The organism is Rugamonas violacea (assembly GCF_016461825.1).
Lineage (GTDB): Bacteria > Pseudomonadota > Gammaproteobacteria > Burkholderiales > Burkholderiaceae_D > Rugamonas.
Genome location: NZ_JAEMNU010000153.1, coordinates 54,380 through 109,957 on the forward strand (window position 1 = coordinate 54,380; position 55,578 = coordinate 109,957).

53 protein-coding genes and 1 riboswitch (1 of these 54 running past the window's edge) are annotated in these 55,578 nt (G+C 66.3%); of the genes, 16 read left to right on the forward strand and 37 right to left on the reverse strand.

The window, feature by feature from the left end:
- Nucleotides 1–53: 53 nt before the first annotated feature.
- The 10 genes from H7U20_RS28710 to H7U20_RS28755 form a co-directional block, all read right to left on the reverse strand.
- The gene (locus H7U20_RS28710; RefSeq protein WP_199762551.1) at nt 54–1,160 is read right to left on the reverse strand and encodes an S-(hydroxymethyl)glutathione dehydrogenase/class III alcohol dehydrogenase; all 1,107 of its coding nucleotides are present in this window, start codon (nt 1,158–1,160) and stop codon (nt 54–56) included.
- A gap of 107 nt (nt 1,161–1,267) precedes the next feature.
- On the reverse strand, nt 1,268–1,711 hold the full coding sequence (locus tag H7U20_RS28715; protein ID WP_199762552.1) for a response regulator: 444 nt from the start codon (nt 1,709–1,711) through the stop codon (nt 1,268–1,270).
- A gap of 358 nt (nt 1,712–2,069) precedes the next feature.
- Nucleotides 2,070–2,699 carry an ANTAR domain-containing response regulator gene (locus H7U20_RS28720; RefSeq protein WP_199762553.1) on the reverse strand — a complete coding sequence of 210 codons (630 nt, stop codon included), beginning with the start codon at nt 2,697–2,699 and terminating at the stop codon, nt 2,070–2,072.
- Between the two features lie 66 nt (nt 2,700–2,765).
- Complete coding sequence (thiE, locus tag H7U20_RS28725; protein ID WP_199762554.1) at nt 2,766–3,476, reverse strand: thiamine phosphate synthase; 711 nt, start codon at nt 3,474–3,476, stop codon at nt 2,766–2,768.
- 38 nt (nt 3,477–3,514) lie between these two features.
- Complete coding sequence (gene thiD / locus H7U20_RS28730; protein ID WP_199762646.1) at nt 3,515–4,330, reverse strand: bifunctional hydroxymethylpyrimidine kinase/phosphomethylpyrimidine kinase; 816 nt, start codon at nt 4,328–4,330, stop codon at nt 3,515–3,517.
- Between the two features lie 2 nt (nt 4,331–4,332).
- A complete protein-coding gene (locus tag H7U20_RS28735; RefSeq protein WP_199762555.1) occupies nt 4,333–5,124 on the reverse strand; it encodes a thiazole synthase in 792 nt (263 codons plus the stop codon).
- Between the two features lie 151 nt (nt 5,125–5,275).
- Nucleotides 5,276–5,479 carry a sulfur carrier protein ThiS gene (thiS, locus tag H7U20_RS28740; RefSeq protein WP_199762556.1) on the reverse strand — a complete coding sequence of 68 codons (204 nt, stop codon included), beginning with the start codon at nt 5,477–5,479 and terminating at the stop codon, nt 5,276–5,278.
- A 7-nt stretch (nt 5,480–5,486) separates the two neighbouring features.
- Complete coding sequence (gene thiC / locus H7U20_RS28745) at nt 5,487–7,403, reverse strand: phosphomethylpyrimidine synthase ThiC (RefSeq protein ID WP_199762557.1); 1,917 nt, start codon at nt 7,401–7,403, stop codon at nt 5,487–5,489.
- Nucleotides 7,404–7,485: 82 nt separating this feature from the next.
- A riboswitch (TPP riboswitch) is annotated at nt 7,486–7,591 on the reverse strand.
- Between the two features lie 255 nt (nt 7,592–7,846).
- The gene (locus H7U20_RS28750; RefSeq protein WP_199762558.1) at nt 7,847–9,358 is read right to left on the reverse strand and encodes a methyl-accepting chemotaxis protein; all 1,512 of its coding nucleotides are present in this window, start codon (nt 9,356–9,358) and stop codon (nt 7,847–7,849) included.
- Nucleotides 9,359–9,649: 291 nt separating this feature from the next.
- Nucleotides 9,650–11,233 carry a M20/M25/M40 family metallo-hydrolase gene (locus H7U20_RS28755; RefSeq protein WP_199762559.1) on the reverse strand — a complete coding sequence of 528 codons (1,584 nt, stop codon included), beginning with the start codon at nt 11,231–11,233 and terminating at the stop codon, nt 9,650–9,652.
- A 322-nt stretch (nt 11,234–11,555) separates the two neighbouring features.
- Between H7U20_RS28755 and H7U20_RS28760 the strand changes: the two genes are divergently transcribed.
- Together H7U20_RS28760 and H7U20_RS28765 are read left to right on the forward strand one after the other, a co-directional pair.
- Nucleotides 11,556–14,363: a valine--tRNA ligase gene (locus H7U20_RS28760; RefSeq protein ID WP_199762560.1), complete on the forward strand. Its 2,808-nt coding sequence runs from the start codon at nt 11,556–11,558 to the stop codon at nt 14,361–14,363.
- A gap of 263 nt (nt 14,364–14,626) precedes the next feature.
- Nucleotides 14,627–15,085, forward strand: a complete 459-nt coding sequence (locus H7U20_RS28765) for a DUF2147 domain-containing protein (RefSeq protein WP_199762561.1) — start codon at nt 14,627–14,629, stop codon at nt 15,083–15,085.
- Nucleotides 15,086–15,146: 61 nt separating this feature from the next.
- Here the strand turns inward: H7U20_RS28765 and H7U20_RS28770 are convergent, their stop codons facing one another.
- The 11 genes from H7U20_RS28770 to tyrS form a co-directional block, all read right to left on the reverse strand.
- The gene (locus tag H7U20_RS28770) at nt 15,147–15,602 is read right to left on the reverse strand and encodes a YaiI/YqxD family protein (RefSeq protein ID WP_199762647.1); all 456 of its coding nucleotides are present in this window, start codon (nt 15,600–15,602) and stop codon (nt 15,147–15,149) included.
- Nucleotides 15,602–16,657, reverse strand: a complete 1,056-nt coding sequence (gene ruvB / locus H7U20_RS28775) for a Holliday junction branch migration DNA helicase RuvB (protein WP_199762562.1) — start codon at nt 16,655–16,657, stop codon at nt 15,602–15,604. Before ruvB ends, H7U20_RS28770 begins: the two co-directional genes overlap by 1 nt.
- 3 nt (nt 16,658–16,660) lie before the next feature.
- Nucleotides 16,661–17,239, reverse strand: coding sequence for a Holliday junction branch migration protein RuvA (gene ruvA, locus H7U20_RS28780; RefSeq protein WP_199762563.1), 579 nt, complete (start codon nt 17,237–17,239; stop codon nt 16,661–16,663).
- A 35-nt stretch (nt 17,240–17,274) separates the two neighbouring features.
- Complete coding sequence (ruvC, locus tag H7U20_RS28785) at nt 17,275–17,811, reverse strand: crossover junction endodeoxyribonuclease RuvC (protein WP_199762564.1); 537 nt, start codon at nt 17,809–17,811, stop codon at nt 17,275–17,277.
- A gap of 160 nt (nt 17,812–17,971) precedes the next feature.
- Nucleotides 17,972–19,543 (reverse strand): bifunctional phosphoribosylaminoimidazolecarboxamide formyltransferase/IMP cyclohydrolase, encoded by a 1,572-nt coding sequence (gene purH, locus H7U20_RS28790; RefSeq protein ID WP_199762565.1) that lies wholly within the window; start codon nt 19,541–19,543, stop codon nt 17,972–17,974.
- A gap of 109 nt (nt 19,544–19,652) precedes the next feature.
- Nucleotides 19,653–19,886 carry a helix-turn-helix domain-containing protein gene (locus H7U20_RS28795; RefSeq protein ID WP_008445162.1) on the reverse strand — a complete coding sequence of 78 codons (234 nt, stop codon included), beginning with the start codon at nt 19,884–19,886 and terminating at the stop codon, nt 19,653–19,655.
- Between the two features lie 111 nt (nt 19,887–19,997).
- A complete protein-coding gene (gene dusB, locus H7U20_RS28800; RefSeq protein ID WP_199762566.1) occupies nt 19,998–21,014 on the reverse strand; it encodes a tRNA dihydrouridine synthase DusB in 1,017 nt (338 codons plus the stop codon).
- Between the two features lie 192 nt (nt 21,015–21,206).
- Nucleotides 21,207–21,851, reverse strand: a complete 645-nt coding sequence (locus tag H7U20_RS28805) for a histidine phosphatase family protein (RefSeq protein ID WP_199762567.1) — start codon at nt 21,849–21,851, stop codon at nt 21,207–21,209.
- A 6-nt stretch (nt 21,852–21,857) separates the two neighbouring features.
- A complete protein-coding gene (locus H7U20_RS28810) occupies nt 21,858–22,520 on the reverse strand; it encodes a YbhB/YbcL family Raf kinase inhibitor-like protein (protein ID WP_199762568.1) in 663 nt (220 codons plus the stop codon).
- 77 nt (nt 22,521–22,597) lie between these two features.
- On the reverse strand, nt 22,598–23,044 hold the full coding sequence (gene dtd, locus H7U20_RS28815; protein ID WP_199762569.1) for a D-aminoacyl-tRNA deacylase: 447 nt from the start codon (nt 23,042–23,044) through the stop codon (nt 22,598–22,600).
- Nucleotides 23,041–24,300 (reverse strand): tyrosine--tRNA ligase, encoded by a 1,260-nt coding sequence (gene tyrS, locus H7U20_RS28820; protein WP_199762570.1) that lies wholly within the window; start codon nt 24,298–24,300, stop codon nt 23,041–23,043. The genes dtd and tyrS overlap by 4 nt, the downstream gene beginning before the upstream one ends.
- 158 nt (nt 24,301–24,458) lie before the next feature.
- On the opposite strand from tyrS, the gene H7U20_RS28825 reads away from it, so the two are divergent.
- The 3 genes from H7U20_RS28825 (at nt 24,459) to H7U20_RS28835 (ending at nt 27,237) form a co-directional block, all read left to right on the forward strand.
- A complete protein-coding gene (locus H7U20_RS28825) occupies nt 24,459–25,841 on the forward strand; it encodes a M23 family metallopeptidase (RefSeq protein WP_199762571.1) in 1,383 nt (460 codons plus the stop codon).
- A gap of 127 nt (nt 25,842–25,968) precedes the next feature.
- Nucleotides 25,969–26,136 (forward strand): hypothetical protein, encoded by a 168-nt coding sequence (locus H7U20_RS28830; protein WP_199762572.1) that lies wholly within the window; start codon nt 25,969–25,971, stop codon nt 26,134–26,136.
- 3 nt (nt 26,137–26,139) lie between these two features.
- A complete protein-coding gene (locus tag H7U20_RS28835; protein WP_199762573.1) occupies nt 26,140–27,237 on the forward strand; it encodes an anhydro-N-acetylmuramic acid kinase in 1,098 nt (365 codons plus the stop codon).
- A gap of 151 nt (nt 27,238–27,388) precedes the next feature.
- Here H7U20_RS28835 and erpA read toward each other — a convergent pair whose 3' ends face one another.
- The 5 genes from erpA to rplM all read right to left on the reverse strand — a co-directional run bounded on the left by erpA (nt 27,389) and on the right by rplM (nt 30,345).
- A complete protein-coding gene (erpA, locus tag H7U20_RS28840; protein WP_093389923.1) occupies nt 27,389–27,751 on the reverse strand; it encodes an iron-sulfur cluster insertion protein ErpA in 363 nt (120 codons plus the stop codon).
- Nucleotides 27,752–27,802: 51 nt separating this feature from the next.
- On the reverse strand, nt 27,803–28,192 hold the full coding sequence (locus H7U20_RS28845; RefSeq protein ID WP_199762574.1) for a bactofilin family protein: 390 nt from the start codon (nt 28,190–28,192) through the stop codon (nt 27,803–27,805).
- 124 nt (nt 28,193–28,316) lie between these two features.
- A complete protein-coding gene (argC, locus tag H7U20_RS28850; protein ID WP_199762575.1) occupies nt 28,317–29,354 on the reverse strand; it encodes an N-acetyl-gamma-glutamyl-phosphate reductase in 1,038 nt (345 codons plus the stop codon).
- Nucleotides 29,355–29,514: 160 nt separating this feature from the next.
- The gene (gene rpsI, locus H7U20_RS28855; protein WP_019924401.1) at nt 29,515–29,907 is read right to left on the reverse strand and encodes a 30S ribosomal protein S9; all 393 of its coding nucleotides are present in this window, start codon (nt 29,905–29,907) and stop codon (nt 29,515–29,517) included.
- Nucleotides 29,908–29,916: 9 nt separating this feature from the next.
- Nucleotides 29,917–30,345: a 50S ribosomal protein L13 gene (gene rplM / locus H7U20_RS28860; protein WP_093389920.1), complete on the reverse strand. Its 429-nt coding sequence runs from the start codon at nt 30,343–30,345 to the stop codon at nt 29,917–29,919.
- 243 nt (nt 30,346–30,588) lie between these two features.
- On the opposite strand from rplM, the gene H7U20_RS28865 reads away from it, so the two are divergent.
- Entirely contained in the window at nt 30,589–31,014 is a 426-nt protein-coding gene (locus H7U20_RS28865; RefSeq protein ID WP_199762576.1) for an OsmC family protein, read from the forward strand.
- A gap of 102 nt (nt 31,015–31,116) precedes the next feature.
- On the opposite strand, the gene coq7 is transcribed toward H7U20_RS28865, so the two are convergent.
- Both coq7 and H7U20_RS28875 read right to left on the reverse strand, forming a co-directional pair.
- The gene (gene coq7 / locus H7U20_RS28870) at nt 31,117–31,761 is read right to left on the reverse strand and encodes a 2-polyprenyl-3-methyl-6-methoxy-1,4-benzoquinone monooxygenase (RefSeq protein WP_199762577.1); all 645 of its coding nucleotides are present in this window, start codon (nt 31,759–31,761) and stop codon (nt 31,117–31,119) included.
- Nucleotides 31,762–31,825: 64 nt separating this feature from the next.
- Nucleotides 31,826–32,311 (reverse strand): hypothetical protein, encoded by a 486-nt coding sequence (locus H7U20_RS28875; protein WP_370593289.1) that lies wholly within the window; start codon nt 32,309–32,311, stop codon nt 31,826–31,828.
- Nucleotides 32,312–32,463: 152 nt separating this feature from the next.
- Between H7U20_RS28875 and H7U20_RS28880 the strand changes: the two genes are divergently transcribed.
- The 4 genes from H7U20_RS28880 (at nt 32,464) to H7U20_RS28895 (ending at nt 39,243) form a co-directional block, all read left to right on the forward strand.
- Nucleotides 32,464–33,243: an ABC transporter ATP-binding protein gene (locus H7U20_RS28880; protein WP_199762578.1), complete on the forward strand. Its 780-nt coding sequence runs from the start codon at nt 32,464–32,466 to the stop codon at nt 33,241–33,243.
- Nucleotides 33,244–33,247: 4 nt separating this feature from the next.
- On the forward strand, nt 33,248–34,444 hold the full coding sequence (locus tag H7U20_RS28885) for an ABC transporter permease (protein WP_199762579.1): 1,197 nt from the start codon (nt 33,248–33,250) through the stop codon (nt 34,442–34,444).
- A 311-nt stretch (nt 34,445–34,755) separates the two neighbouring features.
- The gene (locus H7U20_RS28890; RefSeq protein WP_199762580.1) at nt 34,756–35,649 is read left to right on the forward strand and encodes an ABC transporter ATP-binding protein; all 894 of its coding nucleotides are present in this window, start codon (nt 34,756–34,758) and stop codon (nt 35,647–35,649) included.
- Nucleotides 35,650–35,658: 9 nt separating this feature from the next.
- Nucleotides 35,659–39,243, forward strand: a complete 3,585-nt coding sequence (locus H7U20_RS28895) for an ABC transporter permease/M1 family aminopeptidase (protein WP_199762581.1) — start codon at nt 35,659–35,661, stop codon at nt 39,241–39,243.
- Between the two features lie 19 nt (nt 39,244–39,262).
- Here H7U20_RS28895 and H7U20_RS28900 read toward each other — a convergent pair whose 3' ends face one another.
- Complete coding sequence (locus tag H7U20_RS28900) at nt 39,263–39,754, reverse strand: hypothetical protein (protein ID WP_199762582.1); 492 nt, start codon at nt 39,752–39,754, stop codon at nt 39,263–39,265.
- 78 nt (nt 39,755–39,832) lie between these two features.
- A complete protein-coding gene (locus H7U20_RS28905) occupies nt 39,833–40,804 on the reverse strand; it encodes a LysR family transcriptional regulator (protein WP_199762583.1) in 972 nt (323 codons plus the stop codon).
- A 99-nt stretch (nt 40,805–40,903) separates the two neighbouring features.
- On the opposite strand from H7U20_RS28905, the gene H7U20_RS28910 reads away from it, so the two are divergent.
- A complete protein-coding gene (locus tag H7U20_RS28910) occupies nt 40,904–41,929 on the forward strand; it encodes an NADP-dependent oxidoreductase (RefSeq protein ID WP_199762584.1) in 1,026 nt (341 codons plus the stop codon).
- A gap of 356 nt (nt 41,930–42,285) precedes the next feature.
- The gene (locus H7U20_RS28915; RefSeq protein WP_233411166.1) at nt 42,286–43,068 is read left to right on the forward strand and encodes a hypothetical protein; all 783 of its coding nucleotides are present in this window, start codon (nt 42,286–42,288) and stop codon (nt 43,066–43,068) included.
- Between the two features lie 78 nt (nt 43,069–43,146).
- On the opposite strand, the gene H7U20_RS28920 is transcribed toward H7U20_RS28915, so the two are convergent.
- From H7U20_RS28920 to H7U20_RS28935, 4 genes are all read right to left on the reverse strand, one after another.
- Nucleotides 43,147–45,843: a DNA topoisomerase III gene (locus H7U20_RS28920; RefSeq protein WP_199762585.1), complete on the reverse strand. Its 2,697-nt coding sequence runs from the start codon at nt 45,841–45,843 to the stop codon at nt 43,147–43,149.
- Nucleotides 45,844–46,064: 221 nt separating this feature from the next.
- Nucleotides 46,065–46,529, reverse strand: coding sequence for a Smg family protein (locus tag H7U20_RS28925; protein WP_199762586.1), 465 nt, complete (start codon nt 46,527–46,529; stop codon nt 46,065–46,067).
- A gap of 120 nt (nt 46,530–46,649) precedes the next feature.
- On the reverse strand, nt 46,650–47,768 hold the full coding sequence (gene dprA, locus H7U20_RS28930) for a DNA-processing protein DprA (protein WP_370593290.1): 1,119 nt from the start codon (nt 47,766–47,768) through the stop codon (nt 46,650–46,652).
- A gap of 8 nt (nt 47,769–47,776) precedes the next feature.
- Entirely contained in the window at nt 47,777–48,874 is a 1,098-nt protein-coding gene (locus H7U20_RS28935; protein WP_199762587.1) for a LysM peptidoglycan-binding domain-containing protein, read from the reverse strand.
- A gap of 274 nt (nt 48,875–49,148) precedes the next feature.
- Between H7U20_RS28935 and def the strand changes: the two genes are divergently transcribed.
- Together def and fmt are read left to right on the forward strand one after the other, a co-directional pair.
- Nucleotides 49,149–49,691 (forward strand): peptide deformylase, encoded by a 543-nt coding sequence (def, locus tag H7U20_RS28940; RefSeq protein WP_199762588.1) that lies wholly within the window; start codon nt 49,149–49,151, stop codon nt 49,689–49,691.
- 84 nt (nt 49,692–49,775) lie between these two features.
- Nucleotides 49,776–50,732, forward strand: coding sequence for a methionyl-tRNA formyltransferase (gene fmt / locus H7U20_RS28945; protein ID WP_199762589.1), 957 nt, complete (start codon nt 49,776–49,778; stop codon nt 50,730–50,732).
- 51 nt (nt 50,733–50,783) lie between these two features.
- On the opposite strand, the gene H7U20_RS28950 is transcribed toward fmt, so the two are convergent.
- The 3 genes from H7U20_RS28950 to H7U20_RS28960 all read right to left on the reverse strand — a co-directional run bounded on the left by H7U20_RS28950 (nt 50,784) and on the right by H7U20_RS28960 (nt 52,114).
- The gene (locus H7U20_RS28950; RefSeq protein ID WP_199762590.1) at nt 50,784–51,017 is read right to left on the reverse strand and encodes a type II toxin-antitoxin system HicA family toxin; all 234 of its coding nucleotides are present in this window, start codon (nt 51,015–51,017) and stop codon (nt 50,784–50,786) included.
- Nucleotides 51,014–51,220, reverse strand: coding sequence for a hypothetical protein (locus tag H7U20_RS28955; RefSeq protein WP_199762591.1), 207 nt, complete (start codon nt 51,218–51,220; stop codon nt 51,014–51,016). The genes H7U20_RS28950 and H7U20_RS28955 overlap by 4 nt, the downstream gene beginning before the upstream one ends.
- A 138-nt stretch (nt 51,221–51,358) precedes the next feature.
- Nucleotides 51,359–52,114, reverse strand: coding sequence for a class II aldolase/adducin family protein (locus tag H7U20_RS28960; RefSeq protein WP_199762592.1), 756 nt, complete (start codon nt 52,112–52,114; stop codon nt 51,359–51,361).
- Nucleotides 52,115–52,259: 145 nt separating this feature from the next.
- Here H7U20_RS28960 and H7U20_RS28965 point away from each other — a divergent pair, with 145 nt between their 5' ends.
- Both H7U20_RS28965 and metH read left to right on the forward strand, forming a co-directional pair.
- Entirely contained in the window at nt 52,260–52,949 is a 690-nt protein-coding gene (locus H7U20_RS28965; protein WP_199762593.1) for a Crp/Fnr family transcriptional regulator, read from the forward strand.
- A gap of 185 nt (nt 52,950–53,134) precedes the next feature.
- Nucleotides 53,135–55,578: the 5' portion of a methionine synthase gene (gene metH, locus H7U20_RS28970; protein WP_370593292.1), read on the forward strand. The gene runs 1,330 nt beyond the window's last position; only the first 2,444 of its 3,774 coding nucleotides appear in the window; its start codon is at nt 53,135–53,137; its stop codon lies beyond the right edge, outside the window.

The following is a 55,578-nucleotide window of genomic DNA, read 5'->3' on the forward strand; positions in this document are numbered from 1 at the left end:
AATGTCGGCACTGACCCCGGGTGATGAGCCCGTCTGGCGGGCCGGCTTGCCGCTTAGAAGATGACGACGGAGCGGATCGATTCGCCGCTCTTCATCAGGTCGAAGCCTTCGTTGATGCGTTCGAGCGGCAGGCGGTGGGTGATCAGGTCGTCAATGTTGAGCTTGCCTTCCATGTACCAGTCGACAATCTTCGGCACGTCGGTGCGGCCGCGCGCGCCGCCGAAGGCCGAACCCTTCCAGACCCGTCCGGTGACCAGCTGGAACGGCCGCGTCGAGATCTCCTGGCCGGCCGCCGCCACGCCGATGACGATCGATTGGCCCCAGCCCTTGTGGCAGCACTCGAGCGCCTGGCGCATCGTGGTGGTGTTGCCGATGCACTCGAAGCTGTAGTCGGCGCCGCCGTCGGTCAGTTGGACGATGGTGTCGACCACGTTCTCGACCTCGGTCGGATTGACGAAGTGGGTCATGCCGAACTTGCGCGCCATGGCCTGGCGCGCCGGGTTGATGTCGACCCCGATGATCTTGTCGGCGCCGACCATCTTGGCGGCCTGGATCACGTTCAGGCCGATGCCGCCCAAACCGAACACGACCACGTTGGCGCCGGCCTCGACCTTGGCGGTGAACAGCACCGCGCCGACGCCGGTGGTGACGCCGCAACCGATGTAGCAGACCTTGTCGAACGGCGCGTCCTCGCGGATCTTGGCCAGCGCGATCTCCGGCACCACGATGTAGTTGGAGAAGGTCGAGGTGCCCATGTAGTGGTAGATCGGCTTGCCGTCGATGGAGAAGCGGCTGGTGGCGTCGGGCATCAGGCCGCGCCCCTGGGTCGAGCGGATCGACTGGCACAGGTTGGTCTTCTGCGACAGGCAGAATTTGCACTGGCGGCATTCCGGCGTGTACAGCGGAATGACGTGGTCGTCCTTCTTCAGCGACTTGACACCGGGGCCGACCTCGACCACCACGCCGGCGCCCTCGTGGCCCAGGATGGCCGGGAAGATGCCCTCGGGATCGGCGCCGGACAGGGTGTAGTAGTCGGTGTGGCAGATGCCGGTGGCCTTGATCTCGACCAGCACCTCGCCCTCGCGCGGGCCGCCCAGTTCGACTTCTTCGATGGTCAGCGGCTGGCCGGCCTTCCAGGCGATGGCTGCTTTGGTTTTCATGTGTTTTCCTGTCGGTATGTGGGTGGGGACCGGTACGGCGCGGACGACGCCCGTGCCGGCGCAGCGCCATGATATCAAGGCGGCGCCGGCAAGGAAAACAGTTTCGTTCAGGCGGCCGGGACGGCCTCGGCCAGCAGTCCGGCGACGGTGCGCCACAATTCGCGCGGCGAGGTCCACGGCTTGGGCAGGAAGGCGGCGGCGGTCGCGTCGTGCGGCGGCTGGCGCGCCGAGTAGAGCAGCACCGGCGGCGCGTCCGGCCGCCCGTTCAGCGCGGCCAGCAGGCTGGCGCCGTCGCCGTCGGGCAGGTCGGGGTCGAGCACCACCAGGGCGTAGCCGCCGTCCTGGATGGCGCGCCGCGCCTCGGCCAGCGTGGCGACGTGGGTGACGCGGGTTTCCGGCACCAGCAGGGTGGCCAGCACCAGGGCGGCGTCGCCGTCGCCGTCGATGTGCAGCACGCGCGGCGCCAGCGGCAGCACCAGGCCGGCGCTGGACGGCGCCGCGGCAAGCCCGTCGAGCGGGTCGCTGAAAAAGGCAAAGTGGTCGTCTATCATCTGTTCCCCGCGGGCGGCAAGCGCCGGTCGTCGGCCGGGCCAAAGGCGCCGGACGGACTGGCTGATGTTATGGATGGGTGCCGGCGGAGCTGGGCCGAACTGTGCTGACGTGGCCGCAGGTGAGGGGCGGCCGCAATGTTGCGTGTGCGGCGCGCGGCGGGGGGCTGGTGGCCCCGGCGTACGCGCCGTTGATTGATCTGTGACCTGTCTAGTGTACAACACGATGGCGACAATACAAGTGTCGCGGAAAAAAGTGTTGTAGCGCGGAATCAACCGGCGCCTGTACCTGTACCTGCACCGGTACCGGCGCCGGTACCGGCGCTGACGCCGTCACCGGGCCGATGCCACGCCTGCCCGGCTATTTTTTCAGCCGGCCGTTGAAGGCGGCGTGCAGGCCGTTCAGGGTCTCTTCGGCGGCCAGCAGCTGCTCGGCCACCTCGTTGACCTTGCGCCGGCTGGAGCGGGCGTGGTCGCGCAGCACCTCGAAGGCGGTGTTGCGGTCGGTCTGGAACTTGCACATCAGCAGGCCGACGGTCAGGCTGGTCTCGCGTCCGGCGGCCAGCGCGGCGTTCAGGTTGAGCTCGGTGCGGCGCAGTTGGCGGATCTCGTCGGCGCGCGCCAGGCCGGCCTGGAAAGCCGGCAGCAGCTGCTTCTCGTCGACCGGCTTGACCAGGAAACCGACGGCGCCGTAATCGGCGGCCTGCTTGCTCAGGTCGGCGTCGCCACGGCCGGACAGGAACATGAACGGCACCGAAGTGGTCGCGTGCAACTGCTTGGCCAGCTCCATGCCGGACATGCCGGGCATGTGGATGTCGAGCAGCGCCAGGTCGGGCTCGCGCACGGCGATCAGCGCCAGCGCCGCCTCGGCCGAGGCGGCCGTCACCGTGTCGTGGCCGGCGTGGCGCAACACGGCGCTGAGGAATTCGAGCAACAGCAGATCGTCGTCGACGATCAGGATCAGGCGTTTGGTGTCGGCGCGTGCGCTCATGGCGGGATAATCTTATATTAAAATCAACACCCCATTATAGGACCGAATCGCCCGGCCCCGGCGCATTTATGCGCCCCTGTTGCGCGCCGAAAACAACGCGTTGAACTGGCCGACCGCCAGCACCACGTCGTCGGCCAGGTAGACGCTGCTGATGGCGGCCACCAGGTCGGCGCCGCGCGCCACCAGCGGCGCCGCGTTGGCCGGCGTCATGCCGCCGATCACCACGCCGGGCACGCCGATGCAGGCGGCCGCCTGCCCGACTATGTCCGCCGAGGTGGTCACGGCGTACTGCTTGACGCGCGACGGGTAGAAGCCGCCGAAGGCGACATAGCTGGCGCCGGCCGCCTCGGCCGCGACGGCGCGCGGCAGGTCGCCGTAGCAGGAGGCGCCGACGATCTTGTCCGGCCCCAGCGCGGCGCGCACGGCGGCCACGCCGGCGTCGGTGCCGCCGACGTGGACGCCGTCGGCGCCAAGCTGTTGACAGAGTTCGGTGTGGTCGTTGATCACCAGCGGCACGCCATAGCGCCGGCACAGGGCCAGCAGCGCGCGCGCCTGCCGCTCGCGCAGCGCCGGCGCGGCGTCCTTGTGGCGGTACTGCAGCAGGGCGACGCCGGCGGCCAGCGCCTGCTCGGTGACGGCCAGCAGGCGCTCGGTGTCGTCCCAGTTGGGGGTGACCAGATACAGTCCCCGCTTGATACTCGGCTTAATACTCGACTTAATACTCGGCTCAATGCTCGGCTTGATGCTGGGCTTGCTGCTCGGCTGAATGCTTGACATGGTGTTCTCTCTCGAATGGGGTGGTGAGGCCGGCCGGCTCAGCGGCGCGGCACGCGCTGGCCGTCGGCGATGGCGTAGGAGTCGGCCAGGGTGTGATGGCAGTATTGCTGGGCGCGTTGCAGCGCGCGCTCCATCGTCAGGCCCTGGGCCAGCAAGCCGGCGCAGGCCGAGGCCAGGGTGCAGCCACTGCCGTGGAAGCCGCCGGCCAGGCGCTGCCAGCGCCAGTGCTGCTCGCGGCCGGCGCCATACCAGCGGTTGACGACAACGCCGCTGTCGTCGTCATGGCCGCCGGTGACCAGCACATGGCGACAGCCGCGCGCGCGCAGCGCCGCCGCCTGGGCGGCCGGCGTGTCCTGCCCGGTCAGCGCGCGCGCCTCGGGGCCGTTCGGCGTCAGCAACGTCACCAGCGGCAGCAACGGCGCCAGCGCCAGCGCGGCGTCGTCGCGCGACAGCAGGTCGCCGTGGCCGCTGGCCAGCACCGGATCGAGCACCACCGGCAGCTGCGGCTGCAATTGGCGCAGGCGTTCGATCAGGCCGGCGATCACGCGGGCGTTGGCGGCGCTGCCGGGGATGCCGATCTTGACGGCGGCGATGGCGATCTTGTCGATCAACACCTCGGCCTGGCGCAGCAGCAGCGCCGGCGCCACCGGCTCGACGGCGTGGACGCGGTCGTTGTCCTGCGCCGTCAGCGCCGTCACCACCGTCAACGCGTGGGCGCCCTGGGCGGCGATGGCCTGCAGGTCGGCCGCCACGCCGGCGCCGCCGGACGGGTCGACGCCGGCGAACACCAGCACGGCGGCGCGCCGTTCGCCGCCGCGCCGCTCGGCGCCGACGCCAACGCCGCCGCCGGCCATGCTCATGCCAGCCGGCCGGCCATCGGCGACGACGGCGAGGCGGCGAAGCGCTTGCCGATGCGGCCGGCGAGGAAGGCCTCGCGGCCGGCCTGCACGCCCAGGCGCATGGCGCGCGCCATGCGGATCGGGTCGCGCGCGCCGGCGATGGCGGTGTTCATCAACACACCGTCGCAGCCCAGCTCCATGGCGATGGCGGCGTCCGAGGCGGTGCCGACACCGGCGTCGACCAGCACCGGCACCGTGGCCTGCTCGATAATCAGCGACAGGTTCCATGGGTTGAGGATGCCCATGCCGGAGCCGATCAACGAGGCCAGCGGCATCACCGCGACGCAGCCGATCTGTTCGAGCAGCTTGGCCTGGATCGGATCGTCGCTGCAGTAGACCATCACGTCGAAGCCGTCGCGCACCAGCGCCTCGGCGGCGACCAAGGTCTCCGGCATGTGCGGGAACAGGGTCTTCTCGTCGCCCAGCACCTCCAGCTTGACCAGCTTGTGGCCGTTGAGCAGTTCGCGCGCCATCTGCAAGGTGTAGATGGCGTCCTTGGCGGTGTAGCAGCCGGCCGTGTTGGGCAGGATGGTGTACTGCGACGGCGGCAGCACGTCGAGCAGGCTGGGCGCCTTCGGGTCCTGGCCGATGTTGACGCGGCGGATCGCCACCGTGATGATCTCGGCGCCGGCGGCGTCGGTCGCCTCGCGGGTCTGCGCCAGGTCCTTGTACTTGCCGCTGCCGACCAGCAGGCGCGAGGTGTAGGTCTTGCCGGCGATGGTCAGCAGGTCTTGGTTTGCTTGTGTCATATTCGTTCTCCTATATGGGTTTGCCGGCCGCCTGGCAAATTGCGAAAACCCAGCGGCATAGATCTGGGGTCGGACCCGGCGGGTCCGACCCCGGCTCTCCGCCTTTGGGTGGTTTCAGCGCCGCCGGCAGCTTGAATTGGCGGCCCTGGGCTTAGCCGCCGCCGATGGCGCGCACGATCTCGACCTTGTCCTGCGGCTGCAGCACGCGCTGCGGCCACTGCTGGCGCGGCACCACGCTGCGGTTGACCGCCAGCGCCAGCGCCTGGCCGCCCAGGTCAAGGGCCTCGATCAGCGCCGCCAGCGTGTGCTGCGGCGGCACCGCGCGCGGCGCGCCATTGAGTTCGATGTCGATCATCGCGGCCTCACAATTTGCGATACAACTCGGCGCCGTTCTTGACGAACTCGATCGCCTTCACCGTCATGCCCTGCTCGATCGCCGCGCCGTCGCTCATGCCGTTGGCGGCGGCGTACTCGCGCACCTCCTGGGTGATCTTCATCGAGCAGAAGTGCGGGCCGCACATCGAGCAGAAGTGCGCCACCTTGGCCGAGTCCTTGGGCAGGGTCTCGTCGTGGAACTCGCGCGCCTTGTCCGGGTCCAGGCCGAGGTTGAACTGGTCGTCCCAGCGGAACTCGAAGCGCGCCTTGGACAGCGCGTTGTCGCGGATCTGCGCGCCCGGATGGCCCTTGGCCAGATCGGCCGCGTGCGCCGCGATCTTGTAGGTGATGATGCCGTCCTTGACGTCGTTCTTGTCGGGCAGGCCGAGATGCTCCTTCGGCGTGACGTAGCACAGCATGGCCGTGCCGTACCAGCCGATCAAGGCCGCGCCGATGCCGGAGGTGATGTGGTCGTAGCCGGGCGCGATGTCGGTGGTCAAAGGTCCCAGGGTGTAGAACGGCGCCTCGCCGCACTGCTCCAGTTGCAGGTCCATGTTCTCTTTGATCAGCTGCATCGGCACGTGGCCGGGGCCTTCGATCATCACCTGCACGTCGTGCTGCCAGGCGATCTGGGTCAGCTCGCCCAGGGTCTTCAGCTCGCCCAGCTGGGCCTCGTCGTTGGCGTCGTAGATCGAGCCGGGACGCAGGCCGTCGCCCAGCGAGAAGGAGACGTCGTAGGCCTTCATGATTTCGCAGATCTCGTTGAAGTGCGTGTAGAGGAAGGATTCCTTGTGGTGCGCCAGGCACCACTTGGCCATGATCGAGCCGCCGCGCGAGACGATGCCGGTGAGGCGCTTGGCGGTCATCGGCACGTAGCGCAGCAGCACGCCGGCGTGGATGGTGAAGTAGTCGACGCCCTGCTCGGCCTGTTCGATCAGGGTGTCGCGGAAGATCTCCCAGGTCAGGTCCTCGGCCTTGCCGTTGACCTTCTCCAGCGCCTGGTAGATCGGCACGGTGCCGATCGGCACCGGGCTGTTGCGGATGATCCATTCGCGCGTCTCGTGGATGTGCTTGCCGGTCGACAGGTCCATGACGTTGTCGCCGCCCCAGCGGATCGCCCAGGTCATTTTTTCGACTTCCTCGCCGATCGACGAGGTGACCGCCGAGTTGCCGATGTTGGCGTTGATCTTGACGAGGAAATTACGGCCGATGATCATCGGCTCGATCTCCGGGTGGTTGATGTTGGCCGGGATGATGGCGCGGCCACGGGCGATCTCCTCGCGCACGAACTCGCCGGTGATCTCGGCCGGGATGCTGGCGCCGTAGTTCTGCCCCGGGTGCTGGCGGCCCATCAAATCGGCCAAGCGCTGGCCCATCGGGCCGGAGTTCTTCAGGTTTTCCAGGTATTCCTTGCGCCGCATGTTCTCGCGGATGGCGACGAACTCCATCTCCGGCGTGACGATGCCACGGCGCGCGTAGTGCATCTGGGTGACGTTGGCGCCCTCTTTGGCGCGGCGCGGCAGGCGGTGCAGATTGAAGCGCAACTCGGCCAGTGCCGGATCGGCCAGGCGCGCCTGGCCGTATTCGGAAGTCGGGCCGGCCAGCTCCTCGGTGTCGCCGCGTTCCAGTATCCACGGCAGGCGCGGCGTGGCGGCCAGGCCGGAGCGGATGTCGATCACCGCGTCCGGATCGGTGTAGGGACCGGAGGTGTCGTAGACGTAGACCGGCGGATTGGCCTCGAAGCCGAACGAGGCCGGCGTGTCGGCCTGGCTGATTTCGCGCATCGGCACGCGGATGTCGGGCCGGCTGCCCTGCACATAGATCTTGCGCGAATTGGGCAGCGGCGCGATGGCGGCTTGGTCGACCACGGCGGTGGCGGAGAGGAATTTCGGATTGGCGTTCATTTGGCTCCTTGGTAGGCTACAGGAGCCAGCAAAGGAGGGTTGGACGGCGCCGGCGCGGGGTCGAATGGCGTGGATGACCCGGCGGCAAAATCCTAAGCTTCCCTTCGCTGGCATTATCCAGATCAGGTTCGGAGGGTATTTCTCACCCAGTCGTCGCGATGCGACGGCCAGGACCCCTAGCGTGTGCCGCCTTGCGGCAGCGGTGGCAATTATACATGGGCCGACGGCGCCGCCAAGCGCCTTGTGCGAAATCGGCGCCATAGTCGGTATTTGCCGGCGCCGGCTGGCAAAACCACCCAAAGGCAAGAACCGGGGTCAGACCCGCGGGGTCTGACCCCAGATTTTCGCCTGTGGGGTTGCTCGGTTTACGCCTGTCGGTTTTCTCAGTTTGCGCCTGTGGATTTTCCTAATGTAGCGGCATTCGCGCGCGGCATCCGGCAAGGCTAGACCTTGAACACGCTGACGATCTGCGCCAGGCCGGCGGCCTGCTCGTTCATCGACTGGGCGGCGGCGGCGGCCTGCTCCACCAGCGCGGCGTTCTGCTGGGTCATATTGTCCATCTCGGCGATGGCGTCGTTGATCTGGTCGATGCCCGAGCTCTGCTCCTGGCTGGCCGAGCTGATCTCGGCGACGATGTCGGTGACCCGGCGCACGCTGTCGACCACCTTGTCCATGGTGCTGCCGGTCATCTCGACCAGGCGCTCGCCGGCGGCGACCTTTTCGGCCGAGGTGTTGATCAGTTCCTTGATCTCGCGCGCCGCCGAGGCCGAGCGCTGCGCCAGGTTGCGCACCTCGGAGGCGACCACGGCGAAGCCACGGCCCTGCTCGCCGGCACGGGCCGCCTCGACGGCGGCGTTCAGCGCCAGGATGTTCGTCTGGAAGGCGATGCCGTCGATCACGCTGATGATGTCGCTGATCTGCTTGGACGATTCGTTGATCGCGCCCATCGTCTCGACCACCTGGCCGACCGCCCGGCCGGCCTGGGTCGCCACGTCCGAGGCGGAGATCGCCAGCTGGTTGGCCTGGCGCGCGTTGTCGGCGTTCTGCCGCACGGTCGAGGTCATCTCCTCCATGGTCGAGGCGGTCTCCTCCAGCGCGCCGGCCTGCTGCTCGGTGCGGGCCGACAGGTCGTGGTTGCCGGCCGAGATTTCACCCGAGGCGGTGGAGATGGAATTGGCGTCGCTGCGCACCTGGCTGACGATGCGCGCCAGGTTGTCGCGCATCGCCTGGATGGCGAACAGCAGGCTGGACTTGTCGGCCGGCGCCAGCGTGATCGGCGTGGTCAGGTCGCCCTGGGCGATCTGGCCGACGATGCCGACGGCGTACTCCGGCTCGCCGCCCAGCTGGCCGAGGATGCGGCGCAGCATATGCCAGGCCAGGCCGCCGACCACCACCATCAGGGACAGGCCCAGGCCGAGCAGGATGGTGGCCTGCTTCCAGAAGCGCTGGTTGATGTCGTCGATATAGGCGCCGGTGCCGATCATCCAGTTCCACGGGGCGAACTTGGTCACGGCGTACATCTTGGCGACCTTTTCCTTGACGCCCGGACGGGTGCCCTCCTGCTCGACGATGCCGATGCGCGCCTTGGCGATGGCGGCGCGGTAACCGTCGCCGCTCTCCTTGCTCTGCGGCTTGCCGACGCGCTTGGGGTCGGGGTGGGCGATCAGCACATCGGCGCTGGCTTCGCGCACGAAGTAGTACATCTCGTCCTTGTGGAAGCCGTTGAGCGACTGCACCGCCAGGCGCTGCGCGTCCTCGCGGCTCATCTTGCCCGACTGTTCGAGGGCGTAAGCCTGTTCCACCGAGGCGTTGGCCAGTTCGACCAGGTTGCTCAGTTGCGCGGTGCGCTCCTCCATCATGGTCGCGCGCAGGGCGATCAGCGAGACGGTGGCGATGGCGAGGATGCCGAGCAAGGTGGCGGCGCAAAGAAGAAGTATACGGGTGCTGAGTTTCATGTCGATCTCTCGTGTGGATGGCCGCTGTGGTCTGGCCAAGCAGGAGGAGCCGGCGCGGAAGGGCCGGGCCTGGAATACCGCACAGGGGGGCGCCATGGATAATGGGGCCTGTGCGGAAAAGTGATTTCAGGCAACAGTATAACAGTTGCGGGGAAATTCAGCTCGGCAAGGCGGAGAAAACGGCGGGCCGGCGGCCGCGCCGGGCCGCCGGTGTTGCGAAACGGGGAAAGGGACGGCCAAGGCCTTGACCGTCCTGCCAAGATTGCCCCGCCGGCGCGGCGGCAAGGCGCGCTATTGCGGCCGGTAGGTCAGCGTCAAGGTGTAGCTGGACGCGCTGTAACCGTTGAGCAGCACATACAGGTCGCCGTTGGCGTTGACGGCGACGCTGCAGGTCTCGCTGCTGGTCGGGCCATCCGACTTGCAGTCGTAGCTGCTGGTGCTCGGCGCGCTGCCATTGCGCACGTACAGGTCGGTGTCGCCGCTGCCGCTCAGGGTGGCGGCGAAGCTGCCGCCGGCGGCCACCTTGAACGGACCGTAGTTCTTCTTCTGCCCCTTGCTCAGGCTGCCGCTGAAGGTTTCCGTGCGGTCGCCCGGCGGCGTCACGCCGGGACCGTCGCTGCCCAACTCGACGGCGTAGGCCAGCGCCATGCGGGCGAACTTGAGGGCGTTGTCGGCCTGGTTGCCGGAGTTGGCGTAGGTGTCGTTGGCGCTGTGGATGTAGGGGTTGTCCTGGCCCAGCGTGGTCTCGAAGGGCATCGAGCTCCAGTAGCCCTGCGCCGTCCACGAGGCGTGGTCGGAACAGGCGTAGCCGCACTGGTCGTAGCCGATTTTCAAGGTCGGCAGATAGGCGCCGATCAGCTTGACGACGAAGTCGTTCTGCGCGCTGTCGGTGTAGTCGGTGTACATGTAGATGTCGTAGGGCGAGCCCTTGTAGTTGGTCATGTCGAGCTGCATCACGCCGACCACCTTGACGTTGTTGTTCTTGTGGTTCAAGGCGATGTCCTGCGAGCCGCGCAGGCCGACCTCCTCGGCGGCGTAGCCGATCAGCTTGATGGTGCGGCGCGGATGGTAGCCGCCCGCCACCATCGCCCGCAGCACCTCGGTCAGGCTGGCCACGCCGGAGGCGTCGTCGTCGGCGCCGGGCGCGCGCGTGGTCTCGCTGGTGCCGTTCTGGTTGATCGAGTCGAGGTGGCCGCCCAGCACGATCACTTCGCTGCCGTTGTCGCTGCCGGCGATGGTCAGGATCACCGACTTCTGCGGATAGGCGGAATGGCTGAACTGGCTCACCGTGATGTCGCTGCGGCCGGCGGCGATGCTGGTCCAGCGCTGCTTCAGCCAGTCCGAGGCGTTGACGCCGTTGTTGGTGGTGTAGTAGCGGTTGGCGAAGGCCGACATGTCGACGATGGTCTGGCCGATATTGCTCGCCTGCATTTGCGCCAGCATCGGGTTGACCACGCTCTGCTGGTCGATCACATACGACGGCCGGGGCGTGGCCAGCAAGCTGGTCTTCAACGGCGGACTCAGCGCGGACAGCCCGGCCGCCTCGCTGGGGTGGTACATGAAGCCGCCGCAGCGGTGCAGCTCCTTGTGCACGGCGGCCGACAGGCCGAGCATCTGCTGTTCGTCGACCTCGACCAGGTGGACCCGCTCCTGGCCGCTGCGCTGGCCCGGCGCCGACTGGGTTTGCGTGGCGCGGCTTTCGCGCGCGATCGCCTGCGGCGCGACCTTTTGCAACTGGCTGTAGGCGGCGTCGCCGACGGTGATCCAGATCTTGTTCGACTGCGTGCTCGACTGCGTGCTCGACTGCGCGGCGGCGTGAGCGCTGGTGCCGGCCAACAGGCCGGCCAGCAGCACGGCGATGAGGCGTGGGGTCATGTCCATCTCCTTGTCATCAATTGAACTTCAGGGCGGCCAACCTTATTCCATTGATGCCCGCCAGTCAAAAAAGTTGCATAAATCGACAAATAGAAGGAAAAGTCACGCTTTTTAACAGCGGCGGCGGCGCCGATGTTTGCACCGCACCAACAAAAAGCCCCCGGCCGCGCCGGCCCTCTGGCGACATTGGCAAGGTTTCAGCGCCAAATAGCCACCGATCGCGCGCGTTTGGGCGGAATTTGCGCCGGCGGACGCCGCCGCCGTGCGCAGGGCCGGCGGCGTCCCTTATAATGGTTCTTTTCGCAAATTTACAAGCCAAATCATGGAATTAGCCAAGTCTTTCGAGCCTGCCGACATTGAACAATTCTGGCGCAGCGAGTGGGAACAGCGCGGTTACTTCACCGCCACCCTCGACGCCGGCAAACCGTCCTTCGGCATCCAGCTGCCGCCGCCGAACGTCACCGGCACGCTGCACATGGGCCACGCCTTCAACCAGACCGTGATGGACGGCCTGACCCGCTACCACCGCATGCTCGGCCACAACACCGCCTGGATTCCCGGCACCGACCACGCCGGCATCGCCACGCAGATCGTCGTCGAGCGCCAGCTCGACGCGCAGAAGATCTCGCGCCATGATTTGGGCCGCGAAAAATTCGTCGAAAAAGTCTGGGAGTGGAAAGAAAAATCCGGCTCCACCATCACCGGCCAGATGCGCCGCATGGGCACCTCGCCGGACTGGAAGCGCGAGTACTTCACCATGGACGAAACCCGCTCGAAGGTCGTCACCGACGTCTTCGTGCGCCTGCACGAGCAGGGCCTGATCTACCGTGGCAAACGCCTGGTCAACTGGGACCCGGTGCTGGGCACCGCCGTGTCCGACCTGGAAGTGGCGTCGGAGGAGGAGGACGGCTCGATGTGGTACATCAAGTACCCGCTGGCCGACGGCAGCGGCTTCCTGACGGTGGCCACCACCCGTCCGGAAACCATGCTGGGCGACACCGCCGTGGCGGTCGACCCGACCGACGAGCGCTACCAGGCGCTGGTCGGCCAGATGCTCAAGCTGCCCCTGAGCGAGCGCGAAATCCCGATCATCGCCGACTCCTATGTCGACAAGGAATTCGGCACCGGCTGCGTCAAGATCACCCCGGCCCACGACCTGAACGATTACGCCGTCGGCCAGCGCCACAACCTCGACATGCCGATCATCCTGACGCTCGACGCCAAGATCAGCGACGAGGCGCCGGCCGCCTACCGCGGCATGGACCGCTTCGCCGCGCGCAAGCAGATCGTCGCCGACCTCGACGCCCTGGGCTTGCTGGAACAGGTCAAGCCGCACAAGCTGATGGTGCCGCGCGGCGACCGCACCGGCGTCATCATCGAGCCGATGCTGACCGACCAGTGGTTCGTGGCGATGAGCAAGCCGGCGCCGGAAGGCACCTTCTTCCCCGGCAAATCGATCGCCGAAACGGCGCTCGACAAGGTCGCCAACGGCGAGATCAAGTTCGTGCCGGAAAACTGGAGCACCACCTACAACCAGTGGCTCAACAACATCCAGGACTGGTGCATCTCGCGCCAACTGTGGTGGGGCCACCAGATCCCTGCCTGGTACGACGAGAAGGGCAACATCTTCGTCGCCAAGACCGAGGAGGAGGCGCGCGCCAAGGCCCACGCCGCCGGCAGCACCGGCATGTTGCGGCGCGACGCCGACGTGCTCGACACCTGGTTCTCGTCGGCGCTGATCCCCTTCTCGACCATGGGCTGGCCGGAGGAAACCCCGGACATCAAGGCCTTCCTGCCGTCGTCGGTGCTGGTCACCGGCTTCGACATCATCTTCTTCTGGGTCGCCCGGATGGTGATGATGACCGCCCACTTCACGGGAAAAGTGCCATTTAACACCGTGTACGTGCACGGCCTGGTGCGCGACTCGACGGGACAGAAGATGTCCAAGTCGAAGGGCAACACGCTCGACCCGATCGACCTGATCGACGGCATCGACCTGGAGGGGCTGATCGTCAAGCGCACCACCGGCCTGATGAATCCGCGCGACGCCGAGAAGATCGCCAAGGCGACGCGCAAGGAATTCCCCAACGGTATCGCCGCCTACGGCAGCGACGCGGTGCGCTTCACCATGGCCAGCTACGCCTCGCTGGGCCGCAACATCAACTTCGACCTGGGCCGCTGCGAAGGCTACCGCAACTTCTGCAACAAGATGTGGAACGCCACCCGCTTCGTGCTGATGAACACCGAAGGCAAGGATTGCACGCCGAACGAGGCCGAGCTGTCGATGGCCGACAAGTGGATCATCTCGCTGCTGCAAAAGGCCGAGCTGGACGTCGCCAAGGGCTTCGAGGACTTCCGCTTCGACAACATCGCCAGCACCATCTACAAGTTCGTCTGGGACGAGTACTGCGACTGGTATCTGGAAGTGGCCAAGGTGCAAGTGCAGCACGGCACGGAAGGCCAGCAACAAGCCACCCGCCACACCCTGCTGCGCGTGCTGGAAGTGGTGCTGCGCCTGGCGCATCCGATCATTCCTTTCGTCACCGAAGCGCTGTGGCAGACCGTCGCCCCGCTGGCCGGCAAGACGCTGAACCCGGCCGGCGATTCGATCATGATGCAGCCGTATCCGATCGCCAACACCGCGAAAATCGACGAGGCCGCCGAAGCCTGGATGCAGCAACTCAAGGCGCTGACCGACGCCACCCGCAACCTGCGCGGCGAGATGCAGTTGTCGCCGTCGCTGCGGGTGCCGCTGATCGTCGAGGCGAAGGATGCCGCCGACCGTGCCGCGCTGGAAGTGTTCGCGCCCTACGTGCAGTCGCTGGGCAAGCTGGCCGAGGTCAACATCGTCGACGCCCTGCCGGAATCGCCGGCCGCCGTCTCCATCGTCGGCACCACCAAGCTGATGCTGAAGGTGGAGATCGACGTCAAGGCCGAGCGCGAGCGCCTGTCCAAGGAGATCGCCCGCCTCGAAGGCGAGATCGCCAAGGCCAACGGCAAACTGTCCAACGAGAGCTTCGTCGCCCGCGCGCCGGTCGAGGTGGTGGCCCAGGAGAAGGAACGGGTCGCCAACTTCGGCGCCACGGTGGAGAAGATGCGCGAACAGTTCGCCAAACTGCCTGCCGCATAAGTCTTTGCGTTGCGGCCGCTGGCCGCGATTCCGCCAAATTAAGGCGCCGGCGACGGCAAACACCACCCACCGGCAGAGAGCCGGGGTCGGACTCCCCGCCTTGGCGCGGCGGGTCCGACCCCAGTTCTTTGCCGGTGGGTTTTTTTACGTCCAGGAGACGAAATAGCACGAGTGGTCAAATTTTTTGCGGAGAGATGCTCACAAGCGATAACAGTTTGCTAAACTTGGGCTCGCATAAAAACTAAACCTTTGGAGACAACAAAATGCGCTCAATCAAACAAGTAGCAATCATCGCCGGCGGCATCGCCGCGTCCCTGCTGGCCGCGCCGGTGTGGGCCGACGAGGGCAGCCCGGTCGGCCTGTGGAAGAACATCGACGACGTCTCCGGCAAGCCGAAGGCGCTGATCCGCATCACCGAGAGCAACGGTGCGCTGCAGGGCCAGATCGAGAAACTGTTCCGCGCCCCCAACGAGGAGCAGAATCCGAAGTGCGACAAGTGCGAGGGCGCCCGCAAGGACGCGCCGGTGATCGGCCTGGTCATCATGTCGGGACTGAAGAAGGACGGCAGCGAGTACACCGGCGGCGAGATCCTCGACCCGGACAACGGCAAGGTCTACAAGAGCAAGATGAACCTGGCCGACGGCGGCAAGAAACTCAACGTGCGCGGCTACATCGGCATTCCGATGCTGGGCCGTTCGCAGACCTGGGTGCGGCAGGACTAAGCCCCGCCACCCCGCCACCCGCTGGGAACGCCGCCGGACAGCTTGCTGCCGGCGGCGTTTTTTATGGTTGTGGAATGTGCTTGCGCAGGTGCCGGTCCAGGCTGTTGGCGAAGCTCTGCCGGTCGGACTGGCTGAAGGCCGCCGGGCCGCCGGTGTCGACGCCGCTGCCGCGCAGCTCGTCCATGAAGGCGCGCATGGTCAGCATCTGCGCGATGTTGTCGTTGGTGTAGAACTCGCCGCGCGGGTTGAGCGCGAAGCCGCCCTTCTTCAGCACGTCCGAAGCCAGCGGGATGTCGCCGGTGACGACCAGGTCGCCGGCCGCCAGCAGGCGCACGATCTCCTGGTCGGCCACGTCGGCGCCGGACGGCACCTGCACCGAGCGGATGTAGCGCGATGGCGGCACGCGCAGCAACTGGTTGGCCACCAGAGTCAGCTGCAACTGCGTGCGCTCGGCGACGCGGTACAGAATATCCTTGACCACGGCCGGACAGGCGTCGGCGTCGACCCAGATCTGCATCATTGCTCCCACAGCTCGCCGTTCGGACTGAGCCGGGGCGGCGTCACGCCGAAGTGCAGGTAGGCGGCCGGCGTGGCCACCCGGCCGCGCGGCGTGCGCTGCAAGAATCCCTGCTGGATCAAATACGGTTCGAGCACGTCCTCGATGGTGTCGGCCGCCTCGCCGATGGCCGCCGCCAGGTTGCCGACGCCGACCGGGCCGCCGCCGAACTTGAACAGCACCGCCTCGAGCAGCTTGCGGTCCATCACGTCGAAGCCGACCGTGTCGACGTCGAGCATCACCAGCGCGGCGTCGGCGACGGCCTTGGTGATGTCGCCGTTGCCCTTGACCTCGGCGTAGTCGCGCACCCGGCGCAGCAGCCGGTTGGCGATGCGCGGCGTGCCGCGCGCGCGGCGGGCGATCTCGACCGCGCCGTCCGGCTCGATGTGGGCCTTCAACAGCGCGGCGCTGCGCGTGACGATCTTGGTCAATTCCTCCGCCGTGTAGAACTCCAGCCGGGCGACGATGCCGAAGCGGTCGCGCAGCGGGTTGGTCAGCATGCCGGCGCGGGTGGTGGCGCCGACCAGGGTGAACGGTTGCAGGTCCAGCTTGACCGAGCGGGCGGCCGGGCCTTCGCCGATCATGATGTCGATCTGGTAGTCCTCCAGCGCCGGGTAGAGGATCTCCTCGACCACCGGCGACAGGCGGTGGATCTCGTCGATGAACAGCACGTCGTTGGCTTCCAGGTTGGTCAGGATGGCGGCCAGGTCGCCCGGCCGCTCCAGCACCGGGCCGGAGGTCTGGCGCAGGTTGACGCCCATCTCGCGGGCGATGATGTTGGCCAGGGTGGTCTTGCCCAGACCGGGCGGGCCGAACAGCAAGGTGTGGTCGAGCGCCTCGCCACGGTTGCGCGCCGCCGCGATGAAGATCTCCAGCTGGTCGCGGATCTTGCTCTGGCCGACGTATTCGTCCAGATGCTTGGGCCGCAGCGCCCGCTCGATGGCCTCCTCGTTGGGCGAGGACGGCGTCGGCGCGATGATGCGTTGTTCGGTGAAATTATCGGTCTGGATACTCATGCATTAACCCTTGGACAGCGCCTTCAGCGCCAGCTTGATGCCATCGGACACGCCACTGCCGGCCGGCACGGCTTTCAGCGCCAGCAACGCTTCCTTGTCCGAATAGCCCAGCGCGACCAGCGCGTTCAGGATATCAGATTGCGAGTCCGGCACCGCGTGCGCGCCGCCGGCGCCGAGGTCGGCGCCCAGCTTGCCCTTGAGTTCCAGCAGCAGGCGCTCGGCGGTTTTCTTGCCGATGCCGGGCACCTTGACCAGGCGGCCGGTCTCCTGCAGTGTGACGGCCTGGGCCAGGTCGGCGATGGTCATGCCGGACAAGATCGACAGCGCCATGCGCGCGCCCACGCCGGTGATCTTGATCAACTGGCGGAACACGGCGCGCTCCTCGGCGTGGCCGAAGCCGAACAGCAAATGGGCGTCCTCGCGGATGGTCTGGTGGGTGAACAACACCACCTTCTCGCCGACGCCGGGCAGGTTGTAGAAGGTGCTCATCGGCACGTCGACTTCGTAGCCGACGCCATGGCAGTCGACCAGCAGTTGCGGTGGATTTTTTTCAAGCAATACACCGGAGAGACGACCGATCATCGTGTTACCTTTTTTGAAGAATGTTGGGGGAGGAACTAGCCGACCAGGCGGCCGCGCTTCATGCGCAGACCGGCCAGGCCGGGGCCGATGGCGCTGATCAGCGCCAGCGTGTCGTGGCTGTTGGCGTGGCAGATGGCCACGCCGAGCGCGTCGGCGGCATCGGTGCCGGGCAGGCCGGGCAGCGCCAGCAGGCGCGCCACCATCGCCTGCACCTGCTCCTTGGCCGCCTTGCCGTGGCCGGTGACGGCCTGCTTGACTTGCAGCGCGGTGTATTCGGCCACTTCGAGCTCGGCGTCGACCAGCGCGCAGATGGCGGCGCCACGGGCCTGGCCCAGCAGCAGGGTCGACTGCGGATTGACGTTGACGAAGACTTTTTCGATGGCCGCGCAGTCGGGCCGGTAGGTCGCGGCGACCTCGGCGATGCTGCGCAGGATCACCTTCAGGCGCACCGGCAACTCGCCCTCGCCGCTCTTGATGGTGCCCGAGGCGATGTAACGCAACTTGCTGCCTTGCTTGTCGATGACGCCGAAGCCGGTGGTGCGCAAGCCAGGGTCGATGCCGAGAATAATCATCGTCAGATTGTATGCACTAAGGCAAGTGGGAGCAAGGGCGGACTGCCGTGGCCGGTACAAAGAAACAGGGACCGTCCCCGGGCGGCTTGCCCCGGGACGGTCCCTGCGCGCTTGAGCGCGCGCCCAGGGCGCGCGATCGAGGTGGAACGATCGGCAACGATCAATGACGGAAGTGGCGGATGCCGGTGTACAGCATGACCACGCCGCGCTCGTCGGCGGCGTCGATCACTTCCTGGTCGCGCATCGAGCCGCCCGGCTGGATGACGCAGTTGGCGCCGGCGTCGACCACCACGTCGAGGCCGTCGCGGAAGGGGAAGAAGGCGTCCGAGGCGACCACCGAACCGGTCAGCGACAGACCGGCGTTCTGCGCCTTGATCGAGGCGATGCGGGCGGAGTCGATGCGGCTCATCTGGCCGGCGCCGACGCCCAGGGTCATGTTGCCGCCGCAGAAGACGATGGCGTTCGACTTGACGTACTTGGCGACGCGCCAGGCGAACATCAGGTCCTGCAACTGCTGTTGGGTGGGCTGCAGCTTGGTGACCACTTTCAGGTCGCCCAGCAGGACGTTTTTCGCGTCGGCCGACTGCACCAGCAGGCCGCCGCCGACGCGCTTGAAGTCCATGGCGTTGACACCGTGGCCCAGCGGGATTTCCAGCAGGCGCACGTTTTGTTTCGCCGACAAAATTTGCTTGGCGTCGGCCGAGAACGACGGCGCGATCAGCACTTCGACGAACAGCTTGGCCAGCTCGCTGGCGGCGGCGCCGTCCACTTCGACGTTGAAGGCGATGATGCCGCCGAAGGCCGAGGTCGGGTCCGTCTTCAGCGCGCGCAGGTAGGCGTCGGCGGCGCTGGCGCCCAGGGCCACGCCGCAGGGGTTGGCGTGCTTGACGATGACGCAGGCGGCGCTCTGCTCGAAGCCGCCCATGCTCTTGACGCATTCCCAGGCCGCGTCGGCGTCGGCGATGTTGTTGTACGACAGTTCCTTGCCCTGCAGCTGGCGGTAGTTGCCCAGCGCGCCCTCGGTCACGCTCAGGTCGCGGTAGAAGGCGGCCGACTGGTGCGGGTTCTCGCCGTAGCGCATGTCCTGGACTTTTTCAAACGCCACGTTCAGCGTCTGCGGATACTGGGCGCGGGTGGCGTGCTGCTTGTCGGCGCCCAGGCTGCTCAGGTAGTTGGCGATGGCGCCGTCGTACTGGGCGGTGTGGGCGTAGACCTTGGTGGCCAGCTTGAAACGGGTGTCGTAGCCGACCACGCCGGCCTTGATCTCGTCGAGCACCACCGCATAGTCGACCGGGTCGCAGATCACCACCACGTCCTTGTGGTTCTTGGCCGCCGACCGCAGCATGGCCGGGCCGCCGATGTCGATGTTCTCGATGGCGTCCTCCAGCGTGCAGCTGTCCTTGGCCACGGTGGCCTGGAAGGGGTACAGATTGACCACCACCATGTCGATGGTCGGGATCTTGTGCTCTGCCAGCTTGGCCATGTGCTCGGGGAAATCGCGGCGCGCCAGGATGCCGCCGTGCACCATCGGATGCAGGGTCTTGACGCGGCCGTCGAGCATCTCCGGGAAGCCGGTGTAGTCGGCGACCTCGGTCACGGCGACGCCGTTGTCGGCCAGCAGTTTGGCGGTGCCGCCGGTCGACAGGATGTTGACGCCCATGGCGGCCAACGCGCGCGCGAAGTCGAGCACGCCGGTTTTGTCGGAGACGGAGATGAGAGCTTGTTTGATCATGGCAGTGGCTAGGTGGTTGAGTATTCTGGACAAATCAAGGCTGCACGGGCGCGGCATTCAGCGCGCCGACGGCCGTCCCCGGCCACCGGCGAGGCGCAACGGACGACGATTACAGCAGGCCGTGCTCTTGGAGTTTCTTGCGCAAAGTGTTGCGGTTGATGCCGAGCATTTGCGCGGCGTGCGACTGGTTGCCGTCGGCGCGGGTCATGACCACTTCGAGGATCGGCTTTTCGACGGTCAACACGACCATGTCGTAGATGTTCGATGCTTGCTGCTCGCCCAGGTCGTTGAAGTAATCTTCAAGGCTCTTCTGGACAACTTCCTGGATACTTTCTTTGCTCATTTTAATGTCATTCGGCTAATTAATATTTCGTGACGCTGTGCCGCGTACGCTGCGAGCGGTGAAGCGCTTGCCCTTTTTTTATATAACTTTTTTGGTGCTGCCGCAGCCGGCTTATGCGGGCTGCAAATCATCGGAGAGGCGGTATTGTAACCGCTCACCAAAACTCCATTGCGATTCAAAAAACTGGTCGACCGCCTGCAACTGCGCGTCGATCGACTCCAACAGATTCATTTTTTGGCGGAATTCCTCGCCGCCGGCCAGGTCGCGCACATACCAGCCGATGTGCTTGCGCGCCGTGCGCACGCCGAGGAAATCGCCGTAGAAGGCGTAGTGGGCGCGCAGGTGCTCGTCCATCAGGGCGCGCACCTCGTCCACATACGGCGCCGGCAAGTGTTGGCCGGTGCGCAGGAAATGTTCGATCTCGCGGAAGATCCACGGCCGCCCCTGCGCCGCGCGGCCGACCATGATGGCGTCGGCGCCGGTCTGCTCCAGCACATATTTGGCCTTCTCCGGCGAGGTGATGTCGCCGTTGGCCACCACCGGAATGCCCACCGAGCGCTTGACCGCCGCGATGGTGTCGTACTCGGCGTCGCCCTTGTAGCCGTCGGCGCGGGTGCGGCCATGCAAGGTCAGCATGGCGATACCGGCGTCCTCGGCGATGCGGGCGATGTTCAGGGCGTTCTTGTTCAGGCGGTCCCAGCCGGTGCGGAACTTCAGCGTGACCGGCACGTCGACCGCGCCGACCACCGCGTGCAGGATCTTCTCGACCAGCGCCTCGTCCTGCAGCAGGGCCGAACCGCACCAGCTGTTGCAGACCTTTTTCACCGGGCAACCCATGTTGATGTCGATGATCTGGGCGCCGCGCTCGACGTTGAAGCGGGCGCAGTCGGCCAGGTCCCGCGGGTCGGCGCCGGCGATCTGCACCGCCTTCGGCTCCATTTCGCCGGTGTGGTCGGTGCGGCGCGAACTCTTTTCCGTCGCCCACAGGCGCGGATTCGAGGCGGCCATCTCCGATACCGCGTAGCCGGCGCCGAGCTGTTTGCACAGTTGGCGGAAAGGCCGATCCGTCACGCCCGCCATGGGGGCGACGAAAACGTTGTTACGCAGTAAGTAGGGGCCGATTTGCACTGACAATACCTGAATGGGAGGAAGGAACCCTCTATTTTAACCGATGGCCTGCTCAATTAATAAGCACTATTTTCATGGCTGCGTATAAAACACTGTTGTGATCGGTGATCGGACAGTTGCCGTGGTGAAAATTTAAGCACGCGCGTGCGCCCGCCGCCGGGGCGCCGGCGGCGCGGCAAAGCTTGCTACAAATTAAATGATGTCGTCCAGCGCGGCCAGTTGCAGGTGCTCGACCTCGCCCCAGCTGTCGAGCGTCAACTTTCCGCCCGCCAGGGTGAAGCGGTTGATGCTGGCGTTTTTGACTTGAAAGTCGCGCGGGCTGTCGAGCGACATGCCGACCGCCGCCCGATAAGCGCATTCAAGCACGCCGCCATGCGCCACCACGACCAGCGTCCGGCCGGCGTGGCGGCCGCCCCAGCCGACGATGGCGTCGAGCGTGCGGCGGTAGAACTGGCGGAAGCTTTCGGCGTCGCGCTCGCCGGAGGGCATCACGGCGTCGATATCGCGCGCCTGCCACAGCGCGTACTCGGCCGGGTAACGCCGCTCGATGTCGCTGTAGAGCATGCCTTCGAAGCCGCCGTAGCAGCGCTCGCGCAACTGGGCGTCGGTGTGCAACGGCAACGTGTGCAGCGCGGCCACCGCCTGCGCCGTCTGCATGGCGCGTTGCAGGTCGCTGGCGACCACCAGGTCGACCGGCTCGTCGGCCAGCGCCCGGGCCAGCGCCTCGGCCTGGCGCAAGCCCTCGTCGTTGAGGGCGATGTCGGTGTGGCCCTGCAGGCGGCGCACGGCGTTCCACGCCGTCTCGCCGTGGCGGATCAGTAAAATCTTGGTGCTCATGCCATCCTAGTTCTTGGCCGCCGCCAGCGCCGGGTTCAGCGTGTAGCGGCCGATCAGTTGTGCTTCGTCGAGAATGTGGCCGTGCAGCGCGGCGCAGGCCTGGGCGCCGGTGAAGCGCGGCGGCAACGCAAGGCGCGCCTCATCGAGCGCGTACAGGCGAAAGATGTAGTGGTGGATACGCAAATCGTTCCACGGCGGACAGGGGCCATCATACCCGTAATAGTCGCCGGCCATCGCCGGGTCGGCGGAAAACCAGGCGCTGTAGTCGTTGACGCCCTGGCGCAGCGGCCGGGCGGCGCCGTTGCCGACGCCCAGCGCGGCGAGCGGCCCCGGCTTGCCGTGCGGTGTGACGCCGTCCGACAGGACGCCCTCGCCGATGGTGCGCAGCGCCGGCGGCAGGTCGAGCAGGGTCCAGTGGAAGAAGTCGCCGCGCGGCAGGGCCAGCGCCAGCTCGCGGCCGTTTTGGTTGACGTCGCGGCCGTCCTGCGGCGCATCGCCGTCGATGCAGAACAGCATCAGCGACTCGGTGCCGTTGGGCACCTCGTCCCAGGCCAGGTGGGGATTGCGGTTGCCCGCCAGCCGCACCCGGCTGGCCGAATCCATCTCGGCGAACGCGCAGGCGGTGGGGATGTCGCCGCCGTCGCGGAAGGTATCACTCCAAAGTCTCATGGTCTGCGCTCCGTTTGATGATTTTCTTGTTTGTTTTGGCAGGCCCGTTGAGAAAACTCAATCAAATTCAAATCATCCTATTTGGCGCTCACCTGCAACCAGAAGGTCACCGGTCCGTCGTTGGTCAGCGACACTTTCATGTCGGCGCCGAAACGGCCGGTTGCCACCTCGGCATGGCGGGCGCGCGCCCGGCCGACGAAATGCTCGAACAGGCGCAGGCCGTCCTGCGGACTGGCGGCCGGCGTGAACGAGGGCCGCGTGCCGGACTTGGTGTCGGCCGCCAAGGTGAACTGGGGCACCAGCAGCAGGCCGCCGGCGACGTCGGTGAGGCTCAGGTTCATCTTGCCGGCGGCGTCGGCGAAGACGCGGTAGCCGAGCAATTTGTTGAGCAGCGCGTCGGCCTCCTTCTCCGTGTCGGCGCGCTCGGCGCAGAGCAGCACCATCAGGCCGGCGTCGATGGCGCCGATGCAGGCGCCGTCGACCACCACGCTGGCGCCGCTGACCCGCTGCAACAGCGCGATCATGCCGTCAGCGTGACGCGGGCGAACTTGCGCTTGCCCACTTGCAGCACGAAGGTGCCGGCCTCGATCTTCAACGCCTTGTCGCTGACCACGCTGCCGTCGATGCGCACGCCGCCCTGGTCGACCATGCGGGTCGCCTCGGAAACGGAGGCGCACAGGCCGCTTTGCTTGAGCAACTGGGCGATGCCGGCCGGCGCGCCGGCCAGGCTCAGCTCGGCGACGTCGTCCGGGATGCCGCCCTTGGAGCGGTTGACGAAGTCGGCCAGCGCGTCGTCGGCCGCCTGCCTGGAGTGGAAGCGGGCGACGATTTCCTGCGCCAGCGCCACTTTGGCGTCGCGCGGGTTGCCCCCGCCGTCGATCTCGGCCTTCAGTTGGGCCAGCTCGGTGATCGAGCGGAACGACAGCAGCTCGAAGTAGCGCCACATCATCACGTCGGAAATGCTCATCAGCTTGGCGAACATAGTGTTGCCCGGCTCGGTGATGCCGATGTAGTTGTTCTTCGACTTGGACATCTTGTCGACGCCGTCCAGGCCTTCCAGCAGCGGCATGGTCAGCACGCACTGCTGCTCCTGGGCGTAATCCTTTTGCAACTCGCGGCCGACCAGCAGGTTGAACTTCTGGTCGGTGCCGCCCAGCTCCAGGTCGGCCTTCAGGGCGACCGAATCGTAACCCTGCATCAGCGGGTAAAGGAACTCATGGACGGCGATCGGTGTCCCACTCTTGAAGCGTTTGCTGAAATCGTCGCGCTCCATCATGCGCGCCACCGTGTAGCGCGAGGCCAGCTGGATCATGCCGCGCGCGCCCAGCGGGTCGCACCATTCGGAGTTGTAGCGGATTTCGGTCTTGGCGGCGTCGAGCACCAGCGAGGCCTGCTTGAAGTAGGTCATCGCGTTTTCTTCGACCTGCTCCTTGGTCAGCGGCGGACGGGTGACGTTGCGGCCGGACGGGTCGCCGATCATCGAGGTGAAGTCGCCGATCAGGAAAATAACTTGGTGGCCCAAGTCCTGTAACTGACGCATCTTGTTGAGCACCACGGTGTGGCCCAGGTGCAGGTCGGGCGCGGTCGGGTCGAGGCCCAGTTTGACGCGCAGCGGCACGCCGCTTTGTTCGGAACGCGCCAGCTTCTGGGCGAATTCGCTTTCGATCAGCAGTTCATCCACACCGCGCTTGGTGATGGCGAGGGCTTCCTGGACGCGGTCGGTCAGTGGCAGCAGCGGAGCGGACGCCTTCTTGGCGGGCGATGTGGAGGTGTTGTCCATAGGTTTTTCTTAACTGGATTCTCGAAATGGTAGGTGGTTCCAGGAGTTTGCTATAATGTTCGGTCCGATCAATCTTGCCGTATGAAAACGAACCGAAACAAAAATTATAAAAACAAAACGTTCCTGAATAGTTCAAGCGGCAAATTTTAACTGATTGCATGAACCCTACAAACAAAATCACAAGCTCGCGCTTGTTCCAACTGCTAGGCTCGACCCGCAAGGCGCGCATCGTTAGCACGTCGGCGCTGCTGCTGGCGGTCTGCGCCTTCGGCGCCGCCGGTGTGGCGCCTTTGGCCCCCGACGCCTCCGACCTGCCGGTCAAATCGGTCTCGGAAGAGATCGCCTTGCCGAACATCGCCGCCCAGATCGACTCCCTCCAGCAGCAGCAGTCCTCCGACCACTACGTCCACGAAGAAAAAATCCGCGCCGGCGACACCCTGGCCACGCTGTTGACCCGCCTCGGCGTGGACGACGACGCGGCGGAGAACTTCATCAAGAAGGACAAGGTCGCCCACGGCGTGATGCAGTTGAAGACCGGCAAGCGGGTCCAGGCGCAAACCGACGAAGACGGCAACCTGCAGTGGTTGCGCGCCTCCGTGGTCGACGGCAAGGACATTCCGGTCAAGAATATTTCGATCACCCGCAAGGGGGACGGCTTCGTCGCCACCGAAACGGCGGCCCAGCTGGAGCGCCGCGTCGAAATGCACGCGCGCGACATCACCTCGACGCTGTTCGCGGCGACCGATTCGAATAGCGATGGCGCCAAGCTGCCCGACACCATCGTCCACCAGATCGTCGAGATGTTCTCCACCAACATCGACTTCCGCTCCGACCTGAAGCGCGGCGACCATTTCAACGTGGTCTACGAAACCTTCTGGCAGGACGGTGAATTCGTCCGCGCCGGACGCATCCTGGCCGGCGAGTTCACCAACCGCGGCAACACCTTCCAGTCGGTCTGGTTCGAAGATCCAAGCAGCAAGCAAGGCGGCGGCTACTACAGCTTCGACGGCAAGTCGCTCAAAAAAGCCTTCCTCAAGTCGCCCGTCGAATTCACCCGTATCTCGTCCGGTTTTTCGATGCGCGTCCACCCCGTGTTCGGCCAGTGGAAACAGCACAAGGGCCTGGACTTCCCGGCGCCGACCGGCACGCCGATCCGCGCCGCCGGCGACGGTGTGATCGACTTCGCCGGCACCCAGGGCGGCTACGGCAACGTGGTCGTGGTCAAGCACTGGGCCAACTACAGCACCGCCTATGCCCACATGAGCCGCTTCGCGACGAACATGAAAAAGGGCACGAAAGTCAGCCAGGGCGACGTCATTGGCTACGTCGGCACCACCGGCTGGTCGACCGGCGCCCACCTGCATTACGAATTCCGCGTCGGCGGCGAAGCCAAGGACCCGAACACCCTGAACGTGCAAGCACAAGCACCGTTGACGGCCGCCGAAATGTCGCGCTTCCGCAGCTTCGCCTCCGACATGACGCACCGCTTCGCACTGCTGCGTCCGGCCGGCTCGAGCACCACCCGGGTCGCCGCCAAGTAAGCCCGGCGCCCGCCGCGCCTTGCCGCGTCGCACTGAAAAAACAGGCCATCTCGTATGGCCTGTTTTCTTTTCTGCGCGGCCATGCCGGTACACGCCGCCCTTCCCTTTCCCCTCAGAAAGTCAGACCATGATGCTGATTTTTATCGCCGGCTTCCGTGCGCTGGCGCTCATTGTGCCCAGCAACAACATGAGGGATGGGCCGGGAGCCGCCGGCCACAGCTCGACACCGCTCAATTATTCCCGCGCCGATCTGGACGCTGAGGCAAAATACACTTTTCAAGCAAGAAGGAAGTAGATCATGGCCTTGTATATCGGTCTGATGTCCGGCACCAGCCTGGACGGTGTCGACGGCGCCCTCGCCGATTTCAGCGACGCGGCCACGCGCACGCTGGCGGCGGCGTATGTGCCGTTCCCCATGGAGCTGCGGGCCGAGCTGATGGCCCTGCAAGCGGCCGCACCGAACGAACTGGAGCGCGAAGCGCTGGCGGCCCAGCAGATCGCCATCCACTACGCCCAGTGCGTGGCGGAACTGTTGCGCCAAAGTGGCGTGGCGGCCGCCGCCGTCAGCGCCGTGGCGGCGCACGGCCAGACCATCCGCCACCGACCCGAGCTGGGCTTCACGCGGCAGACGAATAATCCGGCCCTGTTGGCCGAGCTGTGCGGCATCGACGTCATCGCCGACTTCCGCAGCCGCGACGTCGCCGCCGGCGGCCAGGGCGCGCCGCTGGTGCCGGCCTTCCACCAGGCGCTGTTCGGCGTGAACGGCCTGCGCCGGGTGGTGGCCAACATCGGCGGCATCGCCAACATCAGCGTGTTGCATGGCGACGGCCGCGTCGACGGCTTCGATACCGGCCCCGGCAACGTGCTGATGGATGGCTGGATCGCCCGCCACCAAGGCCGCGAGTACGACGCCGACGGCGCCTGGGCGGCCGCCGGCACGGCTCTGCCCGCGTTGCTGGCGGCGCTGCTGGCCGAACCCTACTTCGCCTTGCCGGCGCCCAAGAGCACCGGCCGCGACCTGTTCCACATGGACTGGCTGGACGCTCATTTGCGCGCTTTCCAGGACGCCGCGCCGGCCGACGTGCAGGCGACGCTGACGCGGCTCACCGCCGTCACGCTGGCGCGCGCGGTGGCGCAGTACGGTGGCGGGGCGGACGCCGTCTACATCTGCGGCGGCGGCGCCTACAACGGCACGCTGCTGCGCGAACTGGCGGCGGCGCTGGACGGCAAGGTAGCGGTGGCGTCGACCGAGGCGCTGGGCGTGGCGCCGAACCGGGTCGAGGCGCTGGCCTTCGCCTGGCTGGCTTACCGCTTCAAACAGCGGCTGGCGGGCAATCTGCCGGCGGTGACGGGTGCGGCGGGGGAAAGGGTGCTGGGCGCGCTATACCCGCGCTGAGGGCGGCGCTAGCGGCAAGGTGACAGAGCGGTGCTGAGCGGCGCAGAAGCGACGCTGAAGCTGAACTGCGAACGATAGTCGCAACGACAGCGCCAACGACAACGGCGGCCAGATAAACTGGCCGCCGCAAAGGATGCTACAGCGAAGTGGCTTAGACCGAGAACGAGGAACCGCAACCGCAAGTCGACGACGCGGTTGGATTCTTGATCACGAACTGGGCACCTTCGAGGTCGTCCTTGTAATCGATTTCCGCGCCGACCAGATACTGGTAGCTCATCGAATCGATCAACAGCTGAACGCCATTCTTGATCATCGTGGTGTCGTCTTCGTTGACGATTTCGTCAAAGGTGAAGCCGTACTGGAAGCCGGAGCAGCCGCCACCCTGCACGAAGACGCGCAGTTTCAGATCAGGATTACCCTCTTCTTCGATCAGCTGGGCCACCTTTTGGGCGGCGCTATCGGTGAAGATGATAGGCGACGGGATTACATCTTGCGCTTCGGCGACAGCATTCATTTCAGACTCCTACGTGAAAACATTTGGCTCATTATAGACCTTTGGCGCAAGTCATGCTCCCGTTGCGGCCAAATGCAAGGGATTGTCCACACACTCAAAATGGGTAAGCCGCCCCTGCACCTGGGCGCCGGCATGGATTTCCAGCACTTTGTAGCTGATATCACCAGAGATGCGGGCCTTGGGCTGGATTTCAAGCAACTCGCTGGCCTGCACATCGCCTTGGATGGTGCCGTTGACGATCAGGTGGGAGCAGCGCACCGCCCCCTCGATGGTGGCGTGCTCGGAGACCACCAGATAGCTGTCCTGCTCGTTCTCGGCGACGACGTTGCCGCGCACCCGGCCGTCGATGCGCAAGCCGCCGCGAAACAACAGATCGCCGTCGATCCGCGTCGACGGACCGATCAGGCTGTCCATGCTGCTCCTCGCTTTGTGGGCGAACATGCGCGATCCTCACTCTGCCGGCCCCGGCGGCGCCGGGACCAGCGTTCAATCTACTCCGGCGCGGCCGGCCGGCCTTGATCTGGCTCGCCGTTTCACCGGCGCGGCGGAGCGTCCCGGTTTGCCGTTACGGCAACAGGGCGATCTGCATCAGGCCGGCGGTTTCCTCCAGGCCGAACATCAAATTCATGCACTGCACGGCCTGGCCGGCGGCGCCCTTGACCAGGTTGTCCTGCACCACCAGCACGATGACGGTGTTGCCATTGCCCGGACGATGCAGGGCCATGCGCAACATGTTGGAGCCGCGCGTCGAGCGGGTTTCCGGATGCGCGCCGAACGGCATCACGTCGACGAAAGGCGCGTCTTGGTATTCCGCCTCGAACAAGCTTTGCAGCTCCTCGTTGCTGACTTCCTTGCTCAGGCGGGCGTACAGGGTCGAATGCATGCCGCGGATCATCGGCACCAGGTGCGGCGTGAACACCAGCTCGACTTTTTCGTCGGTGAAGCGTTGCAACTGGGCCGTGGTTTCCGGCGTGTGGCGGTGGCCGGCCACGCTGTAGGCCTTGAAGTTGTCGCTGGACTCGGAAAACAGGCTGCCGATCTCGGCCTTGCGGCCGGCGCCGGAGACGCCCGACTTGCAGTCGGCGATCAAGCTGCCGGCGTCGACCAGGCCGGCCTTCAGCAGCGGGTAATAGCCCAGCTGCATGGTGGTCGGGTAGCAACCCGGATTGGCGATCAAGCTCGCGCCCTGGATCGCCTCGCGGTTCAGCTCGGCCAGGCCGTACACCGCCTGCTCCAGCAGTTCCGGGCAGGTGTGCGGGATCTTGTACCACTGCTCGAAGCTGGCCTGGTCCTTCAGGCGGAAGTCGGCCGCCAGGTCGATCACCTTGACGCCGGCCGCCAGCAGGGCCGGCGCTTGCGCCATGGCCACGCCGTGCGGGGTGGCGAAGAACACCACGTCGCATTTGCTCAGGTCGGCCTTGTCCGGCGCCGAGAAGGCCAGCTCGACGCGGCCGCGCAGCGAGGGGAACATGTCGGCAACGGGCAAGCCATCTTCCTTGCGCGAGGTGATCGCCGTCAGCTGCACATCGGGATGGACTGCCAACAGACGCAGCAATTCCACTCCGGTGTAACCGGTGCCGCCGACGATGCCAACTTTGATCATGTTCTTTCCTTGGGTAAGTAGTGTGGGGGTAGAGCTTCAGGGCGCATTTTAGCAGGCCTGCGCGACCGCCGCATGACGGCGGCACCAACGCAAAAAGCCGCCGGAACAGGCCGGCGGCTTTCGAGCAACACGCGGCGGACCGCGTGTTGTAGCGTATAAATTAACGCTTCGAGAATTGCTTTGCGCGACGTGCTTTGCGCAGACCAACTTTTTTACGCTCGACTTCACGTGCATCGCGGGTCACGAAGCCGGCTTTGGCCAGATCCGGTTTCAGCGCTGCGTCGTAGTCGATCAGGGCGCGGGTGATGCCGTGGCGAACTGCGCCAGCTTGGCCGGACTCGCCGCCGCCGTGAACGTTAACCTTGATGTCGAAACGCTCGACATTGCCGGTCAGTTCCAGTGGTTGACGGATCACCATCAGGCCGGTTTCGCGCGAGAAATACTCAGCCGCTGGCTTGCCGTTAACGATGATTTGGCCAGTGCCAACTTTGATGAACACGCGAGCTACCGCACTCTTGCGACGGCCGGTGCCGTAATTGTAGTTACCGATCATGTCAGTTCCTTAGAGAACGAGTGCTTTAGGTTGCTGAGCTGCGTGCGGATGGGTTTCTTCCGCGTACACTTTCAGCTTCTTGATCATTGCGTAGCCGAGTGGGCCTTTAGGCAACATGCCCTTGACCGCTTTCTCAAGCGCGCGACCTGGAAAACGCTGTTGCATTTTCTGGAAGTTGGTTTCGTAGATGCCGCCTGGGTAACCCGAGTGACGGTAGTACGTTTTGTTGGTAGCTTTGGTACCGGTCACGCGCAGTTTGCCTGCGTTGATGACGACGATGAAATCGCCCGTATCGACGTGAGGAGTAAATTCCGGTTTGTGTTTGCCGCGCAGTCGGAGTGCCACTTCGCTGGCAACACGTCCGAGGACTTTGTCCGTCGCGTCAACCACGAACCAATCGCGCTGGACTTCATGCCCTTTAGCGGAAAATGTTTTCATGTTGACTTCCTAATTGAATTACACACGCTCAAATGGTGGTTCCGCCATTGCTTCAGCGGACTCGGCCTTTTTATAAATACTTTTCCTGAGCGAACGGAAAGCCGACAAGTATAAGCGGCAACGCTAGGCGGCGTCAAGCCCCGGCCGGCTTTGCCGCCGCCCGGCGACGGCGCCCGGCCACGCCCGGCGGGGCGCGCGCCGCTCCTTTACAATAGGGCCACGGACAGCCTTATGGAGAATCGAATGGAATGCAAAGTTAGCTGGAACGGCCCGTCGGGCATGAGTTTTTTGGCCCAGACCGGCTCCGGCCACCTGGTCAACATGGACGGCGCGCCCGAGGGCGGCGGCCACAACCTGGCGCCCCGGCCGATGGAGATGGTGCTGCTCGGCACCGGCGGCTGCACCGCCTACGACGTCGTGCTGATCCTGAAAAAGGGCCGCGAGGATATCCGTGGTTGCGAATGCACCTTGAGCGCCGAACGGGCCGAGACGGAACCGAAGGTCTTCACCAAGATCAACTTCCACTTCGTCGTCACCGGCAAGAACCTGAAACCGGCCAGCGTGGAGCGGGCCATCACCTTGTCGCACGATAAATATTGCTCCGCATCGATCATGCTGGGCAAGACGGCCGAGATCACCCATTCCTTCGAGATCATCGACGCGGCCTAGTTAGCCCAAAGGCAGGGGCCAGGGTCAGACCCGCAGGGTCCGACCCTCGGCTTGCGCCGCGGTCCGCCGCGCCATTCCCGCCGCCGCTTGCTGGCGTTTTCCTTAGATATAGTAGGCGCTGCCGGTCATCAGCTTGGCCATGCCCTGCATCACCACGCGCACCGGCAGCGGCGTGGTCGCCGCGCCCAGGGCCTGGGCGGCGGCGCCGTGGGCCACCTCGTCGACACGCATCTGCTCGACCACGGCGCGCGACTTGGCGTCCTGCGGCGGCAGGCGGTCCAGGTGGCTGGCCAGATGGGCCTCGACCTGGCGCTCGGTCTCGACCACGAAACCCAGGCTGTGGGCGTCGCCCAGATAGGCGGCCAGCGTGCCGACGGCGTAGGCGCCGGCGTAGAACAGGGGATTGAGCAGGCTGGTGCGCGAACCCAGCTCGGCCAGGCGCTGCGCCGTCCACGCCAGATGGTCCTCCTCCTCCCGCCCGGCCTGCTCGAACTGCAAGCGCATCGCGTCGCTTTTGGCGAAACGGGCCTGCGAGTTGTACAGCGCCTGGGCGCAGACCTCGCCGACATGGTTGACACGCATCAGGCCGGCGGCGTGGCGCTGCTCGGATTCGCTGAGCACGGCGTCGGCGGCGTGCGCGGCCGGCGTCGGGCGCGAGGCCGAGGCCACGCCGGCGATGACGCGCAAGGCCTTGTCGGCGCCGGAAATGAAACGGTCGAGGGGATGGTGGTAACGGTTCGCTGCCATGGTCGTCAGTCGCAATCAGTCGGAAAGCACCATTATAGGACCATCGCGCCGCCGCGCCAGCCCGTCACTCCTGCCGCGCCTCGCGTAGCAGGCGCTGGCGCTCGATGTAGTCGGCCACCGGGCCGCGCACGTCGATCTTGGAGATGTCCTTGGCGACGCCCAGGTTGAGCCCCAGCAGGAAGGGGATGTTCTCCAGCGGCACTTCGGGACAGTGCTCGGCGTAGGCGCTGAGAAAACGTTTCGATTCGACCACCGGCACCACCTTCTCGCCGCTCATGAACTGCAGCACGCTGGTGATGCTGTGGCCCTTGCCGATGGCGTGGTAAATAAAGCGGTTGAAGTCGCGGTCGAGGCGTTTGAAGTCCAGCGTCTCCTTGGTCATCAGGCCGGCCAGATAATACAGGCCCAGCGCGACGCGGAAGAAACCGACCGCCTCCTCCTGGTTCATGCCGCACTGGGTCACCGCCAGCACCTTCTTCTTCAGCTCTTCGTTCATCTCGACACCCGGTAAGACCTGCTCGTTCACCTGCTCGTTCACCTGCTTGTTCATCTGTTCGTTCGACTTGCATCCGGCTAGCCGGCGGCGCTGGCGACAGCGGCGCCGGCGCCCTCCTTCGACTATAGCAAGACAAGTACGCTTTGTGCCTTGCACGCAAGATTTTTTACGGTTAACCTTAAATCCCTGACAACCGGGATGCCCCAATGATCGAAGTTCGAGGTTTGGCAAAGCGCTTCCGCCTGCCTTCCAAAAAGGAAATGCCCTATCAGCTGCGCGACCCGCGCGACCACGACGGCTGGTTCCACGCCGTGCGCGACGTCAGCTTCCGCTGCGCGCCGGGCGAAGTGCTGGGCCTGCTCGGCCCCAACGGCGCCGGCAAGACCACCACCCTGCGCCTGCTGTCGACCGCCCTCAAGGCCGACGCCGGCAGCGTCGTCGCCAACGGCGTCGACCTGCTGGCCGACCCGCTGGCGGCGCGCCAGCACATCGGCTTCCTGTCCGGCACCACCGGCCTGTACGGCCGCTTGACGGCGCGCGAGAACATCGAATACTTCGGCCGCCTGCACGGCATGAGCGCGCCCTACCTGCAACGCCGCTGCGACGAGTTGTTCGAGCTGCTGCAGATGCACGAGTTCGGCGACAAGCGGGCCGACCAGCTGTCGACCGGCATGAAGCAGAAGTGCGCCATCGCCCGCACCGTCGTGCACGAGCCGCAGATCGTCATCCTCGACGAGCCGACCACCGGGCTCGACGTGATGTCGGCCAAGATCCTGCTCGACTTCATCGCCAGCTACAAGGCGCTGCGCATCCCGCTGATCTTCTCGACCCACCACCTGCACGAGGTCGACAAGCTGTGCGACCGGGTCTGCATCATCAACCACGGCAAGACGGCCTTCCACGGCAGCACCGAGGAACTGCGCCACCTGGGCGGCAGCGCCGACCTGTACGACGCCTTCGTCGGCGTCATCAAACAAGGGGGCTGAGAGCATGTGGACCATCTACCTGAAGGAGATGCTGGAGCTGGCGCGCGACCGCAAGACCTTCATCTTCACCGTCTTCATCCCGATCCTGGCGATGCCGCTGATCTTCGCCGGCTTCGGTTATTTGTCGTCCAGCCTGTTCAAGCAGGCCAGCCAGGCCGAGCTGACCTACGCCATCTTCGGCCAGCAATACGCGCCCGCGCTGGCCGCCCGCTTCGCCGCCGACAAGAGCTTCAAGGAGGTCGCGCTGGCCGATCCGGCCGCCATCCGCGAGGCCATCGGCGACGAGCGCATCAAGTTCGCCCTGGTGATCCCGCCCGGCTTCGCCGCCACGCTGGACGCCCAGCAGCAGGGCAGCATCGCGCTGCACTACAACAGCGCGGTGACGGTCGACGTCACGCGCAAGCGGGTGATGTCGGTGATCGAGGCGCAGAACGCCAGCCTGCGCGAGCAGGCCCTGTCGGCGCTCAAGCTGAACCAGCAGCAACTGCGCTTCGCGCTCGACCCGATCCGCCTGGAGGACCATTCGACGGCCGACAAGCGCGAGCAGATCGGCGCCCTGGTCGGCGGCTTCCTGCCCTACATCCTGTTGATGGTCTGCCTGATGGCGGCGATGTATCCGGCGATCGACACCGGCGCCGGCGAGAAGGAGCGCGGCACGCTGGAGACGCTGCTGCTGGCGCCGCTGCCGCGCGGCGCCATCGTGCTGGCCAAATTCTTCGTGCTGTTCAGCATCGGCCTGACCTCGGCGCTGCTGATGGTGGCCAGCATGGGCGCGCTGCTGTTCTTCTTCGGCCCCTCGATCGAGGGCGACATGGCGCTGATGGTGCGCGCCATCGGCGCCGCCGACCTGGCCATGGTGGCGCTGATGCTGCTGCCGACGGCGGCCATCTTCGCCGCCATCCTGCTGTCGATCTCGATCTACGCCAAGAGCTACAAGGAGGCCAGCGGTCTGATCTCGCCGCTGGCCATCGTCACCATCCTGCCGACCCTGGTGGCGATGCTGCCCGGCGTTGAGCTGAACTGGATGTGGGCGATGGTGCCGCTGACCAACGTCTCGCTGGCCATGAAGGAACTGGTCAAGGGCACCATGGACTACCGCATGTTCTCGGTGATCCTGCTGTCGAGCAGCCTGATCGCCGCCGCCCTGCTGCTGCTGTGCCGCTGGTGGTTCAACCGCGAGCAGGTGCTGTTCCGCAACTGAGGCGCGCAGCAAAGCGAAGAAACCCCATCGGCGCAAACCCGGGGTCGGACTCCCCGCCTTGGCGCGCCGGGTCCGACCCCAGCTCTGCGCCGTTGGGTGGTTTGGGAGCCGCCGGCGCCTTGGCGTGGCGGCCGGCGCCGCCGCCCCACTCCCCGGAATGCGCAATCTGGGCCGCACTATGCGCCGCCCGTCGCAATGGCGCCCCGGATCTGTCGCAAATTCACTACAATGCCATCATGTGAAAAAAGCTTGGCCGTGCGGAAACGTCGCGCGGCCGCGCCGGGCCAGCCCGGAACCGTTCAGGAGTCAGTATGGAATTACGCATCAGCAAGCTGTCCAAGACCTACGGCAACGGCGTCGTGGCGCTGGACAATATCTCGCTCACCATCCCGACCGGGATGTTCGGCTTGCTCGGCCCCAACGGCGCCGGCAAGTCGACGCTGATGCGCACCCTCGCCACCTTGCAGGAGTGCGACTCCGGCGCGGTGTTCTTCGGCGAGCTCGACGTGCTCGACGAGAAGGACGAGATCCGCCGCCTGCTCGGCTACCTGCCGCAGGACTTCGGCGTCTACCCCAAGGTCACCGCCTACGAGATGCTCGACCACTTCGCCGTGCTGAAGGGCCTGTCGCAGCGGACCCGGCGGCGCGAGGTGGTCGACGGCCTGCTGCAGCAGACCAACCTGTTCGAGGTGCGCCACCAGCGCCTGGGCGGCTTCTCCGGCGGCATGCGGCAGCGTTTCGGCATCGCCCAGGCGCTGCTCGGCGACCCCAGGCTGATCATCGTCGACGAGCCCACCGCCGGCCTCGACCCGCAGGAGCGGGTGCGCTTCCACAACCTGCTGTCCGACATCGGCGAGGACAAGACGGTGATCCTGTCGACCCACATCGTCAGCGACGTGGCCGACCTGTGCGCCAACATGGCCATCATCAACAAGGGCCATGTGCTGCTGTGCGGCAAGACCCAGCAGTTGATCGACGCCGTCAGCGACAAGATCTGGGCCCGCTTCGTCGACAAGAAGGAGCTGGCCATGTTCCAGCAGCGCCACGCGGTGATCTCGACGCGCCTGCTGTCGGGCCGCACCCTGATCCACGTCTACAGCGAGGACGACCCGGGCGACGGCTTCGAGGAGGCCATCGGCGACCTGGAAGACCTGTACTTCGCCACCATCGCCGGCCGCCACAGCGCCGCGCCGGCCTGCGAATAGGCCGGCGCCATGCTCGCGATCGCACTGTTCGAAGCCCGCCAGCGGCTCAAACTGCTCTCGACCTGGGTCTACTTCGCCATGTTCTTGGCGCTGGCGATGCTGTGGATGGCCGCCGCCGGCGGCGTCTTCAAGGGTGCCAGCGTGACCTTCGGCGGCCGCGTGCTGCTCGACGCGCCGCGCTCGCTGATGCTGACCGTCAGCTTCCTCGGCTCGGTCGGCGTGATCGTCATCGCCGCCATGATGGGCCGCTCGGTGCAGCAGGACTTCGAGTACGACATGCACCACTTCTTCTTCAGCGCGCCGATCCGCAAGCGGCAGTACATCTTCGGCCGCTTCCTCGGCGCCTACCTCACCCTGGCGGCGATCTTCACCAGCCTGCCGCTGGGCGCCTGGCTGGGCACCTACATCCCCGGCATCGACCCGGAGCGCATCGGCCACGGCGCCGCGCTGGGCTACCTGATCCCCTACCTGTGCACCACCCTGCCCAACATCTTCATCTTCGGCGCGGTGTTCTTCATCGTCGCCGCGCTGACCCGGCGCATGCTGCCGGTCTACGTCAGCAGCGTGGTGATGCTGGTCGGCTACGTCGTCGCGCCCGGCCTGGCGCGCGACCTCGACTACAAGACCCTGGCCGCGCTGATCGACCCCTTCGGCACCACCGCCGTGATCCGCCTGACCGAATACTGGCCCATCGCCGAGCGCAACACCCGCCTGCTGTTGCCCGAGGGCGTCTACCTGCTGAACCGGCTGATCTGGACCGCCCTCGCCCTGCTCGGCCTGGCGCTGGGCTACTGGCGCTTCCATTTCGTCGCCAGCATCGACAACGGCGGCGGCGGCGCCGGCGAGGGCGAGGGCGGCGCGGCGCCGCGCCTGAGCGCCGTCTCGGCCAACACCCGCGAGGCGCCCGACTTCCAGCGCCGCAGCCTGGGCCTGCTGTTGTTGCAGACCAGCTGGCTGAACCTGCGCGAGACCGCCAAGAACGTCTACTTCCTCGTGCTGGTGCTGGCCGGCGTGCTGATGATGCTGGCCAGCGGCATCGACATGGGCTCCATGTTCGGCACCAACACCTATCCGGTGACCTACAAGGTGCTGGAGGCGGTGTCCGATACCTTCGCCCTGTTCATGCTGGCCATCAGCACCTTCTACGCCGGCGAGCTGGTCTGGCGCGAGCGCGAGGGCCGCGTCGCCCAGATGCTCGACGCCCTGCCCGTGCCGAGCTGGCTGCCGCTGCTGTCCAAACTGTTCGCCCTGATCGCCCTGCAAGCCCTGCTGATGCTGCTGGTGATGCTGTGCGGCATGGGCATCCAGATCGCCCACGGCTATTTCCTGCTCGAACCGGGCCTCTACCTGCAAACCCTGTTCCTGATCCAGCTGCCCAACTACGCGCTGGTGGCGGTGCTGGCGATCACGCTGCAGGTGCTGCTCAACCACAAGTATCTGGCCCACTTCGCGATGATCCTGTACTACCTGGCGACGTTGACGCTGAGCTCGCTGGGCCTGGAGCATCCGCTGCTGCTGTACGCCACCTCGCCGCCGCTGATCTACTCGGCCATGAACGGCTACGGCGCCGACCTGGCGCGCGAGCGCTGGCTCGAACTGTACTGGGGCGGCGCGGCCCTGCTGCTGACCGTGACGGCCCTGCTGTTCTGGGTGCGCGGCACCAACCACGAATGGCGCCAGCGCCTGCAACTGGCGCGCCACGCGCTGACCCGCCCGGTGCTGGTCAGCCTGGGCCTGGGCGCCGCGCTGATGCTGGGCGCCGGCGGCGTGCTGTTCTACGACATGGAAATCAGCGGCAACTACAAATCGGCCTACCGCAAGGACGCCGAGCGCGCCGACTACGAACGCCAGTACAAGAAATACGCCGGCCTGGCGCAGCCGCGCATCGTCGACGTCAAGCTGAACGTGGAGATCGAACCGGAGCGCCGCCGCCTGCTGGTCAAGGGCACGTATCTGCTGCAAAACAAGGGCGGCACGCCGATCGGCGAGATCCTGTTGCAGCAGGACAGCAACTCGACCATCCGCGCGCTGCGCTTCGGCCAGGTGGCGCACGCCGGCCTGAAGGACCATAAGCTGGGCTTCTACAGCTACAAGCTGAGCACGCCGCTGGCGCCCGGCGCCACCCTGCCGCTCGAATTCGAGATCGCCTACGCGCCCAACGGCATCCTCGGCCTCGGCCGCGAGACGCCGGTGCTGGTCAACGGCAGCTTCTTTAACAACAGCGTGCTGCCGGCCATCGGCTACCGGCCACAGCTGGAACTCAGCGACGCCAGCGACCGCAAGAAGCACAAGTTGCCCAAGCGCGAACGCATGCCGCCGCGCGACGACGCCGCCGGCCTGGCCAACAACATCCTCGGCAGCGACGCCGACTGGATCACCTTCGACGCCGTCGTCAGCACCAGCGCCGAGCAGATCGCGGTCGCCCCCGGCATGCTCGAAAGCGACTGGATCAGCCAGGGCCGCCACTACTACCATTTCAAGATGGAACAGCCCATCCTCAACTTCTACTCCTTCCAATCGGCGCGCTACCAGATCCGCCACGACTGGTGGCAGGACGTCGGCATCGAGGTGTTCTACCAGGCCGGCCACGAATACAATCTGGACCGCATCGTCAAGGGCATCAAGGAAGCCCTCGACTACAACAGCAAGAACTTCGGCCCCTACCAGCACCGGGTGGTGCGGGTGGTCGAGTTCCCGCGCTACGCCAACTTCGCCCAGGCGTATCCGAACACCATCCCGTTCTCCGAGGGCGTCGGCTTCATCGCCAAGGTCAACGACAAGAACCCGAAGGACATCGACTACCCCTTCTACGTGACGGCGCACGAGGTGGCACACCAGTGGTGGGGCCACCAGCTGGTCGGCGGCAACACGCGCGGCGCCAGCGTGCTGAGCGAAACCCTGGCCGAGTACTCGGCGCTGATGGTGATGAAGAAGAACTACGGCCCGGACAAGATGCGCCGCTTCCTGCGCTACGACCTGGAAAAATACCTGGTGGGCCGGGCCGTGGAGCGCGACAAGGAGTTGCCGCTGGCCGACAACGAGAACCAGGAGTACGTCCATTACCGCAAGGGCAGCCTGGCCATGTACCAGTTGCAGGATCTGATCGGCGAAAGCAAGGTCAACGAGGCGCTGCGCCAGTTGCTCGCCGCCCACGCCAACCAGGGGCCGCCCTACCCGAGCGTGACCGTGCTGCTCGACGCGCTGCGCAAGATCACCCCGCCGGCGCAGGCCTACCTGATCGACGACCTGTTCAACGCCATCGTGTTGTACGAGAACCGCGCCGTCTCGGCCAGCGCCGTCAGGCTGCCGGACGGCCGCTACGAGGTGAGCTTCGCCGTGCAGGCCGGCAAGGTCAAGGCGGGCGAGCTGGGCGAGGAAAAAGAAGCGCCGCTGCACGACTGGATCGACATCGGCGTCGACGACAAGGACGGCAACAACCTGCTGCGCGTGCGCAAGTTCATCGAGCGCAAGGACAACAGTTTCAGCGTGATCGTCAACGGCCGCCCGGCCAAGGCCGGCATCGATCCGGACAACAAGCTGATCGACCGCAAGCCGGACGACAATATGGTGGCGGTGGAGATCGCCGCGCCCTAGTCCGGCTGGCGGTGAGGGTTCAGGCCGTCGTGCGCAGCGTGCCGACCAGCGCCAGGTCGGTGGAATCGGCGACGGCGCCGGCGGCCAGCTCCGGCTTGCTGCGCAGCAGCTCGGCCCAGCCGCCCCCGCCTATGTTCGGCGCGCCGGGCAGGCTCTGCACCACGCCAGCGCCATCGTAGATGCCGCTGGCGGCCGGCGTGGCGGCCAGGCTGTCGATAAGGCCTTGGTCCAACTCCTGCGCCGCGGTGAACTGGGTGTCGCTACCGGGCGGCGGCAGGGTCGGCGGCTCGGCCGCGCTGCCGGCCTGCTGCAACGCGGCCAGCAAGCCGGCCGGCGTGTACATCTGCACGCTGGCGGCGGTGCCCAGCGAGGCGACGATGGCCGACTCGGCCGATAAGCCGACGGCAATGGCGGGCAGCACCGTTGCACCGGCGGCGGTGGCGGCCGGCGCGACCACCCGCGCAGCCTGCTGGGCCGGCGACGGTGAAAGGGATGTCAACGCGGCTGTCATGGCGGGCGATCCATCAAAAGAGTTTCCTCAATTCACTATAGTCGCCGCCCCAACCATACGCAAGCCGGCCCTGCCGGCTCACTCGGCTTGGCCGGCCCCGCGCGGCAGGCCCGCCGCCGGCGTCGTTGCCAAGGATGTTGCCAAGGTTGTTGCCAAGGTCGTTGCCAAATCCTGTTGCCAGGCGCCGGCCAGCGCCGTATTCCACACCAAGGCCACCTGCTCGACGCACTCGAAGCCGCAATCGCTGACGTGGATGCGGCGCAGCGCCGCGTCGTCCAGCGCGAAGTCCGGCAGATAGGCCAGCGCCTGGCCCGACTTGACGAAGGACAGCAGCAATTGCAGGTCGTCGGTCCAGTAGCGGATCTTGCGCGGCAGCTGGTCGTCGCGCCAGCCGTCCGAGCGGGCGCCGCGCGGCACGCCGCAGAACAGCGAGCGCGACGGACAGGCGAAGTCGTGCGCCAACACCTCGGCGCTGCTGGCCCGCAGCAGCTCGCCGGCGGCACGGCCGCGCACCAGCGGGTGGTCGCGGCCGGCCACCAGTTGCAATGTGACGCTGCCCAGCGGCGTCACCCGCCAGTCGTCCGACCAGTGCTCGCCGCGCCCCTCGACCAGCGCGCCGGTGACGATGGCGGCGTTGATCTCGCCGCGCGCCAGCGCCGCCAGCGCCTGCTCCTCGAACATCGCCTGCATCCGCAGCTTGCCGTCCGGATACACGGCCAGCGCCCGCGCCAACGCCTGGCCGTGGCGCCACAGCAGGATGGCCGGGCCGCCGACGCGGCAGTCGACGGCGGCGCGCTCGCCCATCAGGTCGGCGCGGGCCTGGTCGGCCAGCGCCAGCAGGGTCTGCGCCCGCGCCAACAGCAACTGGCCGGCGCCGTTCAGCACCAGTTGCTTGGCGCTGCGGTCGAACAGCGGCTGGCCCAGGCTATCCTCCAGCCGCCGCAAGGCCTTCGACACGGCCGACGGCGTCAAGTGCAGCTCCAGCGCCGCCGCGCCCAGCGAGGGCCGGCGCGCCGCGCTGACGAAGACGCGCAGGTCGCTCAAGTTCATGGTTTCCAGTTGGGACATAAGATATGAATTTAAGTTGCTTTACGGGACACGAAGACCATCATACCATCGTCGCATCCCACACTTCCCCCCATCGCCGCCATGACCACGCTGACCCAACAACAATGGATTTACCGCCAACAACCGCTGGCCCAGATCAGCACCGAGCACTACGAATTGGTCGAGCGGCAACTCGACACGCGGCTGGGCGAGGACGAGGTGCTGCTGGCGGGACGCTATTTCAGCGTCGACCCGTACATGCGCATCGGCCAGTCGGGCAAGCCGACCTACGACGCCGAGCCGCATCCGCTGAACAGCGTGCAACAGGGCGGCGTGGTCGGCCAGGTGCTGGCCAGCAACGCGGCCGGCTATGCCGAGGGCGACTGGGCCTACAGCTACAGCGGCTGGCAGACCCACGCCAAGGTGCATGCCAGCGCGCTCAAGCGGCTCGACCCGGCGCAGGCGCCCGTCAGCACCGCGCTGGGCGTGCTGGGCATGCCCGGCCGCACCGCCTGGTTCGGCCTGACCGAATCGGGCCGGCCGCACGCCGGCGAAGTGGTGGTGGTGTCCGGCGCGGCCGGCGCCGTCGGCTCGCTGGTGCTGCAGTTCGCCAAGCGCCACGGCGCCAAGGTGCTGGGCATCGCCGGCGGCCAGGCCAAGTGCGATTGGCTGCGCGACACGCTGGGCGCCGACTGGGCCATCGACTACAAGGCCCACGCCAACGCCGAATCGCTGGGTGCGGCGATCCGCGCCGCGACCGGCGGCGTCGACGTGTATTTCGACAACGTCGGCGGCATGGTGACGGACGCGGTCATTCCGCTGATCAACCGGCGCGCCCGCATCGTCATCTGCGGCCAGATCAGCCAGTACAGCGGCGGCCTCGACACGCCGGAACTGGGACCGCGCCTGCTGCACCACATGCTGTACCAGCGCGCCACCATCCAGGGCATGCTGGCGCGCGACTACGTGCACCGCATGGACGAGATGGTGCGCATCGTCGCGCCGTGGCTGCACGCCGGCGAGATCGTCTTCGAGGAAACCATCGTCGACGGCTTCGCCCAGTTGCCGGCCGCGCTCAATTCGCTGTTCACCGGCGAGCATCGTGGCAAGCTGCTGGTGAAGGCATGAGCGGACGTCAAGCGCACCTCTAAACCCCGTCATTCCCGCGCAGGCGGGAATCTATACCCCGCATGTCCATTGGCTCAGCATGGGTTCCCGCCTACGCGGGAACGACAATTTGGTGGTTTTTCGAAGTGCCCCTAAGGGCACCTCTAAAAAACCGTCGTTCCGCATCGGCGGACCGCCGCGCAGGCGGGAACCTATACACCGCATCCTGCCTAGCACAGCATGGATTCAACTGGCCAAAGCGTATGAGCAGCATCAATGATGCGCTTCTGAGCAAGGCAATCGCGAGCATGGAATTGACGGAGATTCACCATGACTAATATGCATGTTATTGAGAAACACGGACTAGGCATACTGAAATGAGCGCGCCGATCGACCGGGCCTCCGGTCAGTCCGCACATGGCTTGCGAACCGGGGCATTGGGGCGCGACGTGCCGAGCGAGTACGAGGGTGTGTGGCGCCGTCTCGGCATCTGGCGCAGCGACGGCAGCTGCGACCTGAGCACGCGGGTCTGGTGGTTCCAAGCGCCGCGCTTGCACATCGACCTGCGCATCCCGGCCGACCGTCCCAGCTTGGCCGACGCCGCCGCCTTGGCCCGCCTCTCGCCCGAACAACTCAACCGCGTCCACGCGCAAACCGGCTTCGCCGGCCTGACCGTGGTCGACGCCAAACGCTGCGAATGGCGGCCGGAGATCGCCTTCCCCGCCGTCGGCGCCGAGCTGGACGCCGGTTGGATGCGTTTCGACAGCCCCGACCATCTGCATGAAACCGGCCTCGACAACAGCTACGAGGAAGACTGGCTGCGCGAACCCGGCGGCGCCCTGCGCGGCGCCCGCCTGGTGGAGGTGGCCAGCGGCGCCATCGCCTACCTGCTGCTCAACGAGCGTTGGATGGCCTGGGCCTGCGCGGAGCAGGAAACCGCGTCGCGCCCGGACCGGCTGGTTCATCAACAATGGCCCGAGTTCACCGTCCTGCGCAAACACGAGGACTGGACGGTCGAAGCCTCCACCCTCCCCTGGCTGGAACACACGGCGTCGATCCGCTACGACACACTCAACTTGACCTTGCTCAGCCAATGGCGACACAACGACGAGGTGGCCATACCGTTGGCGCCGGGGCGGCGCTGGCGGGTGGCCGAATGAGCGCGGCCAAGTCGCGTGCCGGGGCGGCACTTTTCCGCCGGACGAAAAAAAACCGGGACGCTCGGTCCCGGTTCTGTTTTACTCCGCCGCTGCCGCCGCCTTCTTGGCCGGGGCTTTCTTCGCTGGCGCCTTCTTCACCGCCGCCGTCTTGGCGGGGGCCTTGGCGGCGGCTTTTTTAGCCGGCGCCTTGGCGGCCGCCTTCTTGGCCGCCGGTTTCTTGGCCGGCGCCGCGTCCGCCGCGCCTTCCGCGCCGTCGTCCGCCACCGCCGCCGCCTTGCCCTTGGCCGGTGCCTTGGCCTTGCGCTCCTCGAACTCGAAGCTGATCTTGCCGTCCTTGCCGCGCACCAGGAAGGCCTTGAACGGCCGCCGCGTGCGCTGCGAAACGAAGCCCGGCATCAGGTCGGTCTTGCCGTCGTTGAGCAACTTGACCATCTGTTCCGGCAGGATCTCCTGTTGCAGGATGATGCGGCCGCTGCGGAAATCGCAAGTCTTCGGCTTCGCCACGCTGTGTTCGCACACATAGGCCAGGCCCATCTCGTAGACGCCGGCGGCGCACTTCGGACAAGGTCCCAGCGCGGTCTGGCCGGTGAAGTCGACACCCTCGCCGTCCTCGCTGTCGTCGTTCTGGCCGAAGTCGAACTCCAGCTTGAAGTTCTTGATGTCCTCGTCGCGCACGATGCGCAGGATGGCGGCGAACGGCCGGCCCATCTTCGAGCGGAAGCCCTGCAGCGGACCGATGGTGCGCTTGGTCAACAGCTCTTCGACTTCGGCGATCTCGAACTGGCGGCTGCCCGGCGTCTTGCTCATCGAGAACTCGCACTTGGTGCAGGCGAAGCGGCGATAGTTCTCTTTGACCACGCTGCCGCAGTTCGGGCACGGCGTCGTCATCGTGTGGTAGTCGCCGGGGATGGTGTCGTTGTCGTATTCCTTGGCGCGCTTGACGATGATCTGCGTCATCTGGGCGATCTCGCGCATGAATTCCTCACGCGAAATCTTGCCCTTTTCCATCTGCGACAGCTTGTATTCCCATTCGCCGGTCAGTTCCGGCGCGGTCAGCTCGTTGACGCCGAGGCCGCGCAACAGCGTCATCAGCTGCGACGCCTTGGCGGTCGGCATCAGCTCGCGGCCTTCGCGGATCAGGTAGCGCTCGGTCAGCAGGCCCTCGATGGTGGCGGCGCGCGTCGCTGGCGTGCCCAGGCCCTTGCCGGCCATGGCGTCGCGCAACTCGTCGTCGTCGATCAGCTTGCCGGCGCCTTCCATGGCCGACAGCAAGGTCGCCTCGGTGTAGCGGGCCGGCGGCTTGGTCACCAGGCCGTTGGCGCTGACCGACTCGGTCTGCACCTTCTCGCCCTTGGCCACCGGCACCAGATTGCCGCCGGCGTTGCCTTCCTTGTCCTCGTCGGTCGAGGCTTCCTTGCCGTAGATCGCCAGCCAACCGGGGTTGGTCATGACCTTGCCCTCGGTCTTGAACTGGTGGCCGGACACCTCGGTGTAGCGGGTGGTGACCTGGAACTCGGCCGGCGGGAAGAACACCGCCATGAAGCGGCGGGTGACCAGGTCGTACAGCTTCTGTTCCGGCTCGGACAGGTTCTTCGGCGCGATCGTGGTCGGGATGATGGCGAAGTGATCCGAGATCTTGGTGTTGTCGAAGATGCGTTTGTTCGGCTTGACCCAACCCTTGTCGAGGATCTGCTTGGCGAACTGGTGGTAGTTGTTGTTCTCCATCACCATGGCCAGCGCTTCCTTGACGGTCGGGATGTAGTCCTCCGGCAGGTGGCGCGAATCGGTCCGCGGGTAGGTCAGCACCTTGTGCTTTTCGTACAGCGCCTGGGCCAGGCCCAGGGTGTTCTTGGCCGAGAAGCCGAAGCGCGAGTTGGCCTCGCGTTGCAGGCTGGTCAGGTCGAACAGCGCCGGCGCCATCGAGGTGGTCGGTTTCGACTCCTCGGTGACCACGCCTTGGCGGCCACGGCAGGCGGTGGCGATCGAGTCGGCGGCGGTCTTGCTCCACAGGCGCTCGGCCTTCTTCTCCGGATCGGTCTCGTCCTTCTTGAACTTGGTGTCGAGCCAGCGGCCCTCGTAGATGCCGGCGGCGCAGACGAACTCGGCGCGCACTTCCCAGAAGTCGCGCGAGACGAATTTCTTGATCTTCTCTTCGCGCTCGACGACGATCGACAGCGTCGGCGTCTGCACCCGGCCGACGGTGGTCAGGTAGAAGCCGCCCTCCTTCGAGTTGAAGGCGGTCATGGCGCGGGTGCCGTTGATGCCGATCAGCCAGTCGGCCTCGGAGCGGCAGCGGGCGGCGTCGGCCAGCGGCATCATGTCCTCGTCGGTGCGCAGGCGGGTGAAGCCCTCGCGGATCGCGCCGGGCGTCATCGACTGCAGCCACAGGCGCTTGACCGGTTGCTTGGCCTTGGCGTTTTGCGCGATCAGGCGGAAGATCAACTCCCCCTCGCGCCCGGCATCGCAGGCGTTGATCAGGGTGGTGACATCCTTGCGCTTGATCAGCTTGTTCAAGACCTTCAGCCGGGCCTCGGTCTTGGCGATCGGGTTCAGCGCGAAGTACGGCGGGATCATCGGCAGATGGGCGAAACTCCACTTGCCGCGCTTGACGTCGTGCTCTTCCGGCACGGCGATCTCGAGCAAGTGGCCGACGGCGGAGGACAGCACGTACTCGTCGGATTCAAAGTACTCATCGTGCTTGGTGAAGCCGCCAAGCGTCTTCGCGATATCGTTCGCGACAGAAGGCTTCTCGGCGATGATGAGGGTTTTGGTCATGTTTTACGTTCTCGTGGTTACTCTATGGGGTGGTTCAGCATGCGCATCATACATGCATCATGGGCGGGGCTGAATTTTTGCGTTTCCCGAACAATGACACATTCTTGTCAAAGCGCCAATGATAAGCGGCTTGCCGGGGAATCTGCAAGTGAACTGCGCGACGGCGCCGTCGCCGCGTCCGGGTGGGGGGCGGCGCCGCCGGCGCCGGGTGGGCAGTGCCGCTAATGCAGCAGGCGCGGCGCCTGCTCCTCGTCCGAGCCGAACAGGTCGTCGAACATCAGCGCGTCCGGCTCCTTGCCCTGGCTCCACAGCAGCATCAGCACGATCACCTTCAGCTTGCCCAGCGTGACGGGCGCCTCGTCGAGCGCCAGGGCCCGCTCGATGACGATCTCGCGTTGCAGCGGCGACAACACCTTGGCGCTTTCGAGGAACTGGATGAAGCCGATCGCCGCCGTGCCGAGCACGTCCTGCTCCTCCTCGACGTAGTAGCGGGTGCCGGTGGAGGCCGCCGTCAGCGTCTGCTCGACGCCGGCCATGGCGGTCAGGTCGGTCAGCCAGACCAGCGCCTCGGAGATCTCCACATCGTCAAAACCGACGGCCGACAGTTTCCTGGCCAATGCGGCCGGTTCCGGGCAGGCATCGGGACGGTAATACGTCTCGTAGAGATAAACAAGGATGTCGAACATGGCTCTACTCTATCAGTTAAAAGCGCGCCGGCACAAGCCCGGCACACTGCGGGACGGGGTGAAAAACATGCATTTATTTCAAGCTTGTCGCATTTTCATGCGGCTTGCGTTTCGCATGGTTCAGCCCGGCACGCGCTGGAAGATGCCGCCCGGCAAACGTTCGAGCAGGCCGGCCAGTTCCAACGCCAGCAACTGGCCGTGCAGCTCGGCCACGCCGACGCCGAGGCGGCCGGCCAGCGCGTCGGCCGTCACCGGGTCGTAGCCGATGGCGTCGAGCAACGCGTCGACGAAGCGCGCGTCCGGCGGCAGCGGCGCGGCGCCGCCCAGCTGGCCGAGGATGTCGTCGGCCGACTCGACCAGGGTGGCGCCCTCGCGCAGCAGGGCGTGGCAGCCCTTGCTCAGCACCGAGTGGATCGAGCCGGGGATGGCGTACACCTCGCGCCCCTGGTCGAGCGCCAGCTTGGCGGTGATCAGCGAGCCGGAGCCGGCCGCCGCCTCGACCACCAGCACGCCGCGCGCCAGGCCACTGATCAGGCGGTTGCGCTTGGGGAAGTTCTCCGGCCGTGGCGGGGTGCCCAGCGGATACTCGCTGACGATGCAGCCCTGTTCGGCGATCTGCCGCGCCAGCGCGGCGTTGCGGGCCGGATAGATGCGGTCGGCGCCGGTGCCGACCACCGCGACGGTGGCGCCGGCGCCGCGCAGGCCGCCCCGGTGGGCCGCCGCGTCGATGCCCAGCGCCAGCCCGGAGACGATGGTCAGGCCGGCGTGCGACAGCGCCTCGGCGAAGCGCTCGGCGTTGAGCAGCCCCTGGGCGCTGGCGTTGCGGCTGCCGACCACCGCCAGCGCCGGGCCGGCCAGCAAGGCCGGCCGGCCCAGCGCGTACAGCAGCAGGGGCGGGTCGGCGATCTGGCGCAGGCCGGCGGGATAGGCCGGGTCGTCCAGCGCCAGCAGATGGCGGCCCGGCGTGCGCAGCCAGGCCGCGATGGTGTCGCAGTGCGCGTCGAACGCCGCGTCCGGCAACAGGGCGCGGGCCAGCGCCGTGGCCTGCGCCGGCCGCAACAGTTGGCGCAGGCGCTCAGGCGGCGCCCGGAAGATCGCGCCGGGCGTGCCGAACTGATCGAGCAGGCGCCGGGCCGACAACAGGCCGATGCCCGGCACGCGCTCCAGCCGTAGCCAGTCGCGCAGGGCGGCCGACAGCGGCGCCGGCCGGCTTTCGATGGGGGGTGCCGTGTCTGCCACGGTGGCGCCTACTCCGGTGATTGCGCGACGTCGCCCACTTCGACCGGCTCGGTCACCTGCATGATCAGGCCGTATGAGATCTGCTTGAACACGCGGAAAATGAACAAACTGCCCACTTCCTCGTCCGGCAGTTTGACCTGCGGCTTGCCCATGCCGTGCCAGCCTTTGCTGGCGCCCGGATCGACCACCGTCTTCCCCGCATGGTACAGCTGCAGCACGGCGCCGATATCGAGCCCGTCAAGCTTTCCACGATTGATGCTGATGACCTGATTCTGCCCGGCGTGGGTGACGCCGCCGTACACCGCCACCACCCGCGCCACCACCCTCTGCTGGGGCGGATGCGGCACGTAGTTCTGCATCGGCGTCGGCGGCGCCGCCATCAGCTGGTCGCCCACGCCCATCTCCTCCTTGGCGCTGGCGACCACGAAGGTGTGCACGTCGCTGCCCGGCCGCGCCTCCTGGCGCAGCTTCAGCGTGCCCAGATAGAAGGCCTCGGTGCCGATCACCGCCTGGGTCATCGGGTCCTTCAGCGGCTTGCCGGGACGGAACACCTGGAACGAGGTGCCGCCCTTCAAGTCGCCGCGCACATAGGCCTTGTCGTCCTTGCCGATGAACACGTGGCCCTCCTGCGTGGCGATGACGCGCGGCGCGGCGGCCAGCTCGTCGCCCTCGACGATCAGCGGCTGGGTCAGGAAAGGTTCGATGACGCCGGACGGAATCGACTGCACGGCGTCCTGGCCCAGGCCCTCCATGCGCAGTTGCGGCGACAGGCGCAGCGGGCCCGGCTCGCCCGGCGCGCCGGCGCCGAGCCGGCGGCCCAGCCGCAGTTGGCCGCTGGCGCGGTCCAGGTAGACCAGCTGGCCCGGATAGATCCAGTGCGGGTCGCGGATCTGCTCGCGGTTCATGCCCCACACCTGCGGCCAGCACCAGGGCTGGTCGAGGAACTTGCCGGCGATGCCCCACAGCGTGTCGCCCGCCAGCACCGTGTGCTGGTCCGGCGCGTCGGCGCGGAAGCGGCACTCCAGCGCCTGCGCCGCGCCGCCCGCCGCCAAGCAAAACAGGGGCGCAATCACTAGGCGGGCACCGACTGTGCTAAAATTTTTCATTAATATGTCCGTTAGGTGCCGCACGACGGCAGGCCGAACGCCCGACGGTCGGGCCGCAACGCCCCGCCCGCCACAGCGCAAGAGACGGCATGAACACGCTACCCTATCGATTCCGTGGATGATAAGGCTTGCCGAACTGAATCAAATTCTGCCCATAAAACCCTGAACTAGCAAGCGAAACGCGCTGCGGCACACGGCGCGGCGCCCGCATTGTGCACAGGGACGGCAGCGCACACCGCTTCAACCCATTCCTATCCATTACCAGCAAATACGTATGTCGATACTCAATATTCTCCGCTACCCCGATCCGCGCCTGCACAAGATCGCCAAACCCGTCACCGTCTTCGACGCGGCCCTGGAAAAACTCGTCGCCGACATGGCCGAGACCATGTACGACGCCCCCGGCGTCGGCCTGGCCGCCTCGCAGGTCGACGTGCACGAACAACTGCTCATCATCGACGTGTCCGAGACCAAGGACGCCCTGGTCACCTACATCAACCCCGAAATCATTTGGGCCAGCGACGAGATGGAGGTCTATGATGAAGGTTGCCTGTCGGTGCCCGGCGTCTACGACGGCGTCGAACGCCACGCCCGCGTCAAGGTGCGCGCGTTCGACGTCAAGGGCCAGCCCTTCGAAGTCGAAGCCGACGGCCTGCTGGCCGTCTGCATCCAGCACGAGATGGACCACCTGCTGGGCAAGGTGTTTGTCGAGTACCTGTCGCCGCTCAAGCGCAACCGCATCAAGACCAAGATGCTGAAGGAAGAGCGCGGCCTGGAACGCGAAGCGATGCTGCGCGCCCAGGGCCGGCGTTTCTGAGCGGTAGCTGATTCGAACGGCCGCGCGAGCGGCCGGCCGGCGCGCGCGGTCGGCGCCGGCGCAGTGCAACCCAAAGGAACCACAATGAAAGTCATCTTCGCCGGCACGCCGGAATTTGCCGCCGTCGCCCTGCGCTCCCTGCATGCGGCCGGCTTCGAGATCCCGCTGGTGCTGACCCAGCCCGACCGCCCGGCCGGCCGAGGCCTGCATCTGCAGCCCTCGGCGGTCAAGCAGTTCGCCCTCGGCCAGGGCATCGAGGTGCTGCAGCCGCTGTCGCTGCGCATGGACAGCAAGGACCCGCAGCGCGCCGCCGAGGCCCGGGCCGCCCACGAGCGCCTGCTGGCCACCGACTACGACGTGATGGTGGTGGCCGCCTACGGCCTGATCCTGCCGCGCGCCACCCTGGACATCAAGCCCTGCCTGAACATCCACGGCTCGCTGCTGCCGCGCTGGCGCGGCGCCGCGCCGATCCACCGCGCCATCGAGGCCGGCGACGACGAGACCGGCGTCACCATCATGCGGATGGAGGAAGGCCTGGACACCGGCCCGATGCTGCTGATGGAGCGCGTGGTCATCGGCCCGCACGACAACACCGGCATGCTGCACGACACCCTGGCCGCGCTGGGCGCGAAGATGATCGTCCAGGCGCTGCGCAAGATGGAGCAGGGCAAGCTGGAGGCCGTGCCCCAGCCCGAGTCCGGCGTCACCTACGCCGCCAAGATCAGCAAGGAGGAGGCGGCGCTCGACTTCAACCTGCCGGCGCTGGAGGTCGGCCTGAAGATCCGCGCCTTCAACCCCTTCCCCGGCGCCCACGCGCTGGTCAACGGCGTCGTCGTCAAGATCTGGACGGCCGAGGCGATCGAGGCCGACAGCAGCTTCGAGCCCGGCCAGGTGCTGGCCGCCGACGCCCAGCACGGCATCGTCGTCGCCTGCGGCGCCGGCTCGCTGCGCCTGACCGAGCTGCAAAAGCCGGGCGGCAAGCGCCTGCCGGCGGCCGAGTTCATCAAGGGCTTCCCGCTCGAAGGTCTGAGCTTCGCCTAAGCCGGGGCGCGCCCGCCGCGCCCCCGCCTCCGGCCATCCGGTCAATGGCCGTCAAACAGTTTTAGCAGCAACTCCTCCCAATGCGTGATGCTGGGCGACATCGTTAAGAATTGCCGACAACGTTCCCACTCTCACGGGATCATGCAATGGCACGGTCAAGTGATGTTCGCCCGCGACTGAAGTCCGCAGGCGAACATGACTTGCCGTTTGCCGCACTTTCGCATAGCCAAGTTTGCCCGGTGCAGCAATAAGCTCCGCTGCGGACAATCCGCGCGGCAATTTCATGCTGCCATGACTTCTTCACGGATGAAGTGCAAACGGATCAGTTTCGGCCCCGCTCCCTCATCGAAATGACAACGCACGGCGTCGCGGATCTCTCGGCGCAAAGATGCAAGATCGTCCGCCTCCGTGTAAATCGACTGCCCCATGGCGCGCGCCAGAAAGCCGCCCTCATGGGCCTCTTCAACGAGAAAAAGTATTTCATTCATGGGGGGGGGGGCTCCCTCATCCGATGGCGCTGTGTTTTGACGTGTTGAGACATCATACGCTCACGGCCAAGGCCGAGGATGATCACGCTGTAGCTGTTGGCACCCTTTAGAGCAAGCGGAATTCCCCTCGCGCGCGCCTCAGGTTTTGTAGCCCGGGTCCATGCGGTCGAGCTTGCGCACCAGCGCCGGCCAGACGAAGGCGCCGCCCATGCCGCCGGTCTGCACCCGCATCGCCTCCGCCACGCCCTGCACGATCTGCGGCGCCACCATCGTCAGCGGGCCGCCGGCCTGCGCCGCCAACTGGATCTGGCAGGTGCTCTCGAAGGTGTACATGGCCAGGAAGGCGTCGGCCACCGTGTTACCCACCACCAGCAGCCCATGGTTGCGCAGCACCAGGAAGTTGGCGCGGCCCAGGTCGGCCTGCAGCCGCGGCTTTTCCTCGTCGCGGAAGGCGACGCCCTCGTAGCCGTGGTAGGCCAGGGAGGCCAGCACAAAGGTCGACTGCTGCGAGATCGGCAGCACGCCGCCCTGCTGCGCGCTGAGCGCCACGCCGGCGCGGGTGTGGGTGTGGATGACGCAGCCGGCGTCGTCGCGCACCTCGTGCACCGCGCTGTGGATGACGAAGCCGGCCGGATTGACCGGAAACGGCGAGTCGAGCAGCTTGTTGCACTGCTGGTCGACCTTGACCAGCGACGAGGCGGTGATTTCCTCGAACATCAGGCCGTAGGGGTTGATCAGGAAGTGGTGCTCGGGGCCGGGGATGCGCGCGCTGATGTGGGTGAACACCAGGTCGCTCCAGCCGTAGGCGGCGGCCAGGCGGTAGCAGGCGGCCAGCTCGACGCGCAACTGCCATTCGGCGTCGCTGACCAGGTGTCGTACCGAGGGGATTTCCATGTGCTTGTCTCCGTGGATTGTGGATGATGGGAGCGGCGTGCGTTGCGCCGGCTGTGCGGCGAATCGGGCCGGGCCCGATCCGCCGAGCCACCACCTTACTCCGGGCTTATACTGGCAACTGTCAAATTTTTTACATTTCGCCAAAATGGCCTCGAACCTGGAATTGCTCGTGCCGCTGTCGGCCAACCCGTGGTTCGCCGCGTTGCCGCTGGCCGAGCGCAAACGCATGCTGGCCGGCGCCGAGCGCCAGCGCCTGCGGCCGGGCGAGATGCTGTTCCGCCAGGGCGACGCGGCCGGCGGCTTCTACGCGCTGGTGGCGGGCGCGCTGAAGATGTCGTCGCTCAGCGAGGACGGCAAGGAGGCCATCCTGGTGGTGCTCGAAGCGGGCAACTGGTTCGGCGAGATCTCGCTGATCGACGGCCAGCCGCGCACCCACGACGCCACCGCGCTGGGCGCGGCCGAGGTGCTGCTGCTGCCGCGCGCCGCCTTCGACGCGTTGATGCGCCGCCGCGTCTTCGCCCAGGCCATCGCGGCGATGCTGGCGGCGCGCATCCGTCTGCTGTACGGCATCGTCGAGGATGTCACCCTGCGCTCAAGCCGCGCCCGCGTCGCCCGCCGCCTGCTGCTGCTGGCGCGCGGCGACGCCACCATGTCGCCGCTGCCGCGCGCCCGCGTGCCGGTGTCGCAGGAGTCGCTGGCGATGATGCTGGGGCTGACCCGGCAAACGCTGTCGAAGGAATTGAAGTGGCTGGCCGCCGAGGGCCTGATCGCGCTCGGCTACGGCTATATCGACGTGCTGTCGGCGCCCCGCCTGGCCGCGCTGCGCGACAGCTAACAAGGCCATCGGCAAGGGCGCCCGGCGTTGGGCGCCTGGCGCGCCGCCTGTTGCTGGAATGCAGCGCCGGCCTGAAGCATATGGCGCGATGCCGTATAATTTTAGACCGCCGCCTGCCACATGGGCGCGCCTGCCCCTCCGCCCAAAGAAAGTATCAAATGAATAACACAGCGTCCCCTTCCGCCATGTCCAAGACCGATGCCCAGTTGCGCGAGATCCTGGCGCGCCGCATCATGATCCTCGACGGCGCCATGGGCACGATTATTCAGCAATACAAACTCGACGAGGTGGCCTATCGCGGCGGCGCCGAGGGCCGCTTCATCGACTTCGCCGCGCCGGCCGGCAGCGGCGCGCGCGAGCTCTTCGTCAAGGGCAACAACGAGCTGCTGACCCTGACCCAGCCGCACATCATCCAGGAGATCCACGAGCGCTACCTGGCGGCCGGCGCCGACCTGATCGAAACCAACACCTTCGGCGCCACCACCATCGCCCAGGACGACTACCACATGGGCCACCTGGCCTACGAGATGAACGTCGCCGCCGCCAAGCTGGCGCGCGCCGCCTGCGACAAGTACAGCAGCGCCGACAAGCCGCGCTTCGTCGCCGGCGCGCTCGGCCCGACGCCGAAGACCGCCTCCATCTCGCCCGACGTCAACGACCCGGCGGCGCGCAACGTCACCTTCGACCAACTGGTCGCCGCCTACCACCAGCAGGTGCAAGGCCTGGTCGAGGGCGGCTCCGACGTGCTGCTGGTCGAGACCATCTTCGACACCCTGAACTGCAAGGCGGCGCTGTTCGCCATCGACCTGTACTTCACCGAGCACCCGGCCACGCCGCGCCTGCCCTTGATGATCTCGGGCACCGTCACCGACGCCTCCGGCCGCATCCTCTCCGGCCAGACCGTGCCGGCCTTCTGGAACTCGGTGCGCCACGCCAAGCCGCTGACCATCGGCCTCAATTGCGCGCTGGGCGCCGCCCTGATGCGGCCCTACGCCGAGGAGCTGTCGCAGATCGCCGACACCTTCGTCTGCATCTACCCCAACGCCGGCCTGCCCAACCCGATGAGCGACACCGGCTTCGACGAGCTGCCGGCCGACACCTCGGCGCTGCTGCGCGAGTTCGCCGACGCCGGCTTCATCAACATGGCCGGCGGCTGCTGCGGCACCACGCCCGACCACATCGGCGCCATCGCGCAGCTGCTGTCGACCACGCCGCCGCGCGCCGTGCCGGCCATTCCGGTGGCGCAGCGCCTGTCCGGCCTGGAGCCCTTCACCATCGACGAGAGCTCGCTGTTCGTCAACGTCGGCGAGCGCACCAACGTCACCGGCTCGAAGGCCTTCGCCCGCATGATCCTCAACGAGCAGTACGACGAGGCGCTCAGCGTGGCGCGCCAGCAGGTGGAGAACGGCGCCCAGGTGATCGACATCAACATGGACGAGGCGATGCTCGACTCGCAGGCGGCGATGACCCGCTTCCTCAACCTGATCGCCTCCGAGCCGGACATCTCGCGCGTGCCGATCATGATCGACTCGTCGAAGTGGACGGTGATCGAGGCCGGCCTGAAATGCGTGCAGGGCAAGGCCATCGTCAACTCGATCTCGATGAAGGAGGGCGAGGAGGAGTTCCTGCGCCAGGCCCGCCTGTGCCGCCGCTACGGCGCCGCCGTCATCGTCATGGCCTTCGACGAGAAGGGCCAGGCCGACACCTTCGAGCGCAAGACCGAGATCTGCGCGCGCGCCTACAAGGTGCTGACCGAGCAGGTCGACTTCCCGCCCGAGGACATCATCTTCGACCCGAACATCTTCGCCATCGCCACCGGCATCGAAGAGCACAACAACTACGCGGTCGACTTCATCAACGCGACCCGCTGGATCAAGGACAATCTGCCCTACGCCAAGATCTCCGGCGGCGTCTCCAACGTCTCGTTCAGCTTCCGCGGCAACGACCCGGCGCGCGAGGCGATCCACACCGTGTTCCTGTACCACGCCATCAAGGCCGGCATGACCATGGGCATCGTCAACGCCGGCATGATGGGCGTCTACGACGACATTCCGGCCGAGCTGCGCGAGCGCGTCGAGGACGTGGTGCTGAACCGCCGCGACGACGCCACCGAACGCATGATCGACATCGCCGGCACCTTGAAGGCCGGCGCCGGCAAGCAGGACGCGCAGAATCTGGAATGGCGCAACGGCACGGTGGAGAAGCGCCTGTCGCACGCGCTGGTGCACGGCATCACCCAATGGATCGTCGAAGACACCGAGGAGATGCGCCAGCAGGTGCTGGCCGCCAAGGGCCGGCCGATCCACGTCATCGAAGGCCCGCTGATGGACGGCATGAACGTGGTCGGCGACCTGTTCGGCCAGGGCAAGATGTTCCTGCCGCAGGTGGTCAAATCGGCCCGCGTGATGAAGCAGGCCGTGGCCCACCTGATCCCCTACATCGAAGAGGAAAAGCTGGCCGAGGAAAAGCGCACCGGCATCGTCGCCAAGCCGAAGGGCAAGATCGTCATCGCCACCGTCAAGGGCGACGTCCACGACATCGGCAAGAACATCGTCTCGGTGGTCCTGCAATGTAATAACTTCGAGGTGGTCAACATGGGCGTGATGGTGCCCTGCTCCGAGATCCTGGC

Bases quoted from the DNA above. Each gene is read 5' to 3' on its own strand.
- thiS (WP_199762556.1), bottom strand. From the start codon at position 5,479: ATGATCGACATCGAACTCAATGGCGCGCCGCGCGCGGTGCCGCCGCAG.
- H7U20_RS28935 (WP_199762587.1), bottom strand. From the start codon at position 48,874: ATGAAAAATTTTAGCACAGTCGGTGCCCGCCTAGTGATTGCGCCCCTG.
- ruvA (WP_199762563.1), bottom strand. From the start codon at position 17,239: ATGATCGGTCGTCTCTCCGGTGTATTGCTTGAAAAAAATCCACCGCAA.
- H7U20_RS28755 (WP_199762559.1), bottom strand. From the start codon at position 11,233: ATGACCCCACGCCTCATCGCCGTGCTGCTGGCCGGCCTGTTGGCCGGC.
- rpsI (WP_019924401.1), bottom strand. From the start codon at position 29,907: ATGATCGGTAACTACAATTACGGCACCGGCCGTCGCAAGAGTGCGGTA.
- def (WP_199762588.1), top strand. From the start codon at position 49,149: ATGTCGATACTCAATATTCTCCGCTACCCCGATCCGCGCCTGCACAAG.
- H7U20_RS28895 (WP_199762581.1), top strand. From the start codon at position 35,659: ATGCTCGCGATCGCACTGTTCGAAGCCCGCCAGCGGCTCAAACTGCTC.
- H7U20_RS28885 (WP_199762579.1), top strand. From the start codon at position 33,248: ATGTGGACCATCTACCTGAAGGAGATGCTGGAGCTGGCGCGCGACCGC.
- fmt (WP_199762589.1), top strand. From the start codon at position 49,776: ATGAAAGTCATCTTCGCCGGCACGCCGGAATTTGCCGCCGTCGCCCTG.
- thiD (WP_199762646.1), bottom strand. From the start codon at position 4,330: ATGGCCGGCGGCGGCGTTGGCGTCGGCGCCGAGCGGCGCGGCGGCGAA.
- H7U20_RS28880 (WP_199762578.1), top strand. From the start codon at position 32,464: ATGATCGAAGTTCGAGGTTTGGCAAAGCGCTTCCGCCTGCCTTCCAAA.
- H7U20_RS28765 (WP_199762561.1), top strand. From the start codon at position 14,627: ATGCGCTCAATCAAACAAGTAGCAATCATCGCCGGCGGCATCGCCGCG.
- H7U20_RS28710 (WP_199762551.1), bottom strand. From the start codon at position 1,160: ATGAAAACCAAAGCAGCCATCGCCTGGAAGGCCGGCCAGCCGCTGACC.
- H7U20_RS28770 (WP_199762647.1), bottom strand. From the start codon at position 15,602: ATGCAGATCTGGGTCGACGCCGACGCCTGTCCGGCCGTGGTCAAGGAT.
- H7U20_RS28900 (WP_199762582.1), bottom strand. From the start codon at position 39,754: ATGACAGCCGCGTTGACATCCCTTTCACCGTCGCCGGCCCAGCAGGCT.
- ruvC (WP_199762564.1), bottom strand. From the start codon at position 17,811: ATGATTATTCTCGGCATCGACCCTGGCTTGCGCACCACCGGCTTCGGC.
- H7U20_RS28795 (WP_008445162.1), bottom strand. From the start codon at position 19,886: ATGAGCAAAGAAAGTATCCAGGAAGTTGTCCAGAAGAGCCTTGAAGAT.
- H7U20_RS28715 (WP_199762552.1), bottom strand. From the start codon at position 1,711: ATGATAGACGACCACTTTGCCTTTTTCAGCGACCCGCTCGACGGGCTT.
- H7U20_RS28910 (WP_199762584.1), top strand. From the start codon at position 40,904: ATGACCACGCTGACCCAACAACAATGGATTTACCGCCAACAACCGCTG.
- H7U20_RS28950 (WP_199762590.1), bottom strand. From the start codon at position 51,017: ATGAAATTGCCGCGCGGATTGTCCGCAGCGGAGCTTATTGCTGCACCG.
- H7U20_RS28965 (WP_199762593.1), top strand. From the start codon at position 52,260: ATGGCCTCGAACCTGGAATTGCTCGTGCCGCTGTCGGCCAACCCGTGG.
- H7U20_RS28835 (WP_199762573.1), top strand. From the start codon at position 26,140: ATGGCCTTGTATATCGGTCTGATGTCCGGCACCAGCCTGGACGGTGTC.
- H7U20_RS28735 (WP_199762555.1), bottom strand. From the start codon at position 5,124: ATGACACAAGCAAACCAAGACCTGCTGACCATCGCCGGCAAGACCTAC.
- H7U20_RS28920 (WP_199762585.1), bottom strand. From the start codon at position 45,843: ATGACCAAAACCCTCATCATCGCCGAGAAGCCTTCTGTCGCGAACGAT.
- H7U20_RS28805 (WP_199762567.1), bottom strand. From the start codon at position 21,851: ATGAGCACCAAGATTTTACTGATCCGCCACGGCGAGACGGCGTGGAAC.
- purH (WP_199762565.1), bottom strand. From the start codon at position 19,543: ATGATCAAACAAGCTCTCATCTCCGTCTCCGACAAAACCGGCGTGCTC.
- H7U20_RS28925 (WP_199762586.1), bottom strand. From the start codon at position 46,529: ATGTTCGACATCCTTGTTTATCTCTACGAGACGTATTACCGTCCCGAT.
- H7U20_RS28865 (WP_199762576.1), top strand. From the start codon at position 30,589: ATGGAATGCAAAGTTAGCTGGAACGGCCCGTCGGGCATGAGTTTTTTG.
- H7U20_RS28875 (WP_370593289.1), bottom strand. From the start codon at position 32,311: ATGAACAAGCAGGTGAACGAGCAGGTGAACGAGCAGGTCTTACCGGGT.
- H7U20_RS28830 (WP_199762572.1), top strand. From the start codon at position 25,969: ATGATGCTGATTTTTATCGCCGGCTTCCGTGCGCTGGCGCTCATTGTG.
- erpA (WP_093389923.1), bottom strand. From the start codon at position 27,751: ATGAATGCTGTCGCCGAAGCGCAAGATGTAATCCCGTCGCCTATCATC.
- H7U20_RS28810 (WP_199762568.1), bottom strand. From the start codon at position 22,520: ATGAGACTTTGGAGTGATACCTTCCGCGACGGCGGCGACATCCCCACC.
- thiE (WP_199762554.1), bottom strand. From the start codon at position 3,476: ATGTCAAGCATTCAGCCGAGCAGCAAGCCCAGCATCAAGCCGAGCATT.
- H7U20_RS28915 (WP_233411166.1), top strand. From the start codon at position 42,286: ATGAGCGCGCCGATCGACCGGGCCTCCGGTCAGTCCGCACATGGCTTG.
- H7U20_RS28825 (WP_199762571.1), top strand. From the start codon at position 24,459: ATGAACCCTACAAACAAAATCACAAGCTCGCGCTTGTTCCAACTGCTA.
- H7U20_RS28750 (WP_199762558.1), bottom strand. From the start codon at position 9,358: ATGAAACTCAGCACCCGTATACTTCTTCTTTGCGCCGCCACCTTGCTC.
- dtd (WP_199762569.1), bottom strand. From the start codon at position 23,044: ATGATCGCGCTGTTGCAGCGGGTCAGCGGCGCCAGCGTGGTGGTCGAC.
- H7U20_RS28905 (WP_199762583.1), bottom strand. From the start codon at position 40,804: ATGAACTTGAGCGACCTGCGCGTCTTCGTCAGCGCGGCGCGCCGGCCC.
- tyrS (WP_199762570.1), bottom strand. From the start codon at position 24,300: ATGGACAACACCTCCACATCGCCCGCCAAGAAGGCGTCCGCTCCGCTG.
- H7U20_RS28960 (WP_199762592.1), bottom strand. From the start codon at position 52,114: ATGGAAATCCCCTCGGTACGACACCTGGTCAGCGACGCCGAATGGCAG.
- H7U20_RS28720 (WP_199762553.1), bottom strand. From the start codon at position 2,699: ATGAGCGCACGCGCCGACACCAAACGCCTGATCCTGATCGTCGACGAC.
- thiC (WP_199762557.1), bottom strand. From the start codon at position 7,403: ATGAACGCCAATCCGAAATTCCTCTCCGCCACCGCCGTGGTCGACCAA.
- rplM (WP_093389920.1), bottom strand. From the start codon at position 30,345: ATGAAAACATTTTCCGCTAAAGGGCATGAAGTCCAGCGCGATTGGTTC.
- argC (WP_199762575.1), bottom strand. From the start codon at position 29,354: ATGATCAAAGTTGGCATCGTCGGCGGCACCGGTTACACCGGAGTGGAA.
- H7U20_RS28955 (WP_199762591.1), bottom strand. From the start codon at position 51,220: ATGAATGAAATACTTTTTCTCGTTGAAGAGGCCCATGAGGGCGGCTTT.
- H7U20_RS28760 (WP_199762560.1), top strand. From the start codon at position 11,556: ATGGAATTAGCCAAGTCTTTCGAGCCTGCCGACATTGAACAATTCTGG.
- H7U20_RS28890 (WP_199762580.1), top strand. From the start codon at position 34,756: ATGGAATTACGCATCAGCAAGCTGTCCAAGACCTACGGCAACGGCGTC.
- H7U20_RS28845 (WP_199762574.1), bottom strand. From the start codon at position 28,192: ATGTTCGCCCACAAAGCGAGGAGCAGCATGGACAGCCTGATCGGTCCG.
- ruvB (WP_199762562.1), bottom strand. From the start codon at position 16,657: ATGAGTATCCAGACCGATAATTTCACCGAACAACGCATCATCGCGCCG.
- coq7 (WP_199762577.1), bottom strand. From the start codon at position 31,761: ATGGCAGCGAACCGTTACCACCATCCCCTCGACCGTTTCATTTCCGGC.